Consider the following 57,671-nt stretch of genomic DNA (forward strand, 5'->3'; position numbering starts at 1 on the left):
ACACTTGAATAAAAATAGGCAACAAACGGCGAAAACGAATAGCTGCCTCGGCAGGAGCCAGTTGTTCCACGGAAGGGAGTTTTCCGAGAAGCTTTGCCGCTTCCGGTAGAAGCTGTACGATAACGCCAGCTCCTTGGCCTAAAGCCTCCGTTAACCGCTCTTTCAGCTTCGCAACTCTTTCTGGAGATTCGCTCCAGACTTGCCGAATCAATCTTCGAAGCGCCTGCAGAATCGGCGAGAAAGGAAGCTCCCGATTCATCAAATCGCATTTACCTGCTATGAACTGTCCGCCATCCTTAATAACCGGAACCTGAAGCTTCTGGACAAGCGCGGTTTTCCCGCTTCCGGCCTGACCCGATACGACGACGAACTCCAACGAACCGGCACGTGCCCGCATATAAGCTTCGTGAAGCTGATCTTCTTCCGTCTCGCGTCCAAAAAGAATAGGAGGGAGCCGAAAGCGGCTGGCCTCATCCGCTCGAGCGATCTCGAAAGAGCTAATCTCTCCGCTTTCTTCCATAGATGATGCGCATGTTTGAAGATCCGCTAATAATCCATAAGCACTCTGATATCGCTCTTCGGGTGTCTTCGACAACAGCTTCATGATTATGCCGTCAAGCGGACTAGCCATTTCCTGTCGCAGCTTGCTCGGCATATTCGGCACGACCGTAAGATGGGCGCGTACCCATTCTTCCGCGTCTTCTGCCTGAAACGGCGAACTGCCCGCAAGCATTTCGTAAAAGATCATTCCTAGCGTATACAAATCGCTTCGCTGGTCGGGAACACGATTGATTCTGCCCGTTTGTTCAGGAGAGAGATAGGCGTAGTCCATTGTTCGGTTGTCCGAGAGCTCAGCTACTTTCAGGTCCGTTTGGATGTTAACGCCCGCAGGATTCAAGTTGCCGATGACCGTTTCCCGTTTATGGATCGTATGAACCAATTTCGTTAGAGCTATGGATATATGTAGAAAAGCCGACATTTCCATGGGTGTCTTATTCAACAAGTTCTGTAGCTTGATGTTCTCTTTGAGTGAAATGTTAACCCATCCTCCGCGATGCGTGCATATCTGCTCTTGCAGTTCTTTTCTTATTCTACCATTTTTTCTTAACGCTAGAGGGCAACTTTGGAAAGAGGAAATAGATATTTCCTTGGATCAAACATGCCGTAAGCGCAAAGAAGCCTCCACCTCCCGTTTAGGGAGTGAAGGCTTCTTAACCTATTAACTATTCCCGCTCAAGTTCAAGCTCGCCTGTCACAGCGTTCTTCAGGACAATCCGAGCCTCGAAGCTTTCTTCGCCGTCTTTGCCGCCGAATTTCAGCTTAGCCGTTTTGCCCTTCTCGATGAGGGCTTTGACCATCGTATCGGTTAGCGTCCGATTGAAGCTTTCCTTCCAGATGACGAAGCCGCAGCCCGTCTTGTAGTGGCTGCAACCGTAGCCTTTACGCCCCATGAAAACATGACCGCCGCAGCCGGGGCTCGGGCAAATCCCGATTGTGCTTGGTTGCGCGCTAGGCGCGGAAGCAACAGCAGTAGCGCTCGCAGCTTTAGCCGACCCGGCGCTGCTCCTCGTCTTCTTCGGAGCCGCTTCCCCGTCCGCCGCCTTCTTACCTCGCGGAGCTTTGGCCGGAGGCTCCGGTCTCGCAAAAGCATTCTTAGCCGCCGGCCGCTGAACGTTAACCTTATCAATAATTTGCCACGTGAATTTCTTCACGTTGCCCATGAAGGCTTCCGCCGATGCTTGTCCGCGGGAAATCTCGGTTAGCCGTCGCTCCCACTGTCCGGTCATCTCCGGCGACGTAAGCAGCTCGATTCCCGCGCCGCGAATGAGCTCGATGGCAGTACGCCCCTTCGGCGTAATGACGATCTTCTTCCCTTGCATGTCGATATACCCGACCTGCTTCAGCCGCTCGATCGTCGCCGCCCTCGTAGCCGGAGTACCGAGTCCGGAATCCTTCATCGCATCCCGAAGCTCTTCGTCCTCGATCTGCTTGCCCGCGCTTTCCATCGCTTTCAGCAGCGTGCCTTCGGTGTAATGCTTCGGAGGCTGCGTCTCCTTCTCCTTCACCTCGACGTCCGCGCAGACAACCGGTTGCTGAGGATCGATCTCGAAAGGAGTATCCGTCTCCTGTTCCTCCTCTTCCGCTGAACCCGCTCCGTCCTCTTTGTCCTTGCCTTTGTCCTTCGCTCCGGTTTTCGGTGCGGAATCAGCGCCGTAGATCACCTTCCAACCCAACGACAACAGCTGCTTCACCGTCGTCTTGAAGTTTTCCTTCTCCACTTCGGTCATGACGGTATGTACTTTGTACTCGGCAGCCGGGTAGAAATGGGATAAGAACCGCTTCACGATCAGATCGTACAGCTTGCGCTCGTCCGGGCTCAGCCCTTGCGGCTTCTTCATCGTCGGCATGATCGCGTGGTGATCCTCGACCTTCGTCGGATTGCACACGTTCTTGTTACCAATATGAACGAACTTCTTGTTTGCGCCCTGTACGAAATCCCCGTAGTCCGGCGAATTGCGCATCGCATCCAAAATTTTGTGCATTTCCGGAATGTTCTGCTCGTTCACGTAGTTGGAGTTCGTACGCGGGTAAGAGATAACCTTGTGTTTCTCGTACAGAGCCTGCGCCGTATCCAACGTCTTCTTGGCGGAGAAGCTAAACTTTCCGTTCGCCTCCCGTTGGAGCAGCGTAAGGTCGTACAGCTTGAAGGGATACTCTTTCGTATCCTTCACTTCGTAGCTGGCGATCGTTCCCGTCTTGCCTTTCACCTTAGCGGCAATCGCCTCGGCTTTCTCGGGATCGGTAAGCCGTTCGCCTTGCCAGATTCCTCTATAGTTAGTCGCCTGTTGCGAGAACATTCCCGTAATGTCATAGAACTTCAAGGAATCGAACGCTTCGATCTGTTTCTGCCGATCATAGATCAGCGCTAACACCGGCGTCTGCACCCGACCTACGGATAACAGCTCGTTATGCTTGGTCGTGAACGCGCGCGACCCGTTCATGCCGATAAGCCAATCCGCTTCGCTCCGGGCGCGGGCCGCCTGCGTCAGGTTATCGTACTCCGTATTGTCCTTCAATTGATCGAAGCCTTTGCGAATCGTCTCCGCCGTAAGGTCGGAAATCCACAACCGCTTAACCGGCTGCCGCAAATGCAAATGCCTCACGATCAGCGAGAAAATATGCTGCCCTTCACGCCCGGCATCGCACGCGTTAACGAGCGCACCGCTCCGCGCCGCAAGGTCTTCGATAACCTGCAGTTGATCCTTCGTCCTCGGGTTCGGAAGCAATTTAAACGCATCGGGAATAATCGGCAAATCGCCGAATCTCCACTTTTTATATTTGTCGTCATACAAGTCAGGCTCAGCTAGCCCGATAAGATGGCCGATCGCCCATGTAATGATGTAATTTTCGCCTTCTAAGTACGAGCGCTTATTCTGTGCCTTCGGTTCAATGACGGCGGCAATGTTGCGGCCCATATCCGGTTTTTCCGCTATGACCAACGTCTTCAACAAGGGTCGTTCCTCTCCATTTGTGATTCCTGAGATTTCATGATGTTAACAATACAATTATATCACAGGTCACAAGCCTAACAGGATACCGAAAAAGACGCACGAGAAGATGACCTCTCTGCGTCTTTCGCCGATACGCTTCTATGTTGACTTATCTTCGTGGCGTATCTGTTCTCCCTGCATAGCGCCTAGCTTCACCCAAGTTAAGCGGTTTTTCCGATTATCTCGGGCATCGGTCCTTTGCTGCGCCTACAGCTTAATCCGTTTGCTATTAGACTCAATGACAGCCGTTCCCCGCTGCTCGATTCCCTTATCTTTAACAGCCAGAGTAAGAATCGAAGGCAGCAGCATTCCCCTAACGAGAAAAGTATCGATGAGAATTCCCGCCGCCATTGCGAAGCCGAACAAGTAGAGCTCCTGCATCGGTTGGGTGATCAACACGCCGAACGTCGCTGCAAGAATGAGTCCTGCCGAAGAGATGACTCCTCCCGTGGAAGCTACGCCGCGCCTTACCGCATCTTTCCAAGGATGAACCTTAGCCTCTTCCTTGATTCTCGATACGAGCATAATGTTGTAGTCCACGCCAAGGGCGACCATAAAGACGAACGTATAGACGGGCATCCGATAGCTAAAGGTTTCAAAACCGAGCAGGTTGTGGAACACCGTCCATGTGAGTCCCAGCGTCGCCGCATACGACAGCAGTATCGTTACAATCATGAGCAGAGACAGCTTAATCGAACGGGTCTGGAACGCTAGCATCAGAGCGATGAACAACGTAATCCCCGCAAACAAAACGACCGTATCCCGTTCGTTCATGCTTCTGACGTCGGCCTGCTGCGCGGTTTGTCCGGCAATATGCAGCTTAACTGTGGCTGGATCAAGACCGCTAGCCGTCAGCATCGACTTTTCATCGCTCCGCCAATCGTCCACACGATCCAGCGCTGCCGCTTCGTATGGATTGGAGCTTAGCACGACCTGCAGCCGCATAGCGCGCTTATCTTCGGAAAATCCTTTTTCCGATACGGAATCGACGCCCCCGCCTTTCCTCAGTTCCTCCGTCAAAGCTTTCACTTTGGCCGAGAAAGCATCATCCGCGGAAATATCTTTATCGCTCTCCACGATGATCGTAACCGGAGCCAACTGCCCGGGAGGGAATTGTTTCTCCAACAGCTCGAAGCCTACCCGGGAAGGCGTATCCTCGGGAAAAGATTTCATCAGGTTAAAGGAATACTGAATCGTCCCGATGCCAAGAGAGGCTAAGAGCAGCAAGGCAACCAGCATTCCGGCGACTCGCTTAGGCTTCTCCGTAACGAACCTTCCCGCCTTAGTCCAGAACGCAACGCGACGCTTCGACGGCTTATTGGCGGATACGTCGTCTAAGGCTTTCGGAACGAAGGGCCAGAACGCTTTACGTCCGACAAGCGCGAAGATGGCCGGAATAAGCGTCAGGCCTGCCAGCAGAATAACCGCAACCGCGATTGAAAATACTGGCGCGAAGCCATGATAAGGCTTAAAGACGGAAGCGAACAGAGCAAGCATCGCGACGAGCACCGTCCCCCCGCTGAACAAAATCGGTTCCGATACGCGAGCCATCGCTTTGCCCATCGCGTCGTATTTCGAGTCCACTACGGCAAGCTGCTCCCGATAGCGGGAAAAGACGAACAAACAATAATCGGTGATGACGGCGAACAGCAGGATCATCATGATCGATAACGACTGCTTGTCGATGACGAACCATCCGTTCTTGCCGGCAAGCCCGATTACGCGGTCTACGACTTGATAGACAAGCCCAGCAACGGCAAGCGGGATAATCGCCAGCAGCGGGGAGCGGTAGATCGCGACCAGCAACACGAGGATTAGCACGACCGTCGCGAACATCAAGACGAAATCCGCATTCCTGAACAAGCTTAGCGTATCCGCAGATATCGCCGCAGGACCCGTCATTTCGAACTGGACGGCTTCATCCCCGTTGTGTTGCCAATACGCTTTCATCTCGTCTAACGTATCCAGTACGCTATCCGATTCCATGCCTTCCTGCAATTCTACGTTCAGCAGCAGCGTCTTGCGATCCTCGGATAATAAGCGGCTCCGTTCGGACTCGGGCAATCGCTGGAACGGAACTACGCTCTGAACGTGCTTCGGCTTAGATCCCGAAGACAACCATTCGCTGTAGGCTCCGATTTTCTCTAATTGCCCCTCCGTTAACGGCTGATCGCTATGAAATACGAGTAAAGCAGGCATACCGCCCGTTGACGGAAAACGCTTATCCAACAGCTGTTGCGCGACTGCGGACGGATTGTTATCCTTCACGTTCGCTTCCCCCGCGCTTATCGCGTTTTGCTTCGCGCCCGGGGCGGCAACGCTAAGCGCAACAATAAGAAGCAGCCATACGAGGAGACTGATCTTCGCTCCCTTACGGCTGCTGACATAACCCGTGACTCTAGACAATCCAAGTAACTTCATATTCTCGTCCTCCTGTCCGTTCGTTCTCCTGAATTATCGATCAGGTAAATGAACGGACGGTGAACGGAACATTACAAGCGGGGAATTCGAACGGTAAAAGTCGTCCCTTTGCCTTGTTCGCTGCGGACTTCGATCGTCCCTTGATGCAACGAGACGATTTTGTGGACGATGGATAACCCTAAGCCGCTCCCCGTGGAGGAGCGATTTCTTGCCTTATCCGCCTTGTGGAATCTTTCGAAAATAAACGGAAGCTCCGAAGCGGGTATGCCGATCCCGGAATCGCGAATCTCGATCGCGATTCCATCCGAACCACAATCGGCGATCTCTACGCCGATCGTACCGCCCATAGGCGTAAAATAAATCGCGTTCGAGATCAAGTTAAGCCATACCTCGTACAGCAGATGGGCATCCGCCGCAATCGACGCTTCGGGTAATTCTAGTTCTAGGTTTAGCTGCTTCTCCGACCATTGCCACTCCAGCATAATGATGATCTCGCGAATTTGCTCGTCCAGGCGGAAGGCCGCGATTTGAAGATGCTGGTCTTCCTTATCCAAGGCAGCGAGCTTCAGAAGCTGCTTACTCAAGGAGGATAGCCGCTTGCTCTCTTGCTCGATGATCGTCAAATAACGCTCGGATTGCTCTTCGGTCACCTGCTTGTCCAGCACGGCGCGGGCAAAGCCTTGAATGGACGTTAGCGGCGTCTGGAATTCATGCGAGACGTTCGCGACGAATTCTTGTCTCATCCGATCAAGCTGCCGGATCGATTCCGCCATTCGCGCGAAATGTTCCGCCAAGTCTCCGAATTCGTCTTTCCGGTTGCGGGACTTCTCCAAACCGACGTTGAAATTCCCCTTGCCGATCTGCTGCGTCGCCTTCTTCAGCACTTGCAGCGGCTTGACGATGAAGCGGGTCAGAATGACGATCATGACGAGGCTCGTGAGAAAAGTAAAGCCGAGCAGCACGGCGACGATGATACGGATTTCTCCGATCTGTTGCTCCAGATTCGGACGAATGAACAAAGCGTTCGGTCCATTGCTCGTAGGCAGAGGAATTCCTACGGTATTGCGAATGCTGTTCTCGAATAAAGAAAAGATCTCGAGGCGATTGTTCTCTTCCTTCATGCCATGGTAGATCTCGCCATCCAATACGGATTGAATTTCCTCGTTGCTCAATTTGCCGTGCTTGAACGCGCCCCCGAACATTTTCCCGTTCAAGCTTCCATCGACGGCGTAGATTTGAAAGCCTAACGCCGCGATCCCCGTTAAGTAAGTGTCCAGATTCACGTCGGAATCTTGCCCGTACAATGCGCGGATGCTCTGGCCCATGGCCAGTATTTTATCCTCGTTGTTCGTCTTTATTTTTTCCTGATAATACAAGCTCGTCAGCAATACTCCGATCATGCCGCTCACGAAAGCGACCGCCATGAACGTAAGGACGATACGTACATACAACGTCTTCATAATTCTTCCCTCGCTTCGAGCTTGTACCCCAATCCGCGAATCGTGGTCAGGACGAAATCGCCTTGGCAATCGGCAAACCTCTCGCGCAGCCGCTTGATATGGACGTCAACCGTTCGGCTATCGCCGTCGTAATCGGCTCCCCAGATCAATTGGATTAACTGCTCCCGGGTATATATTCGTCCAGGCTGGCTGGCGAGCTGCGCTAATAATTCGAATTCGCGCAGCGGGATCGTAATCGGTTCGTCGCCGATCCTGATCTCGTATCCTTTGCGGTCAATGCTCACGTTTCCCAGCCGGATGACTTCCGATGACACCATCCGATATCTTCGCAGCAGCGCTTTGATACGGAATAGCAGCTCCTTCGGCTCGAACGGCTTAACCATGTAATCGTCCGTACCAGCCAGGTAACCTTGCTCCTTATCTTCAAGCTGTCCCTTCGCGGTCAGCATAATGACGGGAATATCGTAATGCTCTCGAATTTCGCGGCATAGCTCAAGCCCGTCGACTCCCGGCATCATCACGTCGACGATCGCCAGATGGACCTGCTCCCTCTCGCATAACCGGGAAGCTTGCGCGCCATCCTCGGCCTCGAGTACCACGTACCCCTCTTTACTCAACACTAGCCTAAGCAGCTCTCGAATCGAAGGATCGTCATCCGCGACGACAATATGTATTCTCATGTCTGATTTCCTCCACCGTTCCCCTATGAACGGTTCCGTAATATTTTGGCTTCAGTATAGCATAGGAAACATTCTCTATGCTCTCTTGGCCCTCCCCCTCATGAATTGTCCTTTCCGCCCCCTTGATTCCCTCCAACTTCCTTTATTTCCGCTCAAAATCGTTGATTTGTGCAATTGTTCCCCGGGGAATAATCGCTTATGTTTTAGAGGCGTGAAAGCGCTTTATATAACTTGATCGCTACACAGAAGGAGGGTTACCTACTCTTGTTCGTACCGGATTACGAAAAATTTCATATCACGAGGAGGTAAATGAAAAATGCAACCTACTACCAGAAATATTCGCAAGGCTTTATTCCGGACGACTTCTCTGGTGCTTATCCTTTCCCTTTTATTAAGTATCGCGGAAATCGTCCCCTTAGGGAAAGTACACGCCGCAGGTTCTTACTTGTTATCGCTCGATAGAACGGCGTATGCCTCGTCGACGGAAGGCAACAATACTCCGGACTTGGCAACGGACGGAAATACGGGTTCTCGATGGAGTAGCGCATGGGGAGCCGATCCGCAGTGGATTTACATCGATTTGGGGGCATCCGCCGCGATTGATCAAGTCATCATTCGATGGGAAGGCGCTTATGCCAAATCCTACAAAATCCAAGTATCCAACGATGAATCCGCCTGGACGGACGTCTATGCGACAACCGCCGGTCACGGCGGAGTAGATACGCTGTCTCTTACGGGCAACGGGCGGTACGTTCGCTTGCTGTGCACGGAACGGTTTCTGGCGCAATACGGGGTTTCCGTCTTCGAATTCGAGGTTTACGGCACGGGAGGAGCCAATCCGCCCCCTGTCGCATTGGGACCCAATGTTGCCCTTAACAAACCTGTAACCGCATCTTCTTACGAACAATCGGCCTATCTTCCGCCAGGCTCCACCTTGCCTCAGAACGCAGTGGACGGCAATGCTGCGACGAGATGGTCGTCTAATCCAGCGGATGGAGAATGGATCTACGTCGATCTAGGCAGCGTTCGCACGATCGGTCGAATTCGGATCCAATGGGAAGCCGCGGCCGGAAGAGCCTACGACATTCAAGTATCCAACAACGCCTCAAGCTGGACGACCGTCTACCGGGAGTTGACGGGAGACGGAGGCCTGAAAGATCTTCCCGTCTATACGAGCGGTCGATACGTCAGGATGAAAGGGATCAGCCGAGCAACGAGCTTCGGTTATTCCATCTTCGAACTGTCGGTGTACGACTACGTTGCCGGGGATCCTCAACCGAGCTATACCATTCCCGCGTTGCCGACTCCTGCGACGATCGCGGCCGGACAGGGAAGTTACTACACTAACGATATTTCAATGCCCCAGCCTAAGTACCCTCTCTACAAGAACGCGAATATCACTGCCCCCCTCCCCTCCAACGATTGGTGGCAGTCGATCCTCATCAAGAAGCTGGGAGACGGTATTATTACGCTGCCGCTCAAATCGAAATATACGAAACAAGGCTTAAGCGTTCTGAATTCCGGGGCCGGCTGGGTCAACGGTCGATCCCAAGAGGCGGGAGGAAATCCGGATCTATACCTTATGGCCAGCAACATCGGTACATCCGCCATGTCGAATAAGATCATCGCGTATGGCGATTGGTCCGCCACGGTTTCGCTCAGCGACAATTCCGTCGACAAGATGAAGACGACCTTCGTCAAAGGCTCCCCCTATCTCTACTCGGAGTTCAGCGATCCTACAACCCCGGAGCTATATTTGCCTGCATCCACGCGTTTCTTCGACGACGGCAACAACGCGATTCTGGCGACGGACGGTACGACGATTACCGGAGACCACATCGGCTTCTCCGTGACGAATCTGAACGGGGCTCCAACCCCCTCTACGGTAACTAGGCATTACGGAGTCTTCGCTCCGGCGGGCACTACCTTCAAGAGGGTCGGCTCGAAAATCAAAATTCAATTAGGGGGCGGTCAGAACTATCTGTCCTTGGCTACCCTTCCCGCGGTCAGCGATTTGAACTATTTTTATCAACATGCCTACGCATTCGTGACCAATACGACGGTGACACCGGGATTTAATCCGACAACCTCCGACGTAACGACCACTTTTAACGTGACGACCTCGCAAAAGCGTACGGGATTCCCTACTACGACGTTAATGGCCTTGCTGCCTCACCAATGGAAAATCACAACTTCGCCGCTAACGGCTCTTACTTACCCTTCCATTCGAGGTACGTTAAAGCTCCGCGATGGCAATACTTTCACGACAGTGGATAGGTTCTATGGGATCGTACCTCAATTCACCGAACCTTCCGATCCGACTTATTCCCGACAATCCTTGCTTCAATATCTAGCCCTTCTAGATCAGGATACTTCGGCGAATTTAATGAAGGCCGATGCCTATTGGCAAGGTAAAGTGCTTCACCCGCTGGCTATGGGTGTACTGATTGCCGACCAGATCGGCGATGCCAATTACAAGTCCTTGTTCCTCGGCCGAATGAAAACCGTTCTAAGCGATTGGTATACGTATACGCAAGGTGAACCGAGTTACTTCCTGTATTACGATCCGACATGGGGCACGATGTACTACAAAGAGAGCGAATTCGGAGCCAATACGGGAATCACGGATCATCATTTCACATACGGCTACTACGTGTTCGCCTCTGCCGTCCTTGCGACGTACGATCAGGATTTCAAGGACAAATATAGCACGATGGTCGAGCATCTCATCAGAGATTACGCCAATCCTTCGAAAACCGACCCGCTCTATCCGTTCTTCCGGAATTTCGATCCGTACGAGGGGCATTCCTGGGCAGGAGGATACGGCGATAACGACAGCGGCAACAACCAGGAAGCGGCGGGCGAATCCTTGTTCGGATGGGTCGGACAATATATGTGGAGCATGTTGACCGGTAATACCGCATATCGGGACGCCTCCGTCTACGGCTTTACGACCGAGCTCAAGGCCGTCGAGCAATATTGGTTCAACTACGATAACGATAACTGGCATCCTGACTATCCTTATAAAACGGCGGGGCAAGTTTACGGAAGTTCGAACTTCTTCGGTACTTTCTTTAACGGCGATCCGGTATACGTATATGGAATCCACTGGCTGCCGACATCCGAATACTTGACGAGCTACGGTTTCGATCCGGCCAAGGCGGCGGCATTGTACAACGGGTTCGTCAAAGATAACGGAGGCCCAGAGACGGATTGGTACCATATCGTATGGCCCATTCAATCTTTAAGCAATCCGCAAGCCGTACTCAGCAAGTGGAACACGGCGGGTATGCAAAAAAACGAAGTGTTCAACACTTACTGGTTCGTTCATAACATGGCAACGTTAGGCCAGCGTACCAAGGATATATGGGCGACGGGATGGTCAAGCGCTACGGTGTATAAAAACGGAGCCAACTATTCGGCACTGGTGTGGAATCCGACGAACGCGCCAGTGACGGTAACGTTCCGTAACGCAACGGGTGTAACAGGGACGGCGACAGTGGCTGCTAAGTCTTTGACGAAGGTCAATCCGACGAACAACAGCAATCCGGGCTTGTTGACGCCACCGGCCTTGGTCGCCGATACGACTTTGAATGCGGTCGGTCAGCCGATCGAACTGACCTTCGCGGATAACGCGGCATGGCGAGGCGCCATCTCGAGCGTGAAGGTGAACGGCGCCACCGTTGGCGCGGGGCAATACGCCATCGCGGCCGGTAAGCTAACCTTGAACGCGGTCTTATTCGGGCAAGCAGGCAGTTACGCCATCACCGTTCAAGCGGTCGGCTATTCCGACGCGGCCGTGACGCAAACGATCATCCCGTCAGGGGGAACGGGCGGCAGTAATCTGGCACTGAATAAACCGACTGCTTCCTCGGCCAATCCGCTTCAGGTTTCCGCCTTGGCGGTGGACGGGAACGCGGGCAGCCGCTGGGAATCCGCATTCAGCGATCCTCAATGGATCTCCGTCGATCTAGGTGCTGCGACAATGGTCAACCGTGTCGTTCTGAATTGGGAGCCCGCTTATGCGACAAGCTATTCGATCCAGGTATCAACCGACGGCACGACGTGGACGAACGTCTACTCGACGACTACGGGTGACGGAGGCATCGACGATATCTCTTTCCCACCCGTAAGCGCGAGGTATGTAAAAATGAACGGTACCGTTCGCGGAACGCCGTATGGATACTCGCTTTGGGAATTCGAGGTTTATGGCGGATCCGCTACACTACCCTCGCCCCAATTGACCGCCGATACGACGCTGAACCAAGTCGGTCAACCGATCGAGATTACATTCGCGGACAATACCGCTTGGAGGAGCGCTATTCAAGCCGTCAGCTTAAACGGAACCGCTATCGGCGCCTCGCAATTCAGCGTAGCCGCTGGCAAGTTGACGCTCAGCGCTTCCTTGTTCGCGCAAACCGGAAATTATGCAATCACCGTGCAAGCAAGCGGTTATACGGATGCATCCGTTCAGCAAGCCATCGTCGCTGGCCAGGCGATCAATCTCGCCCTGCAGAAGACGACCGCGACTTCCGCCAATCCGATATCCGGGGGAATTTACGCCGTGGATGGCGATAGCGGCACGCGATGGGAATCGGCGTACAGCGATCCGCAATGGATCAGCGTGGATCTAGGCACCCCGGCGACGATCAGCCGAGTCTACCTGAACTGGGAAGGCGCTTACGCCAAGAGTTACTCGATCGAAGTGTCCGCTAACGGAACGGCATGGACGACCGTCTACTCCACGACGACCGGAGACGGCGGCATCGACAACGTTACTTTCACCCCAGTTAACGCTAAAATTGTACGGTTGACCGGTACGCAGCGCGGGACGCAATACGGTTACTCGCTGTGGGATTTGGAAGTCTATCCTTAACCTTAGTCATTCGAAAAAGCCATCCAGTCGTCCCGCGAGGGGCAATTGGATGGCTCTTTTTCTTAGCTTCTCGAGCCTTCATCGCGCATACTTCGGAAACCGGATCCGCACCGTTGTCCCTTCCCCGATTGAGCTCGTAATGGATACGCCGTAGGTTTTGCCGAATTGGAGCTTGATTCTCTGATCGACGTTGCGAATGCCGTAGCCGACACCCTTCTCGGAAGGATCAAGCACCTGTTCGATCGTCTCCTCTTTCATCCCGATCCCGTTGTCGCGGATCTCCATGACGATCTCGTCGCCTTCCTGAGCCACGCGGATAAACAAATGGATTTCATCGTCGTACCAGGCATGCTCGAGCACGTTCTCGACGAACGGCTGAAGAATAAACTTGATCGTATCGTAACCCAGCGTATCTTGATCAATGTCATATTCGACGATAATCCGGTCAGCGAACTTGATTCTCTGAATATCGACATAGGATTGGATGATCTGTACCTCTTTGTCGATCGAGATGATCATCTCGCCTTTATTGAGCGACAAGCGGTAGAACTTGGCCAATCCGCGCACCATCTCGTGCATTTTGTCGATCTCGCCTAGCTTGGCCATCCGGCTAATCGACGAGAACGTGTTGTAAAGGAAATGAGGATTCATCTGCGAATGAAGCACCTGCAGCTCGACTTCTTTTTTCTCCAGCTTGCTCAAGTACACCTCATCGATCAGCTTCTCCATGTTGGAAGCCATGTCGTTGAAGGCATCGCCGATCTGCGAGAATTCGTCGTTGCCCGGAACGACCATCCGCTTATGGAAATCCCCTTCCTTGAACGCTTTAAGGGAACGGATCAACTTCATGAACCGCTTGGAGAAATACCGCGACATTAGCCAACTGATCAAAGTGAGAACGAGTAAGCTCACGAAACATATCAGAATCGTAAGATTGCGAACCTGCTGCGAGTTTTCTTGGAAGGAAGACGTCGGGACCCACGCCACGATGCTAGCATTCATATTGGATATCGGTTGCTTAATTTGCATATAGCCATCCGGTTGGCCGACGTAACCGTCCTGGGCCACCGTCAGTAAATTCGGATTCATTTCGGTGCGCGAGCTGGCATAGAGAAGATGGTTGTTGCCATCAATGACGAACAGCAAGCTGTCGTCGCCCAATTTCGTGAAATCCACGTCATAGAAAATATCCTTAAGCTTCACGTTCATGTTGATTAACCCGATGGACATCAAGTTCTCGTAATTGATAATGGGACGAAGAAAAGAGATATTGCCCTTAGCGGCATCATCGTCTATTTGTTTCCATTCCTTGTCCTCGTAGGTCATCGGCAGAGTCTTAAACCATTCCTTATCTTTAATGCGATCCAGATGAAAGATGGAATATTGCCGGCCTCTTTCCTCCTGCCCCTTCTCCCTCTCCCCTTTGAAATAAAACTCGTCGATGTAATAGAATTCGCTAATATTCGTATTGTTCAAGTAGACCGAGAGCTTCGTATCCAGGATCGGCAAATTAACCGCAGACTCTATCTTGGGCAGGATGTACTGGGTCATAATCGTGTATTTCTCATAATCCAAATAGTATCCCGATAGAATACGGGACAACGCTTGATCGGAGAAAATATCGTCGGAGCCGCGAATGATATCCGCCAGCCGGTAGTCCACGTTGCTGCCGATCTGCTTAACCGCGATTTCCAGATTGCTTCGCGTATGTTGTTCGCTGGATTGGACAGAGGAAATATAGGAATAACTCCCGATCACAATGACGGGAGTCATGACGAGGAGCAAATAAGAGATCAGCAATTTGTAACGAAGCGGAATATAGGCATTGGATCTGGTCTTGGTCGCTAAGGACACGAGTATCAACTCTGCTTTCGATAGTCTCCTGGAGTAATGCCGTAGTGCTCCTTGAACAATCTGCTGAAATAAGCCAAGCTTTTGTAACCGACGTGATCGGCGACTTCATAGATTTTCAGCGTTGGAACCTGCAGCAGTATTCTCGCCTTCTCCATCCGGTTGCGTACCAAATACTCGTTAAAGCTCTCCCCGGTCTGTTCCTTGAACAGAAAACCCATATGATTGGCCGAGTAAGAGAACTTGTTCGCGATTTCCCGAAGCGTAATCTCTTCCGCCAGATGATCCTGAATGAACCGCTCGATCGGCTCGATCAGACGGCGGCTCTTGCTCTGCTTCTTAACGAACAATCTCTCCGATATTTCGAATAACGTCTTGCGAAGCCAGGATTTGATATCCTCGACCGTCTCGAACTGCCTAATGACGTCCAGATGCTCGAATCCCCAGCCTAGCAAGCTTTCGTAGGTTTCGTTAACCGTATTCAAGTACGCTTCCAGCTTGGATGCGATATGGATCGAGAAGCTGTACACCTTGACCGGATGCTCGAACGACCGCACGTTGTCGAACAGGTCGTCCATGCAATCGCAAATTTTAACGAGCTCGTAGTTCGCGACCCCGATGAACATCTCATCCAATATCGCGTTAAGATCCTTAGCGTCCTTAACGATTCGCAGCCGAGCCAACCTCGGCGGAATGACCCTGTTTTTGCCGATGAACATTTTGTTGCCGATCAATTCCTTCGCCTGCACGTAGGAACGGGCAATTCCCTCCGGAAACTCGACCGGTTCGCCGTAGCTGGAGGTGAGGGTGAATCCGGTTCGATCGCTAACGAAAGCATGGAGCTCTTCTAGCGTTTCCTCTATTTGCGATGGTTCTTTGCTATAAACAAACGCGAACTGGGAAGGAGAAATCGCGAACCACGATCCCAGTCGATGGTTATCGATATATTCGGTTATCGTCCGAGCCGCGATTTGCAGTTCGGATTGACCCGCGTCCGGCGCTTGTTTGTTCTTCCATAATACGTCGTCCAGTTCGATCACCACGGCGATAGCTTGGCCGACCGGGACATCTAACGGATAACGCGCTAAGAACGCTGGAAGCGCGTCTTGATTGATTCTTCCTTCTAGCAGATGTTGCAAGAAATCGTTCTTAACGAAAGCGAACGATTCCGTGAAGCGGGATTGTTCGTCGTCCTTCTTGCGCGTCGCTTCGATTTCCGTTACGACCTTCCGCAACAGCTCCACGATCTCATCATCGTCGACGGGCTTGAGGAGATAACCGTCCGCTTTGAGATTAAGCGCTTCTTTGGCATATTCGAAATCCTGGTAACCGCTAATGAAGATCGTTTTGAGGTTCGGGTTTCTGTCCAGCGCCTTGCGCGACAGCTCTAATCCTGTCAATACCGGCATTTTGATATCGGTTACAAGAATATCAATCGGATGTTGATCGATATAGCTCAAGGCCGCAAGCGAGCGGTTCTCGCTGCAGACGACCTCGATACCGAGCTCGTTCCACGGAATCAATTGCCGTAAACCTTCCAAGTCGTAATTCTCATCGTCTACTAATACAGCTTTGTACATAGGAATATGCGCTCCTTCATGGAGAAAAGAGAGGGTATATTGAGTATACCCTCTCTTAACGCCTAGTTATAGGTGCATTATTATTTTCCTTGCATCGCTTTCAGGTTAGCTTGCCACACGTTCGTTTTCCATTTCAGTACTTTGTCGTAACCGATTTTCGTTGCTTCTTTATCCGCTTTTTCGATTAGGCTCAGCACTTCATCGTCGCTCTTCGCGAACAGGATTTTCGGAATCAGCTGCTTGTGCGCATCTCTCAAGCGCTGCATGATAATGCCTTCTTCCGTGTTCGGAGCCGGCTCCAGATTGGAATACGCGGTTACGTCCATGGACGTTTTGAACGAAACATTAGCTTGGCCGACCGTTGTCCAGTCTTGCGCTTCGTCCGGCAATAGCTTCTCGCGTTTCGCCTTCGTGGAATCGACGTAAGCCGTATTACCGCTCCAGTTAAATTCTCCGATTTTCAACTCGTCGTATTTTTTCGGATCGCGGTTGATATACGCATCGTTCGGAATCGGTACTCCGTCCTCTACTTTGTCGTAGAAGAGTCCTGGAGGACCGAAGAAAATGACTTGCTGGCCTTGCGGGCTGGAAGCCCAGTTATAGTAAGAGAAAATCGCTTCCGGATCCTTGGCGTTGGTCGTAATGACGTTTACGTTCCAACCCAGGGTGTTATAGCCGGACGGGAATACTTTGTTTTTGTCCACGCCGCTCTTGTGAACCGGCCAAATGACTTCGTATCCGTCTTCCGGATCTTTAGCTTTGAGTAAGTTATTCGCTTCGCGGCCGATGCCTTCGACTACCGCGTCGTAAGCGCCGAATACGGCAATTTGGCCCTTTTTCAACTTCTCGAGCACTTGGTCGCGAGTTTGCGTGAACATATCGCTGGAAGTCAAGCCTTGACGGAACAGTCTGCTGCTATACAACGCCGTATCCTTAAACGCTTGATCTTGGTACACGGAAGACAACGAATTGTTGCTCGGAATGCCGAACACGGAACCGGAGCCCGGGGAAATGAATACCGGAGTCACGTTGTCTACGGCACCGCTGTAAAGCATACCCACCATTTGAACGTCTACGCCGTCGCCGCGGACTTCGCCGAAGTCGAGCGGAACGATGTTCGGATACTTTTCTTTGACCAATTTAAGATACGCTTCAAGGTCTTCCCATGTTTCTAGCGGAGGAGATCCGAGAGCTTTATAGATTTTCTTCTCAACGAGATAAGCACCGTTACCGTTGCCGTTATCGCCGTTAATAAACCAGTTCGGCATTTGATACAGTTTACCGTCGCTGCTTCTGAGCATGTTCAGCGTTTGTTCGCCGACAGCTTGAACGTACTCCGGATATTTTTCAAGGAACGGATCAAGAGCGACTAATTTGCCCGCTTGCTGCAAACGATCGATGTCTTTACCGCGATCGGAGACGATAACGTCAGGAAGCTCGTTGGACACGATCATCGTGTTCAGCTTCTGCGCAGCCGCGCCGTTGGATTGGACAGGCTGCAACGTAACTTTCAAGTTATCCGTAATCCATTTGGCGTGCGGGCGTTCTTCCCAAGTCGGAGCCGTATACCAGTCATAATTGACGAAAAGGGAGAATTTCACCGGTTTAACCTTCGCTTGCAAGTCGCCTTCCGCTACCGCTTCGCTTGAAGATGCGCTCTCGGAAGCAGGTGCCGACGCGCTTTCTGCGGGAGTGCTAGCCGATTGGGAAGCAGATGGGCTGTTGTTGCTTGAGCAAGCCGATAATAACAAACTTAGGGTAAGTAAACTGCCAGTGAGTAGGCTTGCGCTCTTCTTGTAATTCATGTCCTTTCCCCTCTCTAATAATCACATTATATATGTCATAAGCGGACGCCGCATGCTGACTCCGCGAATAACCAAAATATTATTCTTTCATAGAGCCTACCATTGCGCCTTTGACGAAATATTTTTGCAAGAACGGGTAGATGAGAAGAATCGGCAACGTCGCAATCATCATCGTGGCCATCTGTAGTGCCTTCACTGTGATGGAATCTTGAACGGCACTTTGCGCGTAAGTATTCAAATTTTCTATGAGTACCTTCGTTGCTCCCGAGTTTACGATCTGCACCAGCAGCGTTTGCAACGGAATGAGCTCCTGGCTGCTAATGAAGACCGCTGGATAGAACCAGTCGTTCCATAACCCGACCGCCGTGAAGAGTCCCAGCGTCGCCATGACCGGTCCCGATATCGGCAACACGATGCGAAAGAACACTCCGAAATTCGAGCAGCCGTCGATCCGGGCCGCTTCTTCCAACCCTGTGGGCAGCTCTTGGAAGAACGTTCTGAAGATGATCATGTTGTACACGTTGACCATCCCGTGGATGATCAAGAAAGTAAACGTATCGAATAGATGCAGATTATAGATGAGAATGAAGTACGGAATAATTCCCCCGCTGAAATACATCGTGATTACGCAGAGGATCATGTAGCCTTTCTTAAAAACGATGCCTCGTTGAGATAATCCGTAAGCGAACAGCGACGTGAAAAACATGGAGACGACCGTACCGATAACCGTCCGCGCGATCGTAACCCCGTAAGCGTGGAAGATCAGCTTTTCTTTGAATACGATTTGGTAGTTTTCCAGCGTAAACGATCTCGGCCAGAACGTGATCCCGCCGAGCGAAGTGTCGCTGCCGACGTTGAACGAAATGGCGAGCGAGTTCCAGAACGGATAGAACGTCAAGAACGTCAATACCGCAAGGCAGAGATAAATAATAACTTGCAAAACTTTATCCGAGAAGTTGAGTTTCATCGTATCGCATCCGTTTCCTGAAGTATGCGTTGTTGACTTACCATAGGCTTGCTTTGCCCAAGCGACGAGCGATGCCGTTCGCGATGAACAACAGGATGACGCTCAACACCGATTTGAATAATCCGGCTGCGGTAGCGTAGGAGAAACGTTGGTTGTGTATCCCCATTTGGTAAACGTAAGTATCGATAACTTCCGCGTACGGCATCACGATTCCGTTGCTTAAGTTTTTGGTCATCAGGAGGATGTCCTCGAACCCTGCATTCAGAATGTTACCAACGCCCAGAATGAGGAAAATGATGATAACCGGAGAGATGCTCGGTATGGTGATCAGGAAAATTTGCTTAAAGCGATTCGCGCCATCCATGGCCGCTGCTTCATACAAGGCTGGATCGATACTCGCTATGGCAGCCAAGTAAACGATGGAGCCGAAGCCGACTTCCTTCCATACCCCGACGGATACGAGAATTCCCCAGAAATACTCCGGAATCGAGAGCCAGTTGATCGGATCGCGAATCAAAGAAAACTTCTGCATGACGTCATTGACGGGTCCATTGTCGACGGCCAGCATCGAGAAGATGAGGCCCGAGACGACAACCCAGGAAATAAAATGCGGGATGTAAGTGACGGTCTGCACGATTCTCTTGAATGCCATGTTGCGAACTTCGTTCAACATCAGCGCCAATATAATCGGTGCCGGGAATCCGACGAGCAGCTTCAGTAAACTGATAGCCAGCGTGTTGCGCATAATGTTCCAGAACTCCGGCGATTCGAAAAAAATGCGGAAGTGCTCTAATCCGACCCATCGGCTCGCGTTAAATCCGGTAAAGAGGTTGTACTCCTTAAACGCAACCATAACGCCCCACATCGGGATATAACTGAACACGATAATGAACGCGAGAGACGGAAGAATCATCAGTTGGTAGTCCCACTGTCGGGCGAACCTGCTCCACACTCCGGCGTCCTTATTAAGGTTCCGTTGCGGGGAAGATGAGGCCTTCTCGTACAGCGAAGAAGTTGTGTCGTCTTTCAAATCATCACCATCTTCATATTGTTTGTACCTTAATGCTAAGGGATGTCGAATTCGTTTTCTACGCAAGCGATTAACGATTGTTATCCTAAATCAACGATGTTGTTTTGAGTTCATTAAAAAAAAGCCCGCCTTCACGCGTATGAATATCCGCGTAAAGACAAGCTTTCATTTCAATCCGTATATAGCGTGTTTCACCAAGCAAGCATAACCGCGATCCAAGCCGCAACCGCCGGGATCCCTTGAACGAAGAGAATCGACCTCTTGGCGGTGAAGCCTCCGTAGATAGCCGCGATCAGGACGCACACGAGGAAAAACGTCTGAATCTGGTACCCCGTCGAGGCGTTCGGATGAAAGAGTCCCCAAGCTAGCCCTGCTGCCAAGAATCCATTATACAGGCCTTGGTTAGCGGCCAACGACCGCGACTCCCTCGCGAAGCTCGCCGACGTTCCGAAAGATTTGCGAACACCGGGAGACGTCCACAGGAACATTTCCATGAACAGAATGAGCACATGCTCCAAAGCGACAAGTCCTACCAATATCGCAGCTATGACCACTGAGCAGCTCCCCTTCCATTTGCTATATTGAAGCGCTGTAAGCGCTACTAATTATTTATTCTCAAGGGAGAGGGAATTATCACTCCGTTTTCGCGGATTCGAAATTTGCGCTTTCCGTCTGCCCGGGAACCACCAGCTTGCCCTTCCGAGCAGCTTCATCGTTACCGGAACGAGCAGCATCCGAATGACGGTGGAATCCAGCGCGATCGCGATAGCCATACCGAAGCCGAGCATCTGAATCGGCAGCACGCCCGAGAAAGCGAAGCCCGCGAATACGGCTACCATCAATACGGCTGCGCCGGTAATGAGCGGTCCGGTCTTCTCCATTCCCTCGGCAATGCTTTCCTCATGCGCCCCGGTCCGGTCATATTCCTCTTTAATCCGGCTTACAAGGAATACTTCATAGTCGGTACTCAGACCGAATAAGAGCGCGAGCAGCAATACCGGAACGAAGTGAATAATGTAACCATTCGATTCTACGTCGAAAATTTCCGAACCGTACCCGAGGGCGAACACGAATACTAGAATTCCGTAAGTCGCAGCAACCGAGAACAAGTTAAGAATAATAGCTTTAAGCGGCAGAAGCAAGCTTCTGAAGGAGAGAACCAGGATCAAGAAGATCAGGACAAGCATGACTCCAAGCGCGGGCAACAAGCTATCGTTAATCGCTTTGGACGTATCCATACCCGTCATCGTTTCTCCGCCGATATGGAAAGCTGTCCCTGCCGGCAATTCGAACCCAGGCATTAGCGTGTCACGCAAATGCTTAATGAAGTCCCTGGCTATATCACTTGAACCATACTGGTCCAATTCGACCTCGAGTACTCCGGTGTGCCGATCGTTGCTTACATAGCGATTGATCATGTAACTAACGTCTTGGGGCAACGCGCTCGCTCCCCCATTTAAGATTCCCGACACGACAGCCGGTTCCATCCCGGGGAAAAAGCTTGTTACGGCCGATACTCCGATAACGTGATCTTGTTTGGCAAGCTCTGCCTGTAACGCGGCGATTCTGGCGAGCGCCTCCGGCGAGCTCAGATCGCTGTTCTCATTGCGCAGGACGATGTTAATATGGTTAGCCGCTCCGATACCGAACGATTCCTCCATGAGCGTAAAGCCTTGGCGAACGGATGTGTCGGCTGGCAACGTGCGAATATCCGGAGCATCCAGCTTCATATCGAGAGCCGGGTACGCGAATACACCCAGAGCAGCCAAGGTGACCAACAGGAACAATACCGGACGGCGCATAATGACGTTCGTCCACCGTTTCCAACCGCTCGTTCTCGTCGTTTCGCGAGGACGAAGGAATGGAAGGCTTCCTTTGTTAATGCGCGTTCCAAGAATGACGAGCACGGCCGGCAACAACGTTAAGCTAGCCAATCCGGCTACGATTACGACAACGATTCCGCCGAACGCGATCGCTTTAATCGCCGTTATCGGTACTGTGAAAAGCGCGGAGAGAGCGGCAACCACGGTGAGTGCCGAGAAGAATACGGTATGGCCAGCCGTTCCCATTGTTCTCACCAAGGCATCCTGCTTCGTATTCCCCGGTACGGCAAGCTCCGCCTTAAATCGGCTAACTATGAAGAGCGAATAATCTATGCCTACTCCGAGCCCTAGCATCATCGCCGAATTCGTGACGAATACCGAGAGCTCCACTTGCAGGGCGACTAAGTATACGATGCCCATGGCGACTAGCAACGACGCGATTGTAACCATGAGAGGGGTAACCATAGCCATGATCGAACGGAATACAAGCAGAAGAATAATGATAATGAGCGGGAATACGATCATTTCGGCTTTGGCTAGCCCTTCCTGGCTCTGCACGCTGCTCTCGCCCCAGAACGCCGCCCCGCCTACCAAGTAAGCTTCCGCCCCAAGGCTTGCGGCCTGCTCGACTACGCGTTCTTGATAATTCGGCACTTCGTTAATCAGAAAATCCAATTTCGTGTCCATATCAACGAAGGCAATGCTGAGATTCGGATCTTTGCCTACCAGGCCGGAACCGATTCCCTCCGACGCATTCAGAATGCTGAATACTCCCGACACGCCTTCCTCGGTTTTCAACCGTTCAATGATCTGCTCCAGCTTCTCTTTATATTCCGGAGAACCTACCGCATGTTTCGGATCTTTAAGGACCAGCGTCAGCGAGCTTGCCGACCTGCCCTCGAACTCAGACGCCAGCAGCTTGCCCGCGGCGAGCGATTGCGACCCCGGAACATCCCAACCTCCTCCGCTCAGCAGCGGCGTTAGTTTACCGAAAGCAAACCCTCCGAATAACAAACCTACGATCCAAAGCACGACGACTATCCATCTTACCTTGTACAACGCCTTTCCCCATCCTTGCAGTAAACCGTGCATCTCTCTCCACCGTCTTTCTCTTTTTGTGTGTTATTCGTTCTTCCCTATTGCACAGCATTAATATATGTTGCTTATTGTTTGGTCATTCAAACAATAAACGATAAAAAGAAAGAAGCGTTTTAAGACTCCCTCTTTTTACTAACGAATTCGTAATATGCGCCAAGCATAACCGCCAGCGTATCGTAGGCTTCATCATAATTGAAGTCAGGGTCGGCGACCTTCTGCAAGCCCAAACCTTCGAATACCGCATACAAAATCGAGGCTATCGTCTCCGATTGCTCCGGGGGAAATCCGCTGAGCGATTCGATCGTCTCGCTAATATGACCGCGCTCCGTAGCAAGCATTTCACGCAAAGTGGCCGTTGCACTCTCTTTCCGGAGTCCGATCGCGAATAACTCGAACCGAAGACGGAACCAGTCCTGATGCTGAAGAGCTTTACTCTTCGGAATCTCAAGCATCTGCGCTATCGTTGCATTAGAAATCTCATCCGGATTACCGGAAGCTTCAAGCAAAGGATTGAACGAATCGCAATACTTCTTCGTTTCCCGGCGAAATACTTCGGCGAACAGCAGATCCTTACTCGGGAAATAGTAATTGATCAACCCCTGCGCCACGCCCGCCGTAGCGGCAATCTCCTTGGTCGAAGCCTTGTCATAGCCCTTCTCCGATAATACGGTATAAGCGGCCGCTATTATTCTGTCTCTTTTGTCTGCGTCAGTCATCGGCACACATCCTGTATTTCATGGTATGGGTTGAACGAAATAGGAAGAAATTAAATTTGAATGAACGTTCAAACAGAGAATAACATTCCGCACCGCATTTTGCAAGCAGTCATACTAGATACCTTTCAACTAATCTGTCCTTCTCCGCCCCAGTTATCCCCTCGCTTCAGGATCTTGAGTTACCCAACGCCACAAGCTCCTCGCTGCTCCTCATTTTGACGCTCGCGTATCGCCCAATATTTCCAACTACCTCCGCTTTCCATCTCTTGTCTTGCGCAGCTACTTTGAGAGCGTGGAGTCAGGTTTTACCCAACTACAGTGTCATGTGAGCTGCATTCGGAGCTTGCAGTTAGGTTTCCCGGACTACAGCGCCGCTTGAGCTGCTTTCGGAGCTTGCAATCAGGTTTTACCGGACTACAGTGTCATATGAGCTACTTTTAGAGCATGCAGTTAGGTTTTACCCAACTACAGTGCCATGTGAGCTGCTTTCGGAGCTTGCAATCAGGTTTTACCGGACTACAGTGTCATATGAGCTACTTTTAGAGCATGCAGTTAGGTTTTACCCAACTACAGTGCCATGTGAGCTGCTTTCGGAGCTTGCAATCAGGTTTTACCGGACTACAGTGTCATATGAGCTACTTTTAGAGCATGCAGTTAGGTTTTACCCAACTACAGTGCCATGTGAGCTGCTTTCGGAGCTTGCAATCAGGTTTTACCGGACTACAGTGTCATATGAGCTACTTTTAGAGCATGCAGTTAGGTTTTACCCAACTACAGTGCCATGTGAGCTGCTTTCGGAGCTTGCAATCAGGTTTTACCGGACTACAGTGTCATATGAGCTACTTTTAGAGCATGCAGTTAGGTTTTACCCAACTACAGTGCCATGTGAGCTGCTTTCGGAGCATGCAGTCAGGTTTTACCCAACTACAGTGCCATATGAGCTACTCTCTGAGCGGGCAGTAAAGTTTTTCCCAACTACAGTGCCATGTGAGCTGCTTTCAGAGCATTCAGTTAGGTTTTACCCAACTACAGTGTCTTTCGATGCTCGCAGCTAGATAAAAAACCAAAAAACCCGACACGAGCATCGGGTTTTCCTCGATTAGCCTATGATCACAACGCCTGAAGCCAGCTTTCTACTTCCCGGAATGTCCCCTCGTTCGATAGAATGCCGTCATGATCGCTGTCTAGAATCATCGACACCTTCGCTTGGTTATATTCGGCGAACATCGGCGCGTATTGCCCGGGGATAAATACCTCTTCCTTCTCACCGATCAATACGAGAGTCGGTTGGGTCATCGCCCGCAAATAACGTTCGTATTTGGCTTTTGGCGTTCTGGACATCAGCAGCCTATAACTGAGCTCTAACGTCTCGCGTCCATGTCTGCGTTCGACTGGCTTGTCGTTGCGCATAACGATCCATTTATTCAAGAACCGGAAACCAACCGCATTGAGTAGGGTAAGAAATACGACTCTTGGCATTTCGATCTGAATCGAGCTCCAAGGGTCCTTCTGGTGGTTGATTGGCGCTTTCGGGTGGACGGCGGGAGCTAGCAGCAGATAGGCGCTAACTTCGTTAGCTAGCCTACGGGTAGTTAGACGAATCACGTTTGCTCCGCCACCCGAATGCCCTGCCATAATTAAGGTGTGTGGCGAAGGCAGTTGCGGCCGAATCCATTTAATCAAATCCTCGATATCATCGTCATGCTGGCCTATGTATTCCACATCGCCCCGGCGGACCGGATGCAGCCCGTATCCCCGAAGATCAGGAACGATCACTTGCGCCAGATTCCTTCTGGATATGAATTCGGCCAACGGATGCAAATATTGCCCGTCTTCCGAGATTCCGTGCAGTAGAATGATGATTTTATCCGATTCCGCCAAGTAATGACGGTAACACAACGATCTTCCGTCCCTTGCTTCATATGTCTGAATTGGGGGCATTACTCTTTCGAACATGTTAGACCTCCGACGGCCGACTCTTTTGCGCGCATTCCATTGATGACACTGGTTCCACATAACTGAAAGCGCTATTTTTATCCATTATACCACAAATATATAACATGCATCGTTTAAAATTAGGACTATAGCCTCATTCCCCTATTCGATATCCATAGGATGAGTTCTTTATCCAGCAAAACACATTGTACTTCCCATCACTCCTGAAAGAAACGTCCTATCTCCGCGGGCAGCTCACTCTCGATGTGTGCCAATCCGAACCTTCCGTTCTTTTCTAATATCCCGTATTGATAGGCTAGCGAGTTGTCCGAGATAAGTTGGAACGTATATTGAGGCATCTGATCCGTTTGAAACTTATTGTATGGGCCCGGCTGATTCATAAGACTGAGAAAGGAGCGTACATCTTCCCCTTCGAAGGTATGAATTTCCTTGGTCCCTTTATAGATTTTTATTCGTTCGACCTGCGACTCCGGAATATGTGGATAGTGAGAAGGCTGTCCCGCTCCTTCATGCCACACATAAATGCTATACCCCGTTGTATTCGCCACTAGGCCCAGACCACCGTCATCTTTTACCGCGATTATATCTCTGTCCGTGTAGCCTGCGATTTCATATGCGGGAGTGCCCTGGGGCAGCCGAGACCCTCGTTCCACTTCCCCAAACTCCACTAACGTAGAAGGGTCCGTTACGACTAACTTCCATGCGTTAATATATTGTTTATCTCCGATGTTAACGTAGTCCATCGTCGATTCTTCTGCTTGGTGCGCTTCAGATTGGCGAGCTTCCGATTGCCCGCCTTTCTCTTTCTCGATTAAGGGGTGACAGCCGGATACAACACAGCTCAAAAGGAGTACAAGGAGATACTTGGTTTTGAGCATTCTCGTTATTGTCGTTACGGTCATTATCGTCATCCCCCTCACTAGGCTATGCGCTTATAAAGACGGAAAATGGATATTAAAGTTGCACCTGAGCCACCTCGCCAAACAAAAAAAGCGCCGCAAGAGCGCTTTAATTTCGCCTAAAGTTCGCCGAGACGCCTCATAAATTCGCCCTACTCCAAGTTGGCCCCGATAATATCCTCCATCTTAAACCGTTCTCCGTCTATGATGAAAGTCCGCGTATACGGGTCGACCTTATCGACGATGCCGATCGCCGCGCAGTCTTCATATTCATGGTACAGCGTAAATTGCGCCGCGACTCTCATTCCTAGCGACTCCATGAGAACGCGCATAATCTCTTCCCATTCCTGCTCATCGAGTACCGGCTTTAGCGGACGCTTATGCTTGAACTCTAAATTCTCGGCGATAATCCGCTCCTTATGCTCCGGAAGCATCATCCGGCTCGATTCCCATAACCCGTTGTTCTCCAGCTTTTTGCTCATTTGTAATGTCCTCCGATCTTGCCCGCTCTGTCTTTGGCCTGCCCTGCTTCCGTAACGGAGACGGCTCTCATAATGGCGGTGTTGCCGTATTTCAGCTTCAGCGCATCGGTTGTCTTCTCCAGCTCCCTGAATCGGTCCCGCTGGTCGAATAATGATAGTTGATACTCCTCTTCATTGGCGAGTTGCGAGAGGCCGATCGCGACCTTCCTGACCGGAACGCCCTCCCAATGTTGACGGAACAGCTTAACTGCCGCGGCGTACACTTGATTCGTCACGTTCGTCGGCTCAGACATTTTCATCTGCCGGTAAAATCCGGTCGGACGGTCGAAGTCCGCACCCTGGCACCCTACGGATACAACGCCTCCCATAAAACCAAGGGAGCGGCAGCGCTGGCAGACAAGCTCCGTCAGCTCTAATAGCACGACCTTAAGTTCCTCCAACTTGCGGTAATCCCGCGGCAGCGTCATCTGGTGGCCTACGCTTTTAGGCGCCTCTTCATGGGTGTATGGGCTGACCGGACTGTCGTCGATACCATTGGCAAGCCGCCAATATAATTCGGCATCGATATCGCAGTTCTTGCCGAACTTCCGCCTCATCATCTGTTTCAAGGCTGCAAGCGGCGTCCGCGCAAGCTCGCCGATCGTCGCCAGCCCCATCGCCGTAAAATGAGCAGTCATGCGGCTCCCGACCATGAACAGCTTCCCAATAGGCAGCGGCCATAGCATCTCCGGCAACAACGCCTTCGTCAGCGTGAATATGCCCTCCTCATTCTTCTTGGCCCATAAATCGCACGCCATCTTGGCCGTCACCTTCGAGTAGCTGATCCCTAGGCGCGTATACACCCCCGTATCGTTCCGAACTTGCTGCTGAATCGCCCGCGCGATATCTAGCGGCGACCCGAACAGATTCCTGCTCCCCGTTATATCGATAAATTGCTCGTCGATCGAATAAGGCTCGACGAGATCGCTATAGGTACGATAAATGTTCGTAATCTGCATGGATACATCGATATACAACTGCATCCGCGGCTTGATAATGACGAGATCGGGACACTTGGCAAGCGATTCCCGCACCGTCTCGGCCGTCGTCACCCCGTATTTCTTGGCAATCGGGCAAGCCGCCAATATAATGCCGCTTCTGCGTTCAGGGTCTCCCGCAACGACTAGCGGCTTGTTCGCATATTGCGGGTTGCCCGCCTTCTCCACGGAGGCGTAGAAGCTTTGGCAGTCCGCAAGCATGATAATCCTCTCCTCACCGCGGCCCATCGCCGTCACCCTCACCCATCCGTTAACTTAACCCCCGTGCATTCGCTCGCTTTTTTCAACGCTTCGGTCCTAACCGTGCCCCATAGCAAAGTCATATGATGCTGATATCCCCTGCATAAATAGTCCGCTTCGATGCCCATTTTCGTCCGAGCCTCGGGAAGCACCTTGATTCCGCGCTCCCGAAGCTGCTTCTTGATCGAATAATGCTCGTTGATGATGTCGTCCTGCACCTTCTTCAAGCCTCTGATTAAGATCATGTCCAGCTTGAATCCCGCCGACTGAGCCATGTGAATATCGCTTTCGAGGTAGTCGAGCATAACGGGAATCAGAATCGATTCCTTCACCATTCTCAGTTCCTCTTGATCCAGCATTGGAGGTTTCATTCCCATCCCCCTGCTCCTCGTGTGGCACGAACTCCGAGTTCTCTCGATATTGTTCGTGTTATTCATTATATACGAACACACGTTCTATTATCCATGTTTATTTTTTGCTTTTTCAAGCTTATACTGGAAGGAAGGAGGGACAAGCGATGTGCGGAAGATATACGATCGTGGTTTCCATGGAAGAGCTCATGATGAGATATTTAAGCGAATTGCCGACTAATCGCTACCATACGCCCCGCTATAACGTCGCTCCTATGCAGAACGTAATGGCGGTCGTTCATGACGGGGACAAAAATAAGCTCGGCGAGCTTCGCTGGGGGCTTGTCCCTTCGTGGGCTTCCGACGACAAAATCGGGAGCAAGATGATCAACGCCCGGGCGGAGACGCTCCTCGAGAAACCGTCGTTCAAAGCCTTGATTCGGCGCAAAAGGGCGATCGTGCCGGCGGACGGATTCTACGAATGGAAACCCCACGGGGGCAAAAAACAGCCGATGCGCATTACGATGAAGGACGGCTCCCTCTTCTCCATGGCCGCCTTGTACGATACATGGACAGCGGCCGATGGCCGCAAGATCAGCACGTGCACGATCATCACGACGACTCCGAACAGCCTAATGGCCGACATCCACGATCGGATGCCGGTCATTCTGCGACCCGAGGACGAGGCGTCATGGCTGAATCGGGGCAACGATGACGTTGGGCAGCTCACGAGTCTGCTGCTCCCCTACTCGGCCGATGCGATGCGGGCTTACCCGGTGTCCCCGATCGTGGGCAACGTCAAGAACGATACGCCCGAATGTATCGAGGAGCAAATGATCCTGTTCTAAAGGGGACATCGAGCCGGTAAGCGCCTTAGCAACAGCGCGATATTTTGCCGCCTTTCGCGCTATATCGCGCTTCCTGCGCCTCGGAGAAAAACTGCTTGCGAGTTAGAATAGGCTCATCAGGATGATGCGTTCTCCGATGCTGTACGTAGGTTTCGTAATGAGGAACGCCCACCAACAGATCGAGAAATTGCCGCCGATATTTCAACAAGCCGGCTATTTGTTTAAACACGGGATTTGACGCCCTCCTTCGATTTGGAATCGCGCGCCGCATAAGCGGCTTCATGGAGCGTATACGGTCGCCCCGAAGCAATGCCGTACCACATCCGTACGGCGGCGATGAACACCGTAACGACCACGAGCATGAAAATTCCGCAAATGACCGCGTTCAAGTAGTTGTTTCTCACGATTTGCCCCATCTGGCCGAGGTTCTTCGCGGTCCCGATGATCCGGCCGTCGTCGAGCGCAGTCTGGTATTGCCTGGCTTGAGCTAGAAAACCGATTGAAGGCTCGGCATGGAACAGCTTCTGGTATCCCGCGGTCATCGTAACGACAAGCAACCACGAGGTAGGCAGAAGTGTTACCCAAACATAAGCTTTCTTGCCCATTTTGAACAAAATCGTCGTACCGAACAATAAAGCAATGCCGGCGAGCATCTGGTTCGCGATTCCGAAAAGCGCCCACAAGGAATTAATGCCCCCAAGAGGATCGATTACCCCCTGAACGAGAAAATACCCCCAAGCGAACACGCAAATTCCCGTCGCGACCAGATTTCCCGCGAACGACTCCGTGTTTCCGAGCCGTTTATTTACTGTGCCCATTAGCTCCTGAACCATGAACCTTCCGACCCTTGTCCCGGCATCGACCGTCGTTAAGATGAACAAAGCCTCGAACAGGATCGCAAAGTGGTACCAGAAAGACATCAAAGCTTTCCCGCCCGCGACATTGGACAGAATGTTCGCCATTCCTACGGCAAGTGTGGGCGCACCGCCCGTCCTCGACAACACGGTCGATTCGCCGATGTCATGGGCTAACGTGGTAAGTTGCTCCGCCGTTACGGAGTAGCCCCAGGATGAGATCGTCGAAGCCGCTTGCATGGCATCCGCTCCGATGATCGCGGCCGGACTGTTAATGGCGAAGTAGATACCCGGCGTAATGATACAAGCGGCAATTAGCGCCATAATCGCCACGAACGACTCCGTCAGCATGGCGCCATACCCGATCATCGTCATGTGCGATTCCCTTTCGATCATTTTCGGGGTCGTGCCGGAAGCGATCAAAGCGTGGAATCCGGATACGGAGCCGCAGGCAATCGTGATGAACAGGAATGGAAAGACGTTGCCCGAGAAGACGGGGCCCGTCCCGTTCACGAACTTGGAAGCATAGGGCATCAACAGATCCGGCATGACCACGACAATGCCGATCGCAAGCGCGGTAATCGTACCGATCTTGAGGAAAGTGCTTAAGTAATCGCGCGGCGCCAGCAACAGCCATACCGGCATAACCGATGCCACGAAGCCGTAGCCTATGAGCAAATAAGCGATCGTCTCCCCTTGAAAAGTGAACAGCGGAGCAAGCGTCGTGCTTTCGGCCACCGACTGCCCGTAGATCAACGCCGCAATCAATAGGATAAATCCGACGACCGACGCTTCGGTGACTCGCCCCGGACGTATATATCGCATATATGCGCCCATGAGCAGGGCGATCGGAATCGTGCACGCGATCGTAAACATCCCCCACGGACTTCCGACCAAAGCCTTCACCACGATAAGCGCCAGCACGGCCAGCAATATAATCATGATCCCTAGTATGCCGATCATCGCGATGAGACCCGTGACCCGGCCCATCTCGTCCTTGATCATATCTCCCAACGATTTGCCGTCCCGGCGCGTCGAGGCGAACAGCACGATAAAGTCCTGCACCGCGCCGGCCAGGATTACGCCGACGATAATCCATAGCGCGCCCGGCAAGTAACCCATCTGGGCGGCAAGAACCGGCCCGACGAGCGGTCCCGCCCCCGCAATCGCGGCAAAATGATGGCCGAACAGCACTCCTTTGTGCGTAGGCACGAAATCTTTGCCGTCGTTGTGCAGCTCCGCGGGCGTCATGCGCGTATCGTCGATCTCCAGCACTCTGCGCGCCATAAACCGAGCATAGAACCGATATGCGACTGCATAGAAACAGACGGCCGCCACGACAAGCCAGACCGCGTTAACCGTCTCTCCTCTTCTAAGAGCCACGATCGCGAGAGAAACCGCGCCCAGCAACGAAACGCAGCACCACAGCACGATCGATTTCCAGTTTCCTCGCAATCCGCACACCTCATTATGTATGGACATCTGACTTCTGTTCCCATTGACCGGAAGCATCCTTGAGAATGCACCGAATACTAGGGAATTATTCATGGTGCTTAGCTAGCTGTCGCTTGGAGCTACTCGGTAAGATCGACTAATTCGCGCGCGGTGGGGGAGGTTCGCTTGGAGTTACTCGGTAAAATCGACTAATTCGCGTGTAGTGGGGGAGTTTCGCTTAGAGTTACTCGGTAAAATCGACTAATTCGCTCGTAGTGGGGAGTTTTGCTTGGAGTTACTCGATATAATCGACTAATTCGCTCGTAGTGGGGAGTTTCGCTTGGAGTTACTCGATATAATCGACTAATTCGCGTGTAGTGGGGAGTTTCGCTTGGAGTTACTCGGTAAAATCGATTAATTCGGGCGTGGTACGGTGCGATGGTGAAGCGACTAGTGACGGATAGCTGGAACATTCACTTCCCGTCGCTTAACGTCTCACCATCACCTCGCAACCTTCTGCTACTTAAAGCCCTTTAACCATTCCGCCGTCTACGAGCAAAGACTGTCCGGTGACGTAGGTGTTAGCGAAAGAGCCGTAGAACACGGCATGCCGAGCGAACTCTTCGGGCGTGCCCATTCTGCCTAGAGGAATCTGCCTAATCGCTTCCGCTTGAATATCCTCGAACGAACGTTGCTGAGCCTCAGCCCTTTTCTGATCTAATTCGGTAATTCGATCCGTCGCAATTCTGCCCGGCGCAATCGTGTTGATCAAGATGCCGTCCCCGGCCAATTCCGATGCCAAGCTCTTCGTTAAGGCTTGCACCCCCGCCCGGAAAACATTAGATAATATGAGCCCGTCGATGGGTTGCTTGATCGAAGTGGACGCCAAGTTGACGATCCTTCCTCCCCCCGCCGCCTTCAGGAAAGGCAACGCTTCGCGGATTAACCGTATGGTGCTCATCAGGCTGAGCTCGAAGCCACTCGCCCAATCCTCGTCTGCCATATCTGAGAAAAATCCGCCCTGGGGGCCTCCGGCGTTCGTAACCAACACGTCCAAGCCATCGCCCATCGCGGCAGCGGTCCGAACCGCATGTCTGACGTCTTCGCTGCTGGATACATCCATCTGCAGGATCGCCGCTTCGACTCCGGTCAGCTCCTTAATCTCATCGCGAGTATGCGCGAGCTGCTCCAAGCTGCGGCTGGCGATCGTCACGCGAGCGCCTTCCCTAGCATATTGAAGCGCGACCGCTTTGCCCAAGCCTTTGCTCGCAGCAGCCACGAAAACCGATTTACCCGACAGCAACAAATCCATGTTCAACTACACCCTTTCCGTCATCCGATAATGCCGCGTTTAGTTAAACTGCCAGCAGCTTAAGCTAAGAGTGCCATATTGGTAACTGCGATGCAATAATTTCGCTTGCCGGTTTCGTTCCCCAGCCCCCATTGCCAGGAATAGCGGAATGAAATGCTCGTTCGTCGGAACGGCTTCTACTGCGTGTGGGGCAACTTCACGATATTCGAACAACGCCTGAGTATCCCAAGCGAGCAGCTTTTCCTCCAGCCAACCGTCGAACGTCTCCGCCCAAGCTTCCGCTTCCTCGGCCCGCCAATTCACTCTCCGCAAATTATGAACGGTTCCCCCGCTGCCGATGACAAGAATATCCTTCTCACGCAGCTCCGCTAGCGCCGCGCCAATCCGGTATTGTTGTTCATTCGTCAGGTATCGGTTGACCGATAACGCGATGACCGGAATGTCGGCATCCGGGTACATCAGCTTCAGAATCGCCCATGCCCCGTGATCCAGCCCTCTCTCTAAGTCAACGGCGCTCTCGACCCCATGCTCCTTGAACAAACGTCCGATTTCCTCGCTAAGGGAACGATCGCCTTTGGCCGGGTACTTCATCTGATATAACTCGTCCTGGAAGCCGCCGAAATCGTAGATCGTCGGGTAGGTTCCGGGAACGGCGCTGATCGTCTGCGTCCGGTTTTCCCAGTGCGCGGAGAACAGCACGATGGCCTTAGGCTTAGGATGCGATGATGCAAAATAACTCTTAAGGAAGTCCGTGTAATCGACTTTGTCCAACACTAACGATGGCGCCCCATGGGCGATAAAATAAGAAGGGATCATCACTTCTCACGCTCCTTTATCCATTTTATGATATCCTGCTGGTTGTCTTCCGACACTCCGTGATCGGTCGGATAGGTTTTGAAAGTCAGTTGCGGGGTTAACGGTTCGAAATAAGCCGCCGTCTCTTCCCCGATATGAATCGGGAATACGGTATCGTACAAGCCATGCGAAACCCAAACAGCCACTTTGCTAATATCCGTCAACGCATACTCCGTTTTCACGAATCCGGGCACGTAGCCGTTTAACGCCACGAGTCCCTTTAATCGATCACCCATCGTCAACGCAAGCGTCATTGACAGGATCGCTCCTTGACTGAATCCGAGCAAGTAACGTCTCTGAGGGTCGATCTGATATTTGTCGGTCGCATCCTCGATAAAGCTTTCCAACTGCTTAACAGCTTCATCGAACAACTCGCGGATCGGATTGCCCAAGCTCTTCAGCTCATAATATTGATACCCGGCTCCTAGCGTCAGGTTGCCGCGGATTCCGACAATAATAAACTCATCGGATAATGCTGACACCAAGCCGAACATGTTCCGCTCATTCGAACCTTTGCCGTGCAAGGTGAAGATAACCGGGTATTTTTTACCCGTCTCAGCGTTCGGAGGCAGGTGGATATCGTATTCGTAGGTTGCTGTCATGGTCGTTTCCTCCCTGTTTTCCGCCATTTATATTACCAATAGAGAATTTTATTTCGTATAACTAATTTATAAGTTTAGGACTAGATTGTCAACCTGAAAATTGTTAATATCGAATTATAGTTAGTATTACAAATATTTTGTGAGGAAGGGGCGGCAACGAATGGATATCGGTTCCTCCATCCGCACGATCCGCAAACGCAAGAAAATCACGATCGCCCAAATATGCGCGGAAACCGGCTTATCCCAGGGCTTCATGAGCCAAGTCGAAACAAATAAAACCTCCCCGTCTATCGCAACGTTGGACAACATCGCGCAGGCGCTGAACGTGCCCTTGACCTATTTGCTGATGAAAAAAGAAGAACGGATGAGCGTTGTCCGCAAAGAGGATCGCAAGGCGACAACGAGCGGTATCGAAAACTTGAAGGTTGAACACTTAAGCTCGTCAAAGAGCTTGAAGCTTAGACTCGTCGAATTCCCGCCCGGCGCCTCGACCGGCGAAGCTCCTCACGCCCATCAGGGGGAAGAAGTTCACATGGTGATTAAGGGCAAGATTCTCGCCGAGCAAGGAGAAGACTCCGCCGTGCTTGTAGAAGGAGATTCTTTTAGCTGGAACGCCTGCACCCCTCACCGGGTACAAAATTTAAGCGAAGAGCTCAGCATCGTCTTAGTCGCCGTCTATAAGGAGACGGAAAGCGAACAGGATGAGGATATCCTGTAACTTCCCTAAGCATGCATAGCGTGCCCTTGACACCCCGATAGCCGTTCGATATAGTGGACAAACACAACAATATTTTTCCACACTTACGACGGAAGCACCCGTAAGAGAAGGCTGAATTAAGCCTTTCTTGCAGGTGCTTTTTTGTCGTCAGTCAACCAAAGGAGGCATTCTTATGTTCCAAAGAAAGTCCGTCAGTTGGGTGTCATTCATCTTGTTGTTGCTCGTCTGCATGACCGCTTTACCTACCGCTTTAGTATCCGCCGCAACCTCCGCCATCGAGCTGTCCGTTCCGATCAAGCTCAGCTTCGACAAAACCGTCACCGCATCCGATAGCCAAGCCGCCGCGAAGCTGAACTCGTTATACGGCGATCTCGATATTCTGCTTAAGCAGGATAAAGACCTCGAGGCGAAGATTAAAGCTCTTCACTACGACAACGAAGGGAAGTTATCCGCGTTGCGCAAGCAAATTCGCGACATAAACTCCGACAAAATCTACAAGCTCGCGGCCCAGGTCCAAGCGACCAAAGTCCGCTATCAACCCTTATTCGACGCTTATGCCGCTCTGAACAAACAGATCTCGCTTGCCAAGTCCTTAAAGAACAAGACGCTTAACACCCTTCTCCGTACCCAGGCCGACACCATGAAGCTGTCCGTCCAGTTCGCCCGCGAAGACATTAAAGCCAAAGAAGCTTCGCTCAAATCCATGAAATCGGCAACCTCCGAGAAGATCAAAGCCGCGCGCAAGTCGCTCGACGCCATCGACCCGCTCACCGTTCAGATCAAATCGCAACGGAGCGCGGCCAGCTTGCCGCGAAGCAGCCGTTCTCCCGTCTGGACGAACTTCAAATATGCCATTAAGAAAAACGAAACCAAAGGCACGCTCGACTCTCTGTCCACTCTCGTTAACCTCACTCGACAGATCGTAACGCAGCAACAGAAAATCGACGCTCTCGAACATAAAATATCCGAGATCATCGTTCAAACCAAAGCCCAGTTCCTGTAACCCCCGCCGTAGAAGAGGTATAATAGACTTCTAGAACTTATCGCGAGGAAGCGACCGTTCCTTTGCCCGATAAGACGAGGAGATCCGTAACTATGGCATTAAACATCCGTCTGCTAACCGATCAAGACTTCGAAGAAGCCATGCAGCGCCAAGCTCGCATGCGCGTCTTCAAGAACGACCACATTATCGACTCCAACGGCATAATCGTTCGTTACGATAGCCAGACCATCGTGATCCAATCCGGAGTCGGCGACCTGGCCTACCACTCCAGAGAGGATTGCGAGTTTTTCGAATTAAGGAAGCGGTAAACCCAGTTTGAGGGCTGAGCTCTGTTGACTACAGAGCTCAGCCCTCGCCTTTTGTTCCATTGAAACGCCCGTTTGTTACCATATTCCCCGAGCTCGCGCATATATAATAGTCAGATCCTACGGGGAGGGCCATTGGTATGCGCGTTTCGTTTTGGTATCGTTTTATGGTTGTTCTATTCGCCTTATTTCTCCTTCCTGCCGTCGTTACCGCTCATGCGGAAACCGTCCAACTAGCGGAAAAATTCGCCAAGTACGAGCAATTCATCCTCATCGACAAATCGTCTAACAAGCTGTATTTCTACGAAGAAGGAAAGTTAATCAAATCGTTCCCCGTAGCCACGGGAAAGAAGCCCTCCTATACGCCGGAAGGCTTATTCACCATTCATGAGAAGGTCAAAAACCGGCCCTATTACAAAGAGAAAATCAAAGGCGGAGATCCCAAGAATCCACTAGGCGATCGCTGGCTCGGCTTGGATGTCACCCGTAACGGCAAAACGTCCTACGCTTACGGAATTCATGGCAACAACAACGAGAAATCGATAGGCAAATACGTCTCCGCGGGATGCATCCGCATGCACAATAAAGAAGTCCGTTGGCTCTATGATCAGCTTAAGGTCAGTACTCCCGTTCTCATCCAGAAATAACATCCAGTAATTGACATAACCTAAATTTGGAAGATATAATTTCAAATGTTCATGGATAGGAACAACACAAAATGATCAAGGTGGGGAATATCATTAAATCTGCAGCTGCTGTCATCGGTAAAATCTTACTAAGTCTCGCTCTAGTATTCGGTATTGTTTTCATCATCGTATTGCTTCAAATCGTAACGTCGGCCACTAAAGACGCAAACGGAGAAATTCAGGTTGAAATCGGGTATGGCGACTTGTTTAATTTCGGGATGATGGGAGCCTTTATTATCGCTTCGCTTGCAATGTACTTATGGTTCGAGCGCAAGAAGGGCTGGTCATTAGGTTTCAAACAGAGAAGCAGCTCCGTCTTTGCTCTTCATGGTCTTGCTGGCGGGATCCTGCTGATTTCTCTATCTTCCGTTATCATTTGGGCAATGGGAGGCATTAGCTGGGAGGCCGCCGAATGGAATCAAGAGCTGGTCCAATCCTTATTATGGGGAATTTTGCTATATGTTTGCGCTGCATTTTCTGAAGAAATCTTCTCCCGCGGTTATGTTCAAGGTCTGATTCGACATCATTATGGACCCAAAATGGCCATCGTAGCCAGCTCGCTCCTATTTGCGATTCTGCACGGCATGAACCCCGGAACCTTCGATTCTCCGTTCCCCATTATTGTCCTTATTCTTGCAGGCGTGATTATGTCGGTCGCCCGTGAAGTGACCGGAGGATTATGGTGGTCTATCGGACTTCATTTAAGCTGGAACTACTTCCAAGGGTACGTCTACGGCTTCAAGGTTTCGGGAACCGACGTCGTTCCCGCCGTATTGCATACTACTGACAATGGGCCTTCCTCCCTCTCGGGCGGTACGTTCGGTGCAGAAGGAAGTTATGTTTCCATTGTCGTGCTGATTATCGGCATTGTCGGAGTCTACTATTTGTACGGAAGAAAAAGTGCCGTATCAGCCCCAACGTTAGCTCAATAAAGCAATCATAAAGAGGAACCCGTCTGTTTCCGACCGGCGGTTCCTCTACCCTATTGAACGCGTCACGCCTTAATCGCGGAAGTCCAACCCCAGTAGAATGCATCCCTGTCCCAAGCTGCTTTGCCGCCATGCAGCTTCTTAAACGCCTTCTTGACTTCCTTATCTATCGATTCGTGTCCGTTATCGTTAGCGTAAATAAATTGTTCGCCAAAATGCTCTTTAATATGGTTAACCGCTGCCTCTTGATAGAGCACTCCGCTGTTTTTTAATTCCCCGAACATCCAGTTCGCTACTTCATCCGCTGTAAAACTCATCTATTTTCGCTCCTTCTTATGTGCTTTTATTGCAACTGAACATGACCGTGGAACAGCTCGCTATAGAGTCCTGGCTTGGCCAATAGCTCCTCATGAGAGCCTCGCTCCAGCAGTTTCCCGTCCTTCAGGACAAGAATTTGATCCGCGCGGCGAATCGTATTGAGGCGATGGGCAATGACGAAGCTCGTGCGTCCTTCCATTAACCGTTGCAGTCCCTCTTGGATTTTGATTTCCGTAACCGTGTCGATGCTACTCGTCGCCTCGTCCAACACGAGAATCGCTGGATCCGCAAGAATAGCCCGAGCGATGGCGAGCAGTTGCTTCTGCCCTTGGCTAATCCCGCTGCCATCGCCTTGCAGGATTTTGTCATAGCCGCCTGGAAGCCGAGAAATGAACGAATGGGCATTCGCCAGCTTCGCCGCCTGCTCGACTTGGTCATCCGTCGTGTCTAGCTTGCCATAACGGATGTTGTCCCGAATCGTCCCTTCGAACAGGAAAGAGTCCTGAAGAACGAACGCCATATGAGATCGAAGGCTCTCCCTCCGTATGGACTTGATATCATGTCCGTCTACCGTAATGTTCCCCGAATCCGCCTCGTAGAAACGCGAGAGCAGCTGAATGAGCGAGGTTTTACCTGCCCCCGTCGGCCCGATAATCGCGATCGTTTCGCCCGGGCGCGCTTCGAAGCTGATGTCCTTAAGCGTATGTTCTCCCGGATTATAGGAGAAAGAGACATGGGAGAACACAACCTCGCCTTGAACCGATTCAATGGACTCCGCTGCAGTCTCATCCTTGGCTTCCTCGTCTTCGTCCAAGATTTCGAACACCCGCTCCGCTCCCGCGACAGCCGACAACAGCGTGTTCCATTGATTCGCAAGATCGTTCAGCGGCCTAGTGAATTGTCTAGCGTATTCGACGAATACGATGATAACCCCGACGGTGATCGCCCCCCTAATGGCAAGCAATCCTCCGATTCCGGCAATGATCGCGAAGCTTAAATTATTCAACCCGTTCATCAGCTTCGGAATGAATCCCGAAATGGCCTGAGCCCAGAATCCGGACAGCTTGATCCGCCTGTTACGCTCCCCGAACTCCTCGATGACCCGCTCCTCTTGGGAAAAAGCTTTGACAATGCGTTGCCCGGACAACGTTTCCTCGATATACCCGTTCAAATCCCCGAGATTCCCTTGACGCTCCTTGAACAGGACGCCGGTTCTACGCGTAATCCATTTCATACCCAGCGCCATTAGCGGTACGACCAAGAAGGTCAGTAAAGTAAGAAGCGGGCTGAGCAGCAGCATCACGATTACGGTTCCTACGAGAATGAGGATGCTGGAAAAAATCTGAATCGCCGAGCTATTCAGGGTCGAGCTGACGTTGTCTATATCGTTGGTCATGCGGCTCATCAGTTCTCCGCGTTGCCGCTTAGCGAAGAATGGAATGGGCAGCTTATGCAAATGGCCGAACAGATCGACGCGCATCCGGTACACCGTTTCTTGCGCGATCGAGATCATCCATATGTTTTGCAGCCAGCTAACTAACGAACTACACACGTATACGGCTGCTAGGCCAACGAGGAATAGAAGCCACGGTGCACCGCCCGGCCCTTCCAAATAATGATCTATCGCGCGTCCGATTAAGTACGGGCCAAGTAAGGTCAAGCCCGAGCTTAAGAGAACCATGAACAAAACAAGGCTTAATCGTCCCTTACGGTGCGCAAGATAAGACCAGACTCGCTTGAGCGTCGCTTGCCAGTTTTTCGCTTTCTGCTTGGGGCGTTTAACCGTGACTCCGGCTTCTTGCTCCTTATATTCCTTTGCGGCCTTTGTAGGCTTCCGATAGCGGAAGGGTTCACTTAAGGCTTCCCACATGCGAACCCTCCTCCCCGAATTGCGATTCGTAAATGCGGCGATACAAAGTATTGCTTGCCATTAGCTGCATATGGTTTCCTTGGGCGATCAGTCGTCCGTCATCCAGCAAAACAATCAGGTTCGCGTTCAAGGTGGAGCTGATTTTCTGCGTGATGAGGAACGTCGTGCATCTCAAGCTGCTGATCGCTTGCAGGAGAGCGCCTTCGGTTCGAACGTCCAGCGCGCTCGTGCTATCATCGAGCACCAGGATAGCCGGCCTGCGGATGAGCGCGCGGGCAATGGAAATCCGTTGCTTCTGGCCGCCCGACAGATTAATGCCCCGCTGTCCGAGCAGAGTATCGTAACCGTTCGGCAACTGAACGATCGTATCATGGATTTGCGCCAGCCGAGCTGCCTTCGTCACTTGCTCCAGACTTACGCCTTCGAGGCCCCATGCGATATTGTCGCGAATCGTCCCGGTAAAAAGCACAACTTCCTGCGGCACGTAACCGATGGAGTCATGCAGCTTCCGAATAGGCCATTCCCGGACGTTACGCCCGTCGATGAGAATGTTCCCCTCGTCTTCCTCGTACAGACGAAGAATAAGCTGAACGAGCGAGGATTTCCCCGAGCCCGTCGCCCCGAGAATCGCAACCGTGTATCCCGGACTCGCACGGAAAGAGATGTCCTCCAGCACGGGAGCGGCCGTATTCGGATATCGAAAGGCAACCCGGTCAAACTCGACGCTTCCTTCCATGATTGTTTCCTCTATTTTATCCGTTTCATCGCTAATCCGTTGCGTTTCTTCATCCGTCTCCATCGTATCGTTGATGCGCTGCGCGGATGCATGCGCCCTCGAGAAAGCCGCAACGAGCATGGACAACGCCGATAAAGCTCCCGCGGTCCGAAGGGAATAATTCACGATCGCCACAACCTCTCCGGTCGTGGCGCTTCCCGCTCGGATTTCGAGCTGTCCGAACCAAAGCACCGCGATAATCCCCGCATTCATAATAAGCACGATGAAGGGGAGAGTTATCTCGGTGAGCCGAAGCGCGGAAGCAGAGCTCTGCATGAGCTCCCCGCTATGACGCGCGAATCTCGCGGCCTCTTGCTCCCTGCGAACGAATACGCGAATGAGTCGCATGCCCGTCAAGTTCTCCTGCATGACCCCGTTAACGTTATCGAGCCGTTGTTGAACCTTCTTAAACAAGGAAGCCGCCTTCTTAACCATCCACACGATAAACAAGATCAGGGCAGGGACGGTCAGGAGCAACAGAAACCCAAGCCCGGCATGGACGACAAGCGCCATAATCATGCTGCCGATGACGACAAGCGGCACGCGAAGCATGAAACGCAGCCCCATGAACGTCGTGTCCTGAACCTGCGTAACGTCATTCGTCAGACGGGTGATGAGCGAAGAGGTCGCGAATCGATTGAAGACCGAATAAGAGAAAGCTTGTACTTTGCCGTAAAGCTTCTCTCGAATATCATACCCTAAGCTCTGGCTAACGTGCGCGGCATAGAACGAGCTTAATATCCCGGCGCCGAAAGCGAGCAAAGTGCCCGCTACCAGAACTCCGCACCATATGAGCACGACTCCCGCATCATGCCGAGCGATTCCGTCGTCGATAATCTTGGATATGAGCAATGGCTGAACAAGCTCAACCGCCAATTCGACCAGCATAAGCACGATCGCCGTAATAGCAGCCACGCGATATTTCTTAATCAAACGGAAAAATAATGGCATCTCTCTTCCTCCGTGCATTGTGCCTTTAAATCTGATTATGTCTGACTCTACATATCCTCCCTTCTATTTTACCCACAATTGACCCTGCGTGGGAACCCCGTTAATCGTCCTCCATTCGTATATTCGGATCATAATCGGCGACGACGAGCACATCCATATGGCGTCCGTGCCGCAAAATCGATTTCACGACGGGCTTACGAAGAAGCGATTGCCAGAAGCCGCGAGCGGACTGCCCAACGATCATCTGGGTGCTGTGATGTTGAAGCGCCTTCTCCAGAATAACTTCCGGCAATTGCTTATTAGACTCGCAATGCTGGGTCTCATATTTCCCGCCCAATCTATCGGTCAAGTCTTGCAACGCTTGTATTCTCTTGCTCGTTTCAACGCTTATGGACTGGCCGACATGAACATACATAACATGCCAATCCGCTTTCAGGCGATGAGCGATACGGAATCCCCTACGGATAAGCCGATCCGCGTTAGCGCTAGTCGTCACGCACACGAATATGCTTTCCCGCCTCCTCCACGGGCCTCTAAGCGAGCCGTTCCGCTCCCACGATTCGAGCCTTTCATCCACATCATCCGCAATTTCTCTTAGCGCCATCTCCCGTAGTGCGATCAAATTACCCATTTTGAAAAAATGTCCGATCGCTTGCGCCACCTTATCCATCGCATACACTTTGCCTTCCCGCAATCTCTGCTGCAAAGCTTTGGGAGCGACATCGATGAGCTCTACCTCATCCGCTAGCCTCAGAATGTTATCCGGTACCGTCTCCCGAACGCGAACTCCCGTAATCTGCTCTACGGCGTCGTTCAAGCTCTCCAAGTGCTGGACGTTCATCGTCGAGATGACGGAAATTCCCGCCTCCAGCACTTCGAGGACATCGTCGTATCGCTTCTTGTTGTTACTGCCCGGGACATTCGTATGGGCTAGTTCGTCGATCAGAACAACCTCGGGATTGCGGCGAAGGATCGCGGGAACGTCCATTTCCTCAAGCTCGGTGCCCTTGTAATTGATTTTCGCGCGGGGCAGCGTCTGAAGCTCGCCTACCTGCGCTCTCGTCTCCGCTCGCCCGTGCGTCTCCAGCAACCCGATGACCGCGTCGATTTTCTTGCGCAGCAGATCGTTGCCTTCTCTCAGCATCATGTAGGTTTTTCCTACGCCAGGTGCCGCTCCGATATAAACTTTGAATTTACCGCGCTTGATCCGCCCGATCTTCCGCTCGATTTCCTCCGGGCTTAAACGGCGATAAGGTTCGGAGTCCGCATGGGAGGCCGTCGATTTCGTAGGTAGCACTCTTTCCCCGTCGTAATCGGCCCGATCCGCTATGAAAAATACATCGACGTTTTTGGTTTTTCTCAGAATGCCGTCCGCGATCGAGCCCTGCCAGAAATCTTGCCACATACTTTGCTTAGAATGGCCGAGCACGATCCTCGTTACGTTGTTAAGAGTCGCGTACCGGACCAATGTGCCGGGCAATCGGCGTCTCGTCGGTAGCGGCAATTGTTCGAACGATGCGTCTATTTTATTCGCCAGCTTCTCTATGGAACGTTTGAACTGCGCCGCTTCTTTGGAGAGGGCCTTCCGCGGATTCACCAGCGTTACGATCTTCAAGTCTCCGCCAAGCCTCTTGGCAATTTGTTGTCCTCGCCGTATGTGAATCGAGCCGTTCCAATGGTACTGCGCCGAGACAAGGATGCGCTCTGTCGCTCCGGAAGGACCGACTAGCCCTTGCTTCTCCCGATGCTTCTCCAGCGACTCGTTTACGTCTTCGGCCATCAGCCGCAGAGCAAGTTCGCGCAGCTTGCCGATGTTCCCTCTCTTCAGAAGCTTAGGATCCTTGAGGTTTAGATTGGGGAGATTCCCCTCATCCATCCGTTTCAAAATCGTTTCCGGGCTGACGTCGATCAGACGCACCTCGTCAGCAAGGTCCAACGTGTCTGCCGGGACCGTCGCCTCCGCTTCAATGCCCGTTAGCCTCTGGGCAAGCTCGGTAACTCCCTCCAACTCGTAGACGTTGACGGTCGCAATGACGCTGATGCCTCGCCCAAGCAAGTACTGGATATCCTCCAATCTCGTGGGAAATCTAGCGTTCGGTCGGTTCCTATGGGCTAGGCCGTCTACTAGAACAACCTCCGGATTGCGCTGTGCCAGCGCTTCGAGATTGAGATCCTTTTTCTCCACGGCGCCATTCATCCAGTGAATGCTCGGAATTTTCTCTAATCCTTGCAATTGCTCCACCGTTTCGGGCCGTCGCATCGTGGATACGGCGCAGACGACGACATCTATGCCTTGGCTATGCAGCGTCTGGCCTTCGCGCAGCATATGATAGGTTTTGCCAGAGCCGCTAACCGCACCGATTATGATTTTTAAGCGGCCGGTTTGGATTTTCAAGATCGAATGCAGCAGCTCTTCCGGCGTCTTGCGGCGAAAGCTTTCCATTGCCTCGTTTCTCCTTTCCGATTTAAAGCAGCCACGCCGCTCTAATCTACCGGCTATACATCTTCCGGGAGAATAGAGCGGCAGCCTGCCCGCTTATGAAGAGACATCCCTCAGCATAAGCTGTTACTCTCTATGATTTAATTAAAGCTTGTAAATCAAGATTAAGCTTAAGCACATTGATCCGCGGTTCTCCGAACAAGCCCAAGTCGCGCCCTTCGGTATGCTTCAAGACTAATTTCTCCAACTCCGCCACCGCCACGCCAGTCAGATTGCTGATCCGGGGGATCTGGACTTCGGCGGATTCCGGGGTAATGTGCGGATCGAGACCGGAACCGGAGTTGGTAATCAGAGCGATCGGCAGCTTGGAAACCGGAACGTCAGGATTATTCTTTTTCCAGGCATCGATGGAATCCTGCGTACGTTGCAGCATATCCGGATTGGACGGAGCATAGTTGTTCGATCCCGATCCGGCCGCATTGTAATCAATACTCGATACGCGGCCTTGGAAGTACTTCGGATCGGCGAAACTCTGGCCGATCAGCTCGGAGCCGATCACGTTCCCTGAGGAATCCTTGATCAGGCTTCCGTTTGCGTTATGCGGCATAATCGCTTGAGCAATCCCCGTTGTCGCAAGCGGATAAATGATGCCGCACAGAATGATAAAAACGATACTAGCTCGCAAGGCGACTATGAAATAGGAAACTCCGGTAGCACCGGGGTAACTCGCTGCTCGATTACTCATATTTTTCCCCTTCCTACACCCAAAGATGAACAACCAAATCGATCAACTTGATGCCGATGAATGGCACGATGACGCCGCCGAGGCCATAAATAATGATATTGCGGCTAAGCAGCTTCGACGCGCTCAGAGGCTTGTAAGCTACGCCCTTCATCGCCAAAGGGATGAGCAACGGAATAATAATGGCATTAAAAATTAATGCCGATAAAATCGCCGACAACGGGGAGCCAAGCCCCATGACGTTAAGAACGCTCATCTCGGGAATCGCCAGAATAAACATGGCGGGAATAATCGCGAAATACTTAGCGATATCGTTCGCGATACTGAATGTCGTAAGCGCGCCGCGCGTCATAAGCAGCTGCTTGCCGATCGATACGACCTCGATAATCTTCGAGGGGTCGGAGTCCAAGTCCACCATATTGGCGGCTTCCTTGGCCGCAATCGTCCCGCTGTTCATCGCAAGTCCTACGTCCGCTTGAGCCAGTGCCGGCGCATCGTTCGTGCCGTCTCCCGTCATCGCGACAAGCTTGCCTTCCGCTTGCTCCCGGCGGATCAAGGCGATCTTGTCTTCCGGCTTGCTCTCCGCCACGAAATCGTCCACCCCGGCTTCGCGCGCGATCGTTGCCGCCGTCAACGGATTGTCCCCGGTACACATAATCGTCTTGATGCCCATTTGGCGCAGTTGGTCGAACCGTTCGCGCATGCCGGGTTTAACGGTATCCTTCAAATAAATAAGGCCATAGATCCGATTATCGACCGCGACCGCTAGCGGGGTTCCACCTTCGCGAGCAATACTATCGCCGCAAGCGTCCAGATCGATAGGAATGCTTCCGCCTTGCGCCGCAACCCATTTCTTCACCGCATCGACTGCGCCCTTACGCACCTTGCGTCCATCCGGAAGATCGACCCCGCTCATCCGCGTTTCCGCCTTGAACTCGATAAACTCCGCACCGGCAGCCAGGGAAACATCGAACGTTAACTCCATCATCTTCATCAATTCCAGCACCGAGCGACCTTCCGGCGTTTCATCGCTCACCGAACTAATAGCCGCCCATTCCCCTACCGTCCGAACATCCGCTCCCCCGACCGGAACGAACTCGCTAGCCATCCGGTTCCCGTAAGTGATCGTCCCCGTTTTATCCAAGATCATCGTATTAATGTCCCCCGCCGCCTCCACGGCTTTACCGGACATGGCTAACACGTTGAACTGCGTCACCCGATCCATTCCGGCGATCCCGATCGCCGAGAGCAAACCGCCGATCGTCGTCGGAATGAGACAGACGAGCAAAGCGATCAACACCGGAACCTTCAACTCTATATCCAAATACCCTGCGATCGGCCCCAACGTCACGACGACAAGGAGGAAAATAATCGTTAAGCTAGTCAGCAACGTGTTAAGCGCAAGCTCGTTCGGCGTCTTCTGACGTTTAGCGCCTTCCACCAAAGAGATCATCCGGTCGATGAAAGATTCCCCCGGATCGCTTGTGATTCGCACCTTGATCTTATCGCTGACGACACGGGTACCGCCCGTCACGGAGCTGAAATCTCCTCCCGCTTCCTTAATAACGGGCGCGGACTCCCCCGTTATAGCCGATTCATCGACAGACGCCAAGCCCTCAATGACTTCGCCGTCTCCAGGAATCATCTCCCCTTGGGAAACGACCACCACATCGCCTTTGCGCAAGTCAACAGACGAAACAACTTTAACGACGCCTCCGACAACTTTGTTCGCGTTGATCTCTTTTTTCGAATTTTTCAGCGAGTCCGCTTGCGCCTTCCCCCTGCCCTCCGCCAACGCTTCCGCGAAGTTCGCGAACAGGACGGTGAAGAGCAGGATGATGAACACCGCGAGGTTAAATCCGACATCATCCTTCGTCCCGAAATACCCGAGAAATAGCGTCATCAGCAGAACGACGACCGTACCGACTTCGACGACGAACATGACGGGATTTCTCATCATGCTCACCAGGTTTAATTTTACGAAGCTATCCTTGACCGCACGGCTCACGATCGCGGAGGTTAGCATAGATTTACGATTAGCACTCATGAACGGTTCACCTCATCCTTAGCCTAACTTCAAGTGCTCTGCGATCGGTCCCAGCACGATGGCCGGCAGGAATGTCAAAGCTCCGATTATCAATACCGTTCCGATTAAAATGCCATAGAACAATTTGTTGTCCGTCCGGAAAGTGCCGACCGTCTCGGGTACCCATTGCTTGCGAACCAGCGATCCGGCGACAGCCAGCATGGCGATCATGGAAATATAGCGTCCGAACAGCATGACAAGCCCGGTGGTCATGTTCCAGAAAGGCGTATTGTCGGCCAATCCTTCGAAACCCGAACCGTTATTGGCTGCGGAAGACGTATATTCGTACAGTACTTGAGTGATCCCGTGAGATCCCGGATTCGAAATGCTCCCTTGGCCTAGATCGGTTAGGAACGCGATTGCAGTCGGAGCCAATATAATGAATGGATGCGCCAGTATGGCGATGGCGATCAGCTTCATCTCCCTCGGTTCAATCTTCCTTCCTAAGAACTCCGGCGTTCTTCCGACCATTAAGCCACATAGGAACACGCCCAACATGGCGTACATCAACATATTGATAAGTCCGACGCCTTTACCTCCGAACACGACGTTGAGCATCATTTCTCCCAGAGTCCCAAGTCCTCCCAGCGGAGTAAGCGTGTCATGCATATTGTTGACCGTGCCCGTCGTCGCCGCGGTCGTGACCGCCGAGAACAACGAGGACTGCGGAATTCCGAACCGAACTTCCTTCCCTTCCATGCTTCCTTGCGACGAATCGATTCCCATCGCGTTAATCGCGGGGTTACCGCGCAGCTCCGAGAAATAAATCAAGGACAAGAACAGCAGGAACAAAGTCATCATCGCGCTGAAAACAACCCAGCCTTGCTTACGATTCTTAGCGAATCGTCCATATACGTAAGGAAGCGCGGCCGGTAGCGTCCACATGGACAAAATCTCGACGATGTTCGTCAGCGAATTCGGATTCTCGAACGGATGCGCCGAGTTGACCCCGAAAAATCCGCCTCCGTTAGTGCCAAGATGCTTGATGGATTCAAGCGCCGCAACCGGCCCCATGGCAATGCTCTGCACCGCGCCTTCAAGCGTGGTGATCGTCAGCGTCGGATTCAACGTCAGAGGAACTTGCAGAGCAACCAGCAGCAAAGTAACCAAGACAGCCGCCGGAATGAAAATACGGGTATGCGCTTTGACGAAATCCTCGAAGAAGTTCCCGATCGTCTCTCCCTTGCTCGTAATTCCGCGAATGAACGCCATCGCCACGGAAAACCCGGTAGCGGCCGAAGTGAACATCATCATCGTAATGACGGCCATCTGCGAGAAATAGGACACGCCCGATTCCCCGCTGTAATGTTGCAAGTTCGTATTGGTCATGAAGCTGATGATCGTATTAAACGAAAGCGTCTGCTCCATGTTATCTATGCCGCTCGGATTGAACGGCAAGTATTTCTGTAGCCGTAAAATCAAATAACCGACGGCGGTAAGCACGATATTGGTTAACAAAAAGCTTAAAGCGTATTTTTTCCACGTCATCCCGTCGCGGTTTTTAAGCCCGATCAGCACGTAGATGATTTTCTCGAACGGTCCGAATATACGGTCTTGCCGGCTCTTTTCATTAGAGAATACGTGATATACGTAAGTCCCGACCGGTTTCACGAGCAGCACTAGCACCGCTAGGACAATAACAATTTGCAGAATGCCCATTGACTTTCCTCCTCTATCTCAATCACAACCAAGCATCTCGATCGATGCCGGCTAGAACTTCTCCGGGTTCACCAAGGCGTAAATTAAATATAGAAAGATGAATACGGTAAATATCGATACGATGATCATTTCCGCTCTCCTCCTGCCTCGTCGACAACCCGATTGCACCAAACCAAGAAGCCATAGAACAAAGCGAATGTTCCGGCCAATATCAGAACCATATACAGATCGAGCATGGAACAGCCTCCTTTACGTTCTCGATATCAAATCATCGGTGATCAGAAAAGCATAATCTTGCGCATTGCTGTGAATGACGTAATCGACGCCCAAGCCCTTATATACGTTCCTAGGATTATGGCTACCCGTAATGACGTATACAGGTTTGGAAGTCCAACTCCGGCAAATCTGGACGTACCGGCAGCATAAATTCAAGCTTTTCTCGAAAAGATATACTTTACCGACGCCGACTTCGGGGATCATCCACGAATCTTCCTTGGTCGTATTCACCACGATGATGTGTTCTGCCCCGAGGGCTCTAATTCGTTCGTATTCGGAAACGTTATTCACGATCGCCGCGAACGGAATATTCCTTTGCTTCAATAACTTCATGAATCGTTCGCCTGCGACATTCGGGGCCGATACGAGCACGACATCCCGGTTACCCATTCCATTCATCTCCTGTCTCAATTCCGAAAGAAGGCAACAAAAAAGAAGCCTTGGGAAGAAGAACTGCGAGGAACTCTTCTCGTGGCTTCCTGGGCACGGCTTAACAAGCCGCCTCCAATCACGATGGACGTTGCCTCTCATGGTACGCTTACGAGGTTAGCTGTCGGATTCGGGCGTGAGAGTCGCCCTACCTTCCGGCTTGAAGCTCTAAGCTTCAGCCTTCCGGATTCACCCCGTGGATTCCTATCGTTCCGGAATCCGTTTGGTTCCCCCGCTTTCCGGTTAATTACCGGCAATTCAGCGATAAATTGACATAACAAAAACCGCAGAGGGTTAACCCTGCGGCCGATTCGGTCACAAGCTCATCATCCTCTCTCCACTGCACGCATCCCTATCAACTATAGGATGCGCCCATCAACGCTTACGAGGTTAGCTGTCGGATTCGGGCGGTGAGAGTCGCCCTACCCGAAGCGTCTGCATCCTAGGTGCAGTTAGCTTCGGGATTCACCCCGGATGACGATGCCCGGCTCTCACACCGGTCACGCGCCATCGATTGGTTCCCCCGTTTTCCAGTTACGGAAACTCAGCGATTACGAATGGAACAATATCAAAATCATGAATCGAATATTACTCCTGCCCCTAATCTTTGTAAAGCAATGCCAATTCCGGCAGAGACGCGTATTCCTTCAACGAAGTAAATCGTACCGCTTACATTTGTAAAAACCTGTAGCATGCTCTTCCTAGCTCTCTATTTCTCTGTTTTACACAAAATAAACTCCTGCTCTTTTCACCTATTTTCATAAGATAACCTCTCTAAAAATGAAAGAACGAGCTAGAGAGAGCTTGAGCCTACCAATCGCGTGAATGAGGTACTTTTACCAGATAAAATATCCATAATTTGACCGAAATCGGCATATGGAAGTGTTATTTGGGGGTGGCTTTATTTTACAAAGATTTGCCGAACCGCGATCCTCAAGCCGTGGTTTTACGGCGTTAAGGGGCGGCCCCGGTGGATTCCTCTTCGAGCAAATGATATGATACGAAAGGACAAAGAGGACAAGGGGGATCTGAAATTGTACGTCGCAAAAAAACGATTGGCCTTTTCACTTCTTACGCTAGTCGCCCTTCTGCTTATCGTAACGGGCTGCGGAGCGAAGGAAAAGGCAAGAAACTCAACTGACCCGACAGCCAGCACCGGTGCTGCGGCATCCACGCCAACACCAACACCATCACCATCACCATCACCATCACCATCACCTACTGAGGAGGCTTCCCCAATGAACGGAGTAGACACATCCGGCGATAACCCGATCGTCACGATCGAGATGGATAGCGGCAAAATCATCAAAGTCGAGCTTTACCCGAAGGTCGCGCCGAACACGGTAAACAACTTTATTTCCCTAGTTAAAAAAGGCTTCTACGACGGAACGATCTTTCACCGCATTATCCCGGGCTTCATGATCCAGGGCGGCGACCCTGACGGTACCGGCATGGGCGGTCCGGATTATTCGATCGCAGGCGAGTTTACGCAGAACGGCTTCGAGAACAACCTGAAGCATACGGCTGGTGTCCTCTCCATGGCGCGCGCGCAAAATCCGGACAGCGCAGGCTCGCAATTTTTCCTAATGGTCGCGGATGCGCCTCATTTGGACGGAGCTTATGCGGCGTTCGGTAAAGTTACCGAAGGCATGGACGTCGTGAACGAGATCGTCAAGTTGCCTAGAGACGCTAACGATCGCCCTGACACGCCTCCGGTCATGAAGAAGGTTACCGTGGATACGCGCGGAGCCGACGCTCCTGAACCGGAAGTCATTAAGTAAGACCCCCTTACGCTAATCGTAGTGGGCCATACTCTCGATGGAACGGGAACGTTATCTATCCCTTCCTCGGCAGCATGGCCCCTCTTTTATATTCCGTCACCCAGATCCGTAACGATTTTCGCTAAGAAGGGATTCACGCCATATGAGCTTCCAACAGCTTCTTTCTGTTATTCCTATCGTGGAACAAGTCACTTCCTATTCTTCCTCCCAAAAGATAGAGTGTAACACGGGTATCCATGTTCTTCTCGTTGTCCGGCTTGGACACATCACGATCGCTTCACCGGATCAAGAGCCTCTCGTTTGTACGGCTGGCTTTGCGGGCTGAGGCGCGAGGGCTCCTAATTTGTTCGACCGGCCGGTTACTCTGGCTAGGGATTACGTTGGCCTGGCGTCCGCAAACCTTTCGATAAATTTTTAGCTCTAGCTTAAGCGAACGGGTTAACGACAAAGCCGACAGGGCTCCCTGTCGGCTTTGCTTCCATAGGGAGTAAATAAAGCGGTTTTTCCGCTTTAAATCAACTAAACAAGGCACATAGGGAGTAAGTTGAGCGGTTTTTCCGCTTTAAATCTCGATATTGGTCGCCGTTTGCGGAAATAAAGCGGAGTAACGTTCTTAACAGTAAAGTAGTGTGTATTTTGGGGATACTCCTAAGTGGCAAGACCTAAATAGTAACGAAATATACAGTTAAATAACTGTTTCATAGCTCAGAGAGCAAAATAACGGGAAAGTACATTTATTTATGACGAAATAGGCTACTTTCTGGAACTAGCGGTGAAATAGATGTATTTATACATTTATCTCTGTTTTCATAGTGGGTTTTCTTTAAAATAACTGTATTTATACATTTATTTCATCCGGGTTGCGGGGTTGCGGGATTGCCGGGTTGCCGGGTTGCTGGGTTCCGGGGTTCCGGGGTTCCGGGGTTCCGGGGTTGCAAAAAAAGCCAACCCCGAAAGGTTGGCTTCTCTTTGATCGATTCATTTGAAGTCGCTGTACGGGATCTCGAACTCCGGCATACCTGCCGCGTAAGGCGTGTACTCGTACTGTCCGAAGTACATAACCACGCCGTTATGCTTCAGAAAATAGTCCCTATCCGGCTCGATCGTCTCGAACGGGCTGAGTAGCCAGATTCCGCGCGCCTTAATCAGGCTCTTAATCTTGGCGTTGATAATCGAGACATACTTGGCGTTACCTCCCGTAACATCCTTCAACTTCAGGAGCTCTCCCGTTGCAAGATCGAACGTATATGGCACGCGAGCAGTCGAGCCATGCGCTCCGCCCGTGTAGATATAATAGTCTACATACAAGCTTAGTTTGCCCTGTTCGTTGTAAGTGATCGTATAAGTCCCATCGAAGGTCACATCCGGGAGAGTCTCATCCGTGACTTCGCCGAGCGATTCTTTAATAGATTCCCGTGCAGCCTTCGCGTTCGCTTCCGCTTCCGATTTCAACAGGTCGTTGACCTTTTTCTGGACAGTCGCATCAGCGAAATCCGAGATTTGCGGATAATGAATCAGCAACGAACTATTCTTGCTCTCTTCTTTAATGACGCCGGACGTAATCTTAAGGTCATTCTCTTTAATCGTTTCGACCCCGATCACTTTCGTAGCCGTATCGTAAGAAACTCCATACCCCATTCGCTCCAGCAGGAAGCGAAACGGAACATAAGTCGTGCCGTTCTGGACAATCGCCGGCAAGCCGTATATTTGTTGATCGTTCAATTCCGCGCTGCCATCCCTCAAGTTAAGTACGAGCTCCCGGTCCCGACCGGTTACGGTGACCGTTTGCTTTGCCTTGCTATAATCCGTGTTCAGCCCAATGCTCTTGTTCAGGCTGCGAATGGCAATATAAGTCGTGCTATCGATGTTGATCGCCGACAAGTTCGTACGAACGCCATTGACATCAATCGTTTGATTAATGCTCTTGTATGAGTTAAAACCCGCAGCATGAACCTGTTGCTGGGATACCGTTAATGAAGAAGACACTAGCGCCGCCCCAACCGCCACCGCGATTAACGTTCTTTTTCCCGTATTCATTCCAACCTTCTTCACATCGCTTCGCTCCTTCATCTATACAGATAAGTTTGGATCAGGTACTCTTACCCTATATAGACGCATCAGTCACAGGAAAGTTCGATTTTAACAATGGGAATTAGTTACATTTATACGACAATGGAAATCGTTCATAGAGAAATCAATAGGCGGTGCATTTAGTTGTTGGACAACGAAAAAACGAGGGCTGGGAGAAACCGGACGATAACGCTGAACGACTCCGAGAGAATCAAGTATAGCGCGCGTCTAATCACTTTAACGGAGAAAACAAAACCCGAGGAGATCCTTAACCACACGATTAATCAAGATCTGTTCCAAGCTATAGATTACTTGCCGGATGAATTCGTCGACCTCTTATTCGTCGATCCGCCTTATAACTTAACGAAATCCTTCAACGGCAAAACCTTTAGCCAAATGAATCATTCGCAATATACCGATTGGCTGGACGCTTGGTTTTCGCGAATCGTCCGCATATTGAAGCCTAATGCAACCGTGTATATTTGCGGCGACTGGCGATCGAGCCATTCGATCTTCGAGGTCGCGTCCAAGCATTTGAGCATCCTCAATCGCATCACCTGGGAACGCGAGAAAGGCCGGGGAGCGCTTGCCAACTGGAAGAATGCCTCGGAGGATATTTGGCACTGCACCAAATCGGGCGAGTATAAGTTCTATGTCGATCGCGTGAAAATAAAACGGAAAGTCATCGCCCCCTACCGTACGGAAGAAGGCGATCCTAAGGATTGGCACGACGACTCCGACGGTAAATTCAGGCTGACTCACCCGTCCAATCTATGGACCGATCTCACGGTCCCCTTCTGGTCGATGCCCGAGAACACGGACCATCCGACCCAGAAGCCGGAGAAGCTGCTCGCGAAGATCATTCTCGCCAGCTCGGACGAGAACGACGTCGTATTCGATCCTTTCAGCGGCGCGGGAACGACCTCCGTCGTCGCCAAGAAGCTCAACAGGCGTTACGTAGGCATCGAGATCGACGAAACCTACTGTTGCTTAACCGAGAAGCGGCTTGAGATGGCAGAAGCCGAACCTTCCATTCAAGGTTACTCGGAAGGCGTCTTCTGGGAGCGAAACACGCTGCGGGAGCAAGGCAAATCCACCAAAACAAAGGGGTAGTCAGCAGCTCGTTGGCAGATCAGTTGACACCCGTAACCGACCATGCTATGGTGAACGCATATTGGCATCCGCAGTGACTCGCGGGGTCACTATTGTTATCATTACTCGTAAGGGGAGTGCACAACGAATGATTCAAGTTAAGGAATTCTTAGATACAGATATGTCTCTAGCAGAAAAAAGAGTAAACGAGTTTCTAGCGGAACTAAACGACGATCAAGTCATTAACATTTGTTACGGATCGATCAACAAAGTGACGCCGACTAAATTAAGCGAGCAAAGAAGCGCTATTCTAGTCGTATATAAGAAATAACCCCTTCAAATGATACGAAACGGGATGGATCAAGGGTTACCCCCTCTCCATCCCGTTTCTGTTTAGTTCTAACATCTCTTTAAATCCGCTAAGCAGAACTCCGAAAGCAGCCAGGAAAGTTGGCCTCAATCTTCCCATCAACTGATCGACCGATTCTTCGGAATGCGTATAGGTCGATACGATTCCATGTAGAGTAAAGAAATAGATTCGACTGCACATCAACAACCGTTCATCCTCCCGGCCAAGCCGCAAACAAGCTTGCAGAACGCCCGTTAGTTTTCCGAACATCTCATTCCGCACTTTGTTTATTTCCAGTTCGGGAGCTTGTTCATCGACGCGAACGGACTTCACGTTGAAGAATAAACTGTACATATTGCGATTGGATAAGCAGAACTCAACGAAAGCCAGACTGACGTTGTTCAATTTCTCCTCCGGCTCGCCGCTCCCAACCAATAATTCCTCCATTTGGCTCGCTAAGTTCTGAAGAGGCGGAAGCGAAAGCTGCTGAAGCAGCGCTTCTTTATCTTTAAAGTAAATATAGATGGTCGTATGAGAGCAGCCTGCTTCCTTAGCAATTTCGCGCATCGTTACGACATCGTAGCCTCTGCCGGCAAACAATCGTCCCGCAGCTAGCAGAATGCTTTTCTTCGTCTCTTCCGAGCGTTGCTCCTGTTTGGTTAACACCTTTTCCCACTCCGTCCCGTTTCTTTGCCCCAATTGTAACCAACGGTTACAGAGTAGTCAATTTCGCCTTCATCCCTGCGAACGGGAGCATCTCGAGTCCAGCCATCCGCACAAAATCGTAAATAAGAGTAAATAGACTATAAAACTCATCCTCCAGCCCTCCCCTAGAATAATCCCGCAACATCCGTAACCAGAGATAACACGAGCAGAACTCCCAGTACGGCTGAAGATAGGTAAGCGGTTTTCCTCTTACCGCTGCCCGATGCTTTCACGACAGATCGGGTGTACAAGGCGAGACCTGCCACAATCAAGATTAACTCCAAAGCTACAGATACTCCTTCAACCTTCCAAGCGCCCAGTCCGAGTAGTGGAAGATGCCCGATGTTGCCCGGCAATAGCGGCATATCCGCACGATGAACGATAAGATCAAGCAGCCAATGGCTGAAGGTTACCGCCCCTATCGTTCGTCCCGCTCGGACACCCCACATCCGCTTCGCCAGCATGCCCGCTAACGATGCGATCATTAAAGCTCCAAGCAAGGAATGCGTGTAATCCGCATGAATGATCCAATCTCCATAACCGCTGCCCGGTTCTCCTTCCATCGTCTCGGCCCCGGTTAGCAAGAAGGGAATAAACGCCACATCCAGTAATTGAGTAGCGAGCATAAGCGCCCAGAGAGGTACTTCCTGAGCCTGCGCTCGCACCCCTGCCGCCAATCCGAAATGTCCTGCGAACATAAAATTCACTCTCCCAAATATAACTATAAATTTTTAGTAACCATCGGTTACTAACCGTTGGTTATATAGTAACCACTGGTTATATTTATGTCAAGAAAAAAAGAACGCCGGAGCGTTCTTCGGTTATTTCACCTTTATTTGCCGATAGGAATTCCGCGAGACCGCCGCCCTTCGAACACGGTCAGTTCCTTATAGCCTGCTCCGATCGCCGCCGTGCGGGCTTCATCCAACAGCTGCCCGATATCGTCTGGAAAGTGGGAGTCGGAGGAGAGCGTTATCGGAACGCCGTGCTCCGCGAGAACGGACAGGAACAACGGACTCGGACAAGCTTCCGCGACCGGGTAACGGTAAGCGAGACCGGTATTGATCTCCGTAGCTACGCCGGCGAGAACCATCTCTTCCGCGATATGACGGTAATAGGGGATCAAATCGGCTTCTCGGTCCGGACGAAACCCGAATACTTTGAGATTGTCGGGATGGGCAATGATATCGAACAACCGTGATTGGCAAGCTTGCCGGAGGAGCCCGAAATACCGCCCATATGCCCCCATCGGTTCCATATCCGCGAATTGCGACTGCGTCTCGGGATTGTCGAAGCCCCAGCCGTCCATAAAATGAACCGAACCGATGACGTGATCCCAGTCATACCCCGCGAGCAGCCGACCGAGCTCCGCTTCGCCCCCCTCGAAGAAATCCGCCTCGATTCCGAGCAAGAGATCCGGGCGGTCTTTTTTCGCCTTCGTAATAAAGGTTACGAATTCATCCAACGAGGTGACGCACACTTGGTTAAGCCAAGCTTCCTGCAGTCGCCCGATCGGACTATCGTCCAGTAGCATGTGCTTCTCATAATAGCTTCGACATTCGCGAAATCGATAGAGATGATCGACGACTCCGAACGTGCTGATTCCTCGCGAACGGCCCGTTACCAGGTAGCGGTCCAGCCATTCCTCGCTGAAGCAACCTTGCCGCATTCGAAGATCGAGCTTCGCGGACATCTCTTCCGCCCAATCCTGAGTATGGCCCGGCCCTTTCCCTGTAGAAGCGCTCACATCCGTAGCTACC

At 51.5% G+C, this 57,671-nt stretch carries 47 protein-coding genes and 2 riboswitches (2 of these 49 only partly in view); of the genes, 11 read left to right on the forward strand and 36 right to left on the reverse strand.

What is annotated here, in order from left to right:
- The 5 genes from L3D05_RS11640 to L3D05_RS11660 form a co-directional block, all read right to left on the reverse strand.
- Window positions 1–979 carry the 5' portion of an AAA family ATPase gene (locus L3D05_RS11640; RefSeq protein ID WP_239616223.1) on the reverse strand. The gene continues 3,335 nt to the left of window position 1, outside the view, so only the first 979 of its 4,314 coding nucleotides appear in the window; its start codon is at window positions 977–979; its stop codon lies off the left edge, out of view.
- A 244-nt stretch (window positions 980–1,223) separates the two neighbouring features.
- Window positions 1,224–3,509 (reverse strand): type IA DNA topoisomerase, encoded by a 2,286-nt coding sequence (locus L3D05_RS11645; protein WP_239616477.1) that lies wholly within the window; start codon window positions 3,507–3,509, stop codon window positions 1,224–1,226.
- Window positions 3,510–3,758: 249 nt separating this feature from the next.
- Window positions 3,759–5,972 (reverse strand): MMPL family transporter, encoded by a 2,214-nt coding sequence (locus tag L3D05_RS11650; RefSeq protein WP_239616224.1) that lies wholly within the window; start codon window positions 5,970–5,972, stop codon window positions 3,759–3,761.
- Between the two features lie 71 nt (window positions 5,973–6,043).
- The gene (locus L3D05_RS11655) at window positions 6,044–7,432 is read right to left on the reverse strand and encodes a sensor histidine kinase (RefSeq protein WP_239616225.1); all 1,389 of its coding nucleotides are present in this window, start codon (window positions 7,430–7,432) and stop codon (window positions 6,044–6,046) included.
- Window positions 7,429–8,112 carry a response regulator transcription factor gene (locus tag L3D05_RS11660; RefSeq protein WP_239616226.1) on the reverse strand — a complete coding sequence of 228 codons (684 nt, stop codon included), beginning with the start codon at window positions 8,110–8,112 and terminating at the stop codon, window positions 7,429–7,431. Before L3D05_RS11660 ends, L3D05_RS11655 begins: the two co-directional genes overlap by 4 nt.
- A gap of 316 nt (window positions 8,113–8,428) precedes the next feature.
- Here L3D05_RS11660 and L3D05_RS11665 point away from each other — a divergent pair, with 316 nt between their 5' ends.
- A complete protein-coding gene (locus tag L3D05_RS11665) occupies window positions 8,429–12,988 on the forward strand; it encodes a galactose-binding domain-containing protein (protein ID WP_239616227.1) in 4,560 nt (1,519 codons plus the stop codon).
- 78 nt (window positions 12,989–13,066) lie between these two features.
- Here L3D05_RS11665 and L3D05_RS11670 read toward each other — a convergent pair whose 3' ends face one another.
- The 13 genes from L3D05_RS11670 to L3D05_RS11730 all read right to left on the reverse strand — a co-directional run bounded on the left by L3D05_RS11670 (window position 13,067) and on the right by L3D05_RS11730 (window position 28,843).
- Entirely contained in the window at window positions 13,067–14,842 is a 1,776-nt protein-coding gene (locus tag L3D05_RS11670; RefSeq protein WP_239616228.1) for a sensor histidine kinase, read from the reverse strand.
- 5 nt (window positions 14,843–14,847) lie between these two features.
- On the reverse strand, window positions 14,848–16,419 hold the full coding sequence (locus L3D05_RS11675; protein ID WP_239616229.1) for a response regulator: 1,572 nt from the start codon (window positions 16,417–16,419) through the stop codon (window positions 14,848–14,850).
- Window positions 16,420–16,499: 80 nt separating this feature from the next.
- Entirely contained in the window at window positions 16,500–18,224 is a 1,725-nt protein-coding gene (locus tag L3D05_RS11680) for an extracellular solute-binding protein (protein ID WP_239616230.1), read from the reverse strand.
- Between the two features lie 79 nt (window positions 18,225–18,303).
- Window positions 18,304–19,191, reverse strand: a complete 888-nt coding sequence (locus L3D05_RS11685; RefSeq protein WP_239616231.1) for a carbohydrate ABC transporter permease — start codon at window positions 19,189–19,191, stop codon at window positions 18,304–18,306.
- A gap of 37 nt (window positions 19,192–19,228) precedes the next feature.
- On the reverse strand, window positions 19,229–20,104 hold the full coding sequence (locus L3D05_RS11690) for an ABC transporter permease (protein WP_239616478.1): 876 nt from the start codon (window positions 20,102–20,104) through the stop codon (window positions 19,229–19,231).
- 308 nt (window positions 20,105–20,412) lie between these two features.
- Window positions 20,413–20,775: a DUF1304 domain-containing protein gene (locus L3D05_RS11695; RefSeq protein WP_369417968.1), complete on the reverse strand. Its 363-nt coding sequence runs from the start codon at window positions 20,773–20,775 to the stop codon at window positions 20,413–20,415.
- 51 nt (window positions 20,776–20,826) lie between these two features.
- Window positions 20,827–23,103: an MMPL family transporter gene (locus L3D05_RS11700; protein WP_239616232.1), complete on the reverse strand. Its 2,277-nt coding sequence runs from the start codon at window positions 23,101–23,103 to the stop codon at window positions 20,827–20,829.
- Window positions 23,104–23,255: 152 nt separating this feature from the next.
- Entirely contained in the window at window positions 23,256–23,858 is a 603-nt protein-coding gene (locus L3D05_RS11705) for a TetR/AcrR family transcriptional regulator (RefSeq protein WP_239616233.1), read from the reverse strand.
- 1,110 nt (window positions 23,859–24,968) lie between these two features.
- Window positions 24,969–25,814 carry an alpha/beta hydrolase gene (locus L3D05_RS11710; protein ID WP_239616234.1) on the reverse strand — a complete coding sequence of 282 codons (846 nt, stop codon included), beginning with the start codon at window positions 25,812–25,814 and terminating at the stop codon, window positions 24,969–24,971.
- A 197-nt stretch (window positions 25,815–26,011) separates the two neighbouring features.
- Complete coding sequence (locus tag L3D05_RS11715; protein ID WP_239616235.1) at window positions 26,012–26,716, reverse strand: hypothetical protein; 705 nt, start codon at window positions 26,714–26,716, stop codon at window positions 26,012–26,014.
- A gap of 149 nt (window positions 26,717–26,865) precedes the next feature.
- On the reverse strand, window positions 26,866–27,195 hold the full coding sequence (locus L3D05_RS11720) for a YolD-like family protein (protein ID WP_239616236.1): 330 nt from the start codon (window positions 27,193–27,195) through the stop codon (window positions 26,866–26,868).
- Window positions 27,192–28,433, reverse strand: coding sequence for a DNA polymerase IV (locus L3D05_RS11725; protein ID WP_239616237.1), 1,242 nt, complete (start codon window positions 28,431–28,433; stop codon window positions 27,192–27,194). The genes L3D05_RS11720 and L3D05_RS11725 overlap by 4 nt, the downstream gene beginning before the upstream one ends.
- 38 nt (window positions 28,434–28,471) lie before the next feature.
- Window positions 28,472–28,843 (reverse strand): YhjD family protein, encoded by a 372-nt coding sequence (locus L3D05_RS11730; protein WP_239616238.1) that lies wholly within the window; start codon window positions 28,841–28,843, stop codon window positions 28,472–28,474.
- Window positions 28,844–28,989: 146 nt separating this feature from the next.
- On the opposite strand from L3D05_RS11730, the gene L3D05_RS11735 reads away from it, so the two are divergent.
- Window positions 28,990–29,670: an SOS response-associated peptidase gene (locus tag L3D05_RS11735; protein WP_239616239.1), complete on the forward strand. Its 681-nt coding sequence runs from the start codon at window positions 28,990–28,992 to the stop codon at window positions 29,668–29,670.
- Window positions 29,671–29,695: 25 nt separating this feature from the next.
- Here the strand turns inward: L3D05_RS11735 and L3D05_RS11740 are convergent, their stop codons facing one another.
- The 5 genes from L3D05_RS11740 to L3D05_RS11760 form a co-directional block, all read right to left on the reverse strand.
- Window positions 29,696–29,899, reverse strand: a complete 204-nt coding sequence (locus L3D05_RS11740) for a YbdD/YjiX family protein (RefSeq protein WP_239616240.1) — start codon at window positions 29,897–29,899, stop codon at window positions 29,696–29,698.
- Complete coding sequence (locus L3D05_RS11745; protein WP_239616241.1) at window positions 29,892–32,006, reverse strand: carbon starvation CstA family protein; 2,115 nt, start codon at window positions 32,004–32,006, stop codon at window positions 29,892–29,894. Before L3D05_RS11745 ends, L3D05_RS11740 begins: the two co-directional genes overlap by 8 nt.
- Before the next feature lie 475 nt (window positions 32,007–32,481).
- A complete protein-coding gene (locus L3D05_RS11750) occupies window positions 32,482–33,270 on the reverse strand; it encodes an SDR family oxidoreductase (RefSeq protein ID WP_239616242.1) in 789 nt (262 codons plus the stop codon).
- A gap of 39 nt (window positions 33,271–33,309) precedes the next feature.
- Window positions 33,310–34,086, reverse strand: coding sequence for a DODA-type extradiol aromatic ring-opening family dioxygenase (locus L3D05_RS11755; RefSeq protein ID WP_239616480.1), 777 nt, complete (start codon window positions 34,084–34,086; stop codon window positions 33,310–33,312).
- Window positions 34,086–34,727: an alpha/beta hydrolase gene (locus tag L3D05_RS11760; RefSeq protein WP_239616243.1), complete on the reverse strand. Its 642-nt coding sequence runs from the start codon at window positions 34,725–34,727 to the stop codon at window positions 34,086–34,088. Before L3D05_RS11760 ends, L3D05_RS11755 begins: the two co-directional genes overlap by 1 nt.
- A 160-nt stretch (window positions 34,728–34,887) precedes the next feature.
- On the opposite strand from L3D05_RS11760, the gene L3D05_RS11765 reads away from it, so the two are divergent.
- The 5 genes from L3D05_RS11765 to L3D05_RS11785 all read left to right on the forward strand — a co-directional run bounded on the left by L3D05_RS11765 (window position 34,888) and on the right by L3D05_RS11785 (window position 38,371).
- On the forward strand, window positions 34,888–35,445 hold the full coding sequence (locus tag L3D05_RS11765) for a helix-turn-helix domain-containing protein (protein WP_239616244.1): 558 nt from the start codon (window positions 34,888–34,890) through the stop codon (window positions 35,443–35,445).
- A 172-nt stretch (window positions 35,446–35,617) separates the two neighbouring features.
- On the forward strand, window positions 35,618–36,448 hold the full coding sequence (locus L3D05_RS11770) for a Rossmann-fold NAD(P)-binding domain-containing protein (RefSeq protein ID WP_239616245.1): 831 nt from the start codon (window positions 35,618–35,620) through the stop codon (window positions 36,446–36,448).
- A gap of 92 nt (window positions 36,449–36,540) precedes the next feature.
- Window positions 36,541–36,756, forward strand: a complete 216-nt coding sequence (locus tag L3D05_RS11775; protein ID WP_239616246.1) for a hypothetical protein — start codon at window positions 36,541–36,543, stop codon at window positions 36,754–36,756.
- Between the two features lie 137 nt (window positions 36,757–36,893).
- Complete coding sequence (locus tag L3D05_RS11780; protein ID WP_239616247.1) at window positions 36,894–37,400, forward strand: L,D-transpeptidase; 507 nt, start codon at window positions 36,894–36,896, stop codon at window positions 37,398–37,400.
- Between the two features lie 71 nt (window positions 37,401–37,471).
- Window positions 37,472–38,371, forward strand: a complete 900-nt coding sequence (locus L3D05_RS11785) for a CPBP family intramembrane glutamic endopeptidase (protein ID WP_239616248.1) — start codon at window positions 37,472–37,474, stop codon at window positions 38,369–38,371.
- A 62-nt stretch (window positions 38,372–38,433) separates the two neighbouring features.
- Here the strand turns inward: L3D05_RS11785 and L3D05_RS11790 are convergent, their stop codons facing one another.
- The 9 genes from L3D05_RS11790 to L3D05_RS11825 form a co-directional block, all read right to left on the reverse strand.
- Window positions 38,434–38,685 carry a DUF6953 family protein gene (locus L3D05_RS11790; RefSeq protein WP_239616249.1) on the reverse strand — a complete coding sequence of 84 codons (252 nt, stop codon included), beginning with the start codon at window positions 38,683–38,685 and terminating at the stop codon, window positions 38,434–38,436.
- Between the two features lie 26 nt (window positions 38,686–38,711).
- Window positions 38,712–40,556: an ABC transporter ATP-binding protein gene (locus L3D05_RS11795; protein WP_239616250.1), complete on the reverse strand. Its 1,845-nt coding sequence runs from the start codon at window positions 40,554–40,556 to the stop codon at window positions 38,712–38,714.
- On the reverse strand, window positions 40,537–42,282 hold the full coding sequence (locus L3D05_RS11800; protein WP_239616251.1) for an ABC transporter ATP-binding protein: 1,746 nt from the start codon (window positions 42,280–42,282) through the stop codon (window positions 40,537–40,539). Before L3D05_RS11800 ends, L3D05_RS11795 begins: the two co-directional genes overlap by 20 nt.
- Window positions 42,283–42,382: 100 nt before the next feature.
- Window positions 42,383–44,725: a histidine kinase gene (locus L3D05_RS11805; protein WP_239616252.1), complete on the reverse strand. Its 2,343-nt coding sequence runs from the start codon at window positions 44,723–44,725 to the stop codon at window positions 42,383–42,385.
- Window positions 44,726–44,855: 130 nt separating this feature from the next.
- Entirely contained in the window at window positions 44,856–45,467 is a 612-nt protein-coding gene (kdpC, locus tag L3D05_RS11810; protein WP_239616253.1) for a potassium-transporting ATPase subunit KdpC, read from the reverse strand.
- A 13-nt stretch (window positions 45,468–45,480) separates the two neighbouring features.
- The gene (kdpB, locus tag L3D05_RS11815) at window positions 45,481–47,511 is read right to left on the reverse strand and encodes a potassium-transporting ATPase subunit KdpB (protein WP_239616254.1); all 2,031 of its coding nucleotides are present in this window, start codon (window positions 47,509–47,511) and stop codon (window positions 45,481–45,483) included.
- An 18-nt stretch (window positions 47,512–47,529) separates the two neighbouring features.
- Complete coding sequence (gene kdpA, locus L3D05_RS11820) at window positions 47,530–49,209, reverse strand: potassium-transporting ATPase subunit KdpA (protein WP_239616255.1); 1,680 nt, start codon at window positions 49,207–49,209, stop codon at window positions 47,530–47,532.
- A 51-nt stretch (window positions 49,210–49,260) separates the two neighbouring features.
- A complete protein-coding gene (locus tag L3D05_RS26720) occupies window positions 49,261–49,338 on the reverse strand; it encodes a potassium-transporting ATPase subunit F (protein ID WP_369417972.1) in 78 nt (25 codons plus the stop codon).
- Between the two features lie 120 nt (window positions 49,339–49,458).
- On the reverse strand, window positions 49,459–49,875 hold the full coding sequence (locus L3D05_RS11825) for a hypothetical protein (RefSeq protein ID WP_239616256.1): 417 nt from the start codon (window positions 49,873–49,875) through the stop codon (window positions 49,459–49,461).
- Window positions 49,876–50,004: 129 nt separating this feature from the next.
- Window positions 50,005–50,188, reverse strand: a riboswitch (cyclic di-AMP (ydaO/yuaA leader).
- Between the two features lie 90 nt (window positions 50,189–50,278).
- A riboswitch (cyclic di-AMP (ydaO/yuaA leader) is annotated at window positions 50,279–50,474 on the reverse strand.
- Window positions 50,475–50,948: 474 nt separating this feature from the next.
- Between L3D05_RS11825 and L3D05_RS11830 the strand changes: the two genes are divergently transcribed.
- Both L3D05_RS11830 and L3D05_RS11835 read left to right on the forward strand, forming a co-directional pair.
- A complete protein-coding gene (locus tag L3D05_RS11830; RefSeq protein WP_239616257.1) occupies window positions 50,949–51,695 on the forward strand; it encodes a peptidylprolyl isomerase in 747 nt (248 codons plus the stop codon).
- Between the two features lie 142 nt (window positions 51,696–51,837).
- The gene (locus L3D05_RS11835) at window positions 51,838–52,020 is read left to right on the forward strand and encodes a hypothetical protein (protein ID WP_239616258.1); all 183 of its coding nucleotides are present in this window, start codon (window positions 51,838–51,840) and stop codon (window positions 52,018–52,020) included.
- 653 nt (window positions 52,021–52,673) lie between these two features.
- On the opposite strand, the gene L3D05_RS11840 is transcribed toward L3D05_RS11835, so the two are convergent.
- On the reverse strand, window positions 52,674–53,747 hold the full coding sequence (locus L3D05_RS11840; RefSeq protein ID WP_239616259.1) for a PdaC/SigV domain-containing protein: 1,074 nt from the start codon (window positions 53,745–53,747) through the stop codon (window positions 52,674–52,676).
- A gap of 162 nt (window positions 53,748–53,909) precedes the next feature.
- Here L3D05_RS11840 and L3D05_RS11845 point away from each other — a divergent pair, with 162 nt between their 5' ends.
- Together L3D05_RS11845 and L3D05_RS11850 are read left to right on the forward strand one after the other, a co-directional pair.
- Window positions 53,910–54,878, forward strand: a complete 969-nt coding sequence (locus L3D05_RS11845) for a DNA-methyltransferase (protein ID WP_239616260.1) — start codon at window positions 53,910–53,912, stop codon at window positions 54,876–54,878.
- A 127-nt stretch (window positions 54,879–55,005) separates the two neighbouring features.
- Window positions 55,006–55,188 (forward strand): sporulation protein Cse60, encoded by a 183-nt coding sequence (locus tag L3D05_RS11850; RefSeq protein WP_239616261.1) that lies wholly within the window; start codon window positions 55,006–55,008, stop codon window positions 55,186–55,188.
- Window positions 55,189–55,224: 36 nt separating this feature from the next.
- Here L3D05_RS11850 and L3D05_RS11855 read toward each other — a convergent pair whose 3' ends face one another.
- The 3 genes from L3D05_RS11855 to L3D05_RS11865 form a co-directional block, all read right to left on the reverse strand.
- Window positions 55,225–55,872, reverse strand: coding sequence for a TetR/AcrR family transcriptional regulator (locus L3D05_RS11855; RefSeq protein WP_239616262.1), 648 nt, complete (start codon window positions 55,870–55,872; stop codon window positions 55,225–55,227).
- 164 nt (window positions 55,873–56,036) lie between these two features.
- A complete protein-coding gene (locus tag L3D05_RS11860; protein ID WP_239616263.1) occupies window positions 56,037–56,609 on the reverse strand; it encodes a permease in 573 nt (190 codons plus the stop codon).
- Between the two features lie 134 nt (window positions 56,610–56,743).
- Window positions 56,744–57,671, reverse strand: partial view of a PHP domain-containing protein gene (locus tag L3D05_RS11865; protein ID WP_239616481.1) — the 3' portion only. Its footprint extends 77 nt past the window's final position; 928 of the gene's 1,005 nt are visible here — the last part of the coding sequence; its start codon lies beyond the right edge, outside the window; it ends in the stop codon at window positions 56,744–56,746.

The sequence above is a fragment of the Cohnella mopanensis genome (assembly GCF_022352055.1).
Lineage (GTDB): Bacteria > Bacillota > Bacilli > Paenibacillales > Paenibacillaceae > Cohnella > Cohnella mopanensis.

Bases quoted from the DNA above. Each gene is read 5' to 3' on its own strand.
- L3D05_RS11720 (WP_239616236.1), bottom strand. From the start codon at position 27,195: ATGAGCAAAAAGCTGGAGAACAACGGGTTATGGGAATCGAGCCGGATG.
- L3D05_RS11675 (WP_239616229.1), bottom strand. From the start codon at position 16,419: ATGTACAAAGCTGTATTAGTAGACGATGAGAATTACGACTTGGAAGGT.
- L3D05_RS11850 (WP_239616261.1), top strand. From the start codon at position 55,006: ATGATTCAAGTTAAGGAATTCTTAGATACAGATATGTCTCTAGCAGAA.
- L3D05_RS11780 (WP_239616247.1), top strand. From the start codon at position 36,894: ATGCGCGTTTCGTTTTGGTATCGTTTTATGGTTGTTCTATTCGCCTTA.
- kdpB (WP_239616254.1), bottom strand. From the start codon at position 47,511: ATGAGTGCTAATCGTAAATCTATGCTAACCTCCGCGATCGTGAGCCGT.
- L3D05_RS11685 (WP_239616231.1), bottom strand. From the start codon at position 19,191: ATGAAACTCAACTTCTCGGATAAAGTTTTGCAAGTTATTATTTATCTC.
- L3D05_RS11655 (WP_239616225.1), bottom strand. From the start codon at position 7,432: ATGAAGACGTTGTATGTACGTATCGTCCTTACGTTCATGGCGGTCGCT.
- L3D05_RS11710 (WP_239616234.1), bottom strand. From the start codon at position 25,814: ATGTTCGAAAGAGTAATGCCCCCAATTCAGACATATGAAGCAAGGGAC.
- L3D05_RS11750 (WP_239616242.1), bottom strand. From the start codon at position 33,270: ATGGATTTGTTGCTGTCGGGTAAATCGGTTTTCGTGGCTGCTGCGAGC.
- L3D05_RS11800 (WP_239616251.1), bottom strand. From the start codon at position 42,282: ATGCCATTATTTTTCCGTTTGATTAAGAAATATCGCGTGGCTGCTATT.
- L3D05_RS26720 (WP_369417972.1), bottom strand. From the start codon at position 49,338: ATGATCATCGTATCGATATTTACCGTATTCATCTTTCTATATTTAATT.
- L3D05_RS11795 (WP_239616250.1), bottom strand. From the start codon at position 40,556: ATGTGGGAAGCCTTAAGTGAACCCTTCCGCTATCGGAAGCCTACAAAG.
- L3D05_RS11745 (WP_239616241.1), bottom strand. From the start codon at position 32,006: ATGTCCATACATAATGAGGTGTGCGGATTGCGAGGAAACTGGAAATCG.
- L3D05_RS11650 (WP_239616224.1), bottom strand. From the start codon at position 5,972: ATGAAGTTACTTGGATTGTCTAGAGTCACGGGTTATGTCAGCAGCCGT.
- L3D05_RS11665 (WP_239616227.1), top strand. From the start codon at position 8,429: ATGCAACCTACTACCAGAAATATTCGCAAGGCTTTATTCCGGACGACT.
- L3D05_RS11705 (WP_239616233.1), bottom strand. From the start codon at position 23,858: ATGACTGACGCAGACAAAAGAGACAGAATAATAGCGGCCGCTTATACC.
- L3D05_RS11835 (WP_239616258.1), top strand. From the start codon at position 51,838: ATGAGCTTCCAACAGCTTCTTTCTGTTATTCCTATCGTGGAACAAGTC.
- kdpA (WP_239616255.1), bottom strand. From the start codon at position 49,209: ATGGGCATTCTGCAAATTGTTATTGTCCTAGCGGTGCTAGTGCTGCTC.
- L3D05_RS11715 (WP_239616235.1), bottom strand. From the start codon at position 26,716: ATGACCGTAACGACAATAACGAGAATGCTCAAAACCAAGTATCTCCTT.
- L3D05_RS11785 (WP_239616248.1), top strand. From the start codon at position 37,472: ATGATCAAGGTGGGGAATATCATTAAATCTGCAGCTGCTGTCATCGGT.
- L3D05_RS11765 (WP_239616244.1), top strand. From the start codon at position 34,888: ATGGATATCGGTTCCTCCATCCGCACGATCCGCAAACGCAAGAAAATC.
- L3D05_RS11690 (WP_239616478.1), bottom strand. From the start codon at position 20,104: ATGATTCTTCCGTCTCTCGCGTTCATTATCGTGTTCAGTTATATCCCG.
- L3D05_RS11660 (WP_239616226.1), bottom strand. From the start codon at position 8,112: ATGAGAATACATATTGTCGTCGCGGATGACGATCCTTCGATTCGAGAG.
- L3D05_RS11735 (WP_239616239.1), top strand. From the start codon at position 28,990: ATGTGCGGAAGATATACGATCGTGGTTTCCATGGAAGAGCTCATGATG.
- kdpC (WP_239616253.1), bottom strand. From the start codon at position 45,467: ATGAGTAATCGAGCAGCGAGTTACCCCGGTGCTACCGGAGTTTCCTAT.
- L3D05_RS11805 (WP_239616252.1), bottom strand. From the start codon at position 44,725: ATGGAAAGCTTTCGCCGCAAGACGCCGGAAGAGCTGCTGCATTCGATC.
- L3D05_RS11680 (WP_239616230.1), bottom strand. From the start codon at position 18,224: ATGAATTACAAGAAGAGCGCAAGCCTACTCACTGGCAGTTTACTTACC.
- L3D05_RS11755 (WP_239616480.1), bottom strand. From the start codon at position 34,086: ATGATCCCTTCTTATTTTATCGCCCATGGGGCGCCATCGTTAGTGTTG.
- L3D05_RS11760 (WP_239616243.1), bottom strand. From the start codon at position 34,727: ATGACAGCAACCTACGAATACGATATCCACCTGCCTCCGAACGCTGAG.
- L3D05_RS11770 (WP_239616245.1), top strand. From the start codon at position 35,618: ATGTTCCAAAGAAAGTCCGTCAGTTGGGTGTCATTCATCTTGTTGTTG.
- L3D05_RS11860 (WP_239616263.1), bottom strand. From the start codon at position 56,609: ATGTTCGCAGGACATTTCGGATTGGCGGCAGGGGTGCGAGCGCAGGCT.
- L3D05_RS11725 (WP_239616237.1), bottom strand. From the start codon at position 28,433: ATGCTTGCGGACTGCCAAAGCTTCTACGCCTCCGTGGAGAAGGCGGGC.
- L3D05_RS11775 (WP_239616246.1), top strand. From the start codon at position 36,541: ATGGCATTAAACATCCGTCTGCTAACCGATCAAGACTTCGAAGAAGCC.
- L3D05_RS11790 (WP_239616249.1), bottom strand. From the start codon at position 38,685: ATGAGTTTTACAGCGGATGAAGTAGCGAACTGGATGTTCGGGGAATTA.
- L3D05_RS11730 (WP_239616238.1), bottom strand. From the start codon at position 28,843: ATGAAACCTCCAATGCTGGATCAAGAGGAACTGAGAATGGTGAAGGAA.
- L3D05_RS11825 (WP_239616256.1), bottom strand. From the start codon at position 49,875: ATGGGTAACCGGGATGTCGTGCTCGTATCGGCCCCGAATGTCGCAGGC.